The following is a 57,671-nucleotide window of genomic DNA, read 5'->3' on the forward strand; positions in this document are numbered from 1 at the left end:
AAATACGAGGAGGCGATCGTCGCGCTGTCGGTCATGTCGGCGGTGAAGATCGCAACGCTCGACCGGCTGATTTCGGGCGACCGCTATGATCCGATCCTGATCGTGGGCAAGACGATCGGCCTGCAATGGGCCACCGTGCGCGCCTTGATCCTGCTGCGGCTGGGTCCGAGCCGGATACCCTCTCCGGCCGATATCGAGAGCGCGCGGTTGAATTTCATGCGGCTGATGCCGTCGACCGCCGAGCGCGTCGTCGGTTTCTGGCAGGCCCGTCAATCGGCCTGAGCCGCGCGGATGCCAAGCCGCGATAATGGTTGCCCGTTCGTGTCCCGAACGACGGCGGCAAGATTTTCAGCCGGCTTTCCGAAACCTTAAATACGCGGCTTCGCGGCCCTCGCGTTCGGCTTTGCGGCCGTATCGCGTCATCGTGTAATCGGGCCAGGGCAGGCGCCAGTCGGCTGCCCTTTCGGCGGTCCAGATAAAATCCGGCGAGCGCGCAAGATGCGCCAATGTCCAGGCGCAATAGTCGGCGATGTCGCTGACGAAACGGAATTCTCCATCCGGCCTCAGGGCGCGCGACATCGCGGCGACGGTCGCGTCCTGCACGAAACGCCGTTTCCAGTGCCGCCGTTTCGGCCACGGGTCGGGGTGGATCAGGTCGATCCGGACCAGCGCATGCGGTGGCACCCAGGCGAGCAGTTCGGCGGCGTCGCCGGCGAACAGCCGGATATTGTCGATGTCATGGCTCTCGATCTGCGTCAGGATTTTCGCCATGCCGTTGACATAGGGTTCACAGCCGATGAATCCGAGTTTCGGAAAGGCGAGCGCTTCCGCCACCAGATGTTCTCCGCCGCCAAATCCGATTTCGAGCCTGACGTCATCGACCGGCGGATCGAACAGCGCGGCGAGATCGGGCGGACTTGGGCCGCCGATATCGAGCGCCAGCCGCGGCAGTAAATGTTCGATCAGGTCCGCCTGATGCAGACGTAGCCTGTGGCCCTTGCGGCGGCCGAAAAACGAACCCTGCGTGTGTATCCCGTCGTCGCCGGGCATATCGCCGGACGACGTTTCAGGATGGGCGGGATTGCGGTTGGCGCTGGTCATCGCAGCCGCCGCGTCCCGATCTCAATCCGGCGGCGAACGCCGCAGGGGATGATCCTGGTTTTGAGAGAATTGGAGCGGGCAGTCATCAGGAAGTCGTTTCCGGCGGCAGAGTCATGGCGGTCGTTGAACCGGACGCGCCAAACGCGGTGCGGAGCCGGAAACCAGAGATTATCAGAGAGATTCCGTTGGCGCGCCCTGTATCCGCGCCGGGATGACAAAGGCGTCAGCGCTTGTCGGGCCCTTCGCGCGCGGCGATCTGTTCGACCAGATCGACGATGCTGCGCCGAAGCTTGCTATCGGTGATGCGGGTAAAAGCGCGCGTCAAGGCAAGGCCTTCGGAGGTGGCGAGGAAATCGGAAATGTAGGTTGGCGAGGCGCCTTCGCTGAATCCGTCGGAGCCTGCGGTGCCGCTGGGACCGCCCTCGAACAAAAACGATACCGGCACCTGGAGGATTTCGGAGATCTGCTGAATGCGGCTGGCGCCGACCCGGTTGGTGCCCTTTTCGTATTTCTGAACCTGCTGGAAGGTAAGACCCAAGGCTTCGCCGAGTTTTTCCTGGCTCATGCCGAGCATGATACGGCGCATGCGCACGCGACTGCCGACATATTTGTCAACAGGGTTGGGCGCTTTGGTCGACATTTCGAATACTCCTTGGGATCGAGCCAGCGATGAGGCAGCACGAGAACGGATCAAGGCCTGGGGACCTAGGCTGGGGACCTAGGGATGACTGAGCGCCGTCAAATTCTGTGCGGCGCATCGGGGAGAAAAACAGTCAATTCGAACCTAATTGGCTGAATCTATTCTCCATTACTGTGGCCAGATTGCGAATGACGTCATACGTCTGTCAACCGACAGGGGCTCTGGCAGCGACATTTTCGTCCGACATCCAAAATGAAAAATAAAAACGGTCAGGGAATCCGCTTCGCGGCGCGACGTCGGAGCACGAAAATAAAAGCAGCGGCAATAATGATAGCAGCGGGAATATCGCCGACCCGGACGTAAAGGGTCGGGGGGATCGAGGACGGCAGGCCGGAATCGAGTACGCCTTCCAGACCAAGGCCGAGCCGTGCGACGATCCGGCCCATCGGGTCGATGACCGCGGAAATGCCGGTATTGGCGGCGCGCACCACCGGCAAGCCTTCCTCGATCGCGCGCAGGCGAACCTGCTGCAAATGCTGATAGGGACCGGTCGAGATTCCGAACCAGCCGTCATTGGTCAGATTGACGATCCAGCCGGGACGGTCGTTGCGCTCGGTAACGTTACCGGGAAAAATCGCTTCATAGCAGATCAGCGGCAGCATCCGCGGCGCATGCGGGATTTCCAGCGTATGGCGCCGGGTGCCGGGAATGAATCCGCCCTGAACCTTGGTCAGTTGCTGGAAGCCGAGCCGTTCCATCCAGTCCTGGAACGGCAGATATTCGCCGAACGGCACCAGATGCAGCTTGTCGTAGACCGAGAGCACGCTGCCGTCATGATCGATCACGTAAATGGAGTTATAGGCGCGCGTGATCCTGACGCCCGGCGGCAGGTCGGGCGCGCGCACCGCGCCGGTGATCAGGACCGTGCCTTTGGGCAGGAGATCCGCGATCTCCGCCATCGCGTCGGGCTCGCGGGTCAGGAAAAACGGAAATGCCGATTCCGGCCAGATCAGCATGTTGACGTCGCGCACGCCGGTGGATTGCGGCCCCGACGCGCGATCGGACAGCGCCAGGTATTTCTGCATCACCGCCGCCTTGGCGGAGTAATTGAAGCGCTCGTCCTGCTGCAGGTTGGGCTGCATGATCCGAAGCTTGAGGCCGGCCACCATCGTGGTCGGCTGCCGCGACAGGCGGACGCAGCCGAAGACCGCCATGGCGAGCAGCAACAGCAGCGCAGCCGCCGGCGCCAGCCACGGCTTTCGCCCGCGCGATGTCCCGTCAATGAGAGCGGCCGGGCTTGCGAAGATCGCGACGCTCAGAAACGTCAGGCCCCACAGGCCGATCAGCGATCCCGTCTGCGCCAGCGCCAGCGGCTCGGTCAGGGCATAGCCGAACGCGTTCCAGGGAAAGCCCGTCAGCATATGGCCGCGCAGCCATTCGCTCACCGTCAGCGCGGCGGCGAGCGCGATCACGCGCGAAGCATCCCGGGTCCAGATCAGCCGCGCCAGCGCGAAGCCGAAGGCGGTGAACAGCGCAAGATAGGCAGGCAGGCCGAATATCGCGAATGGCATCAGCCATGCGAAGGTCGACGCATCGACCAGGAAGGCGTAGCCGATCCAGTACAGGCCCGGCACGAAATAGCCGAGGCCGAACCAGAAGCCCGCCATCGCCGCCGCAGGCACGCCCTGCCTGCGTCCGGCGCCGGCGCCGTCGATCAGCCAGACCATCACCGGCAAGGTCAGAAACAGCACCGGCCAGGCGTTGAACGGCGCCATCGCCAACGCCGATAGCGCGCCTGCGATCAGCGCGATGGCGGCGCGCTTCCATCCCCAAGCCAGGATGATCGCGAGACCGATGGAGCGAAACCGACGTATTTGCGTCACTGCGGGCCGGCTCCGTCGCTGGGCGGCGGAGCGGTGTTGTCGTTGGCCTGAGGAGAATTCTGTTCCGGCGTGGGTTCACGGCGCCGGGCTTCGCGCTGCGTCCGCGGCGCAGGCCGTTCCTTGCGCGAGGAGATGCGCAGGCGTTTGACGCGCCGCGGGTCGGCATCGAGCACTTCGATCTCGTAATTGCCGGGACCGGAAATGACTTCGCCGCGCACCGGCAGCCGGCCGACATGGCTGACGAGGTAGCCGCCCAGCGTCTCGACTTCCTCGCCGGCCTCGCCGGTGACGAAATCCTCGCCGATCACGGACCGGACGTCATCGAGGCTGGCGCGCGCGTCGGCGATGAAGGCGTTGTCGGCCTGCCGCACGATCGACGGCGGCTCGTCGCTGTCATGCTCGTCGTCGATTTCCCCGACGATCTGTTCCACGATGTCCTCGATCGACACCAGGCCGTCGGTGCCGCCATATTCGTCCACCACCAGCGCCAGATGAATGCGCGAGGCCTGCATCTGCGCCAGCAGGTCGATGGCCCGCATCGATGGCGGCACGTAGAGCAGCTTGCGGATGATATTGGTGTCCCCCAGCGGCAGTGCGAGATCGACCGCGCGCAAATCGAGGCCGGCCGGCAAAGGTTTCCTGCGCCGGGTCTTGCCGGCCTCCGTGACGCGGGCGCGCGCGGTCATGAACGCCAGCAGATCGCGGATGTGAACCATGCCTTCGGGATCGTCGAGCGTTTCGTTGTAAACCACCAGGCGCGAATGCGCCGCGCTTTCGAACAGGCTCATCAATTCGCCAATCGGAATGTCGCGCTTGACCGCGACGATGTCGGCGCGATGGATCATCACGTCGGCGATGCGGCGTTCATGCAGGCCGAGGATATTGCGCAGCATGGTGCGCTCGACCGCCGAAAAGCCGACGTCGTCCGGCGTGCTGGCGTCGAGCACGACCTGCAGGTCGTCGCGGACCGATCCCGGCTTCCAGCCGAACAGCGTCTTGATCGCGCGCACCAGCCAGTTGTCGGCGGTGGGACGCATGACCTCGCCGCCCTGCACCACGGCCGGCAGGTTGCGCGTCTGGCGCGGATTGTCGTGAGTCGGTTCGGAATCCGCCATCTCAGTCCATCCGTTCCTAGTCCGCATAGGGATTTCGATCCGTATACGGGTCTGGAATGCCGAGCTGCGCAAGAATCTGCGTCTCGAGGGCTTCCATGATCTCGGCGTCGGCGTCGGTTTCGTGATCGTAGCCGATCAAATGCAAAAAGCCGTGTACCGCCAGATGGCTCAGATGATGATCGAACGGCTTTTGCTCGTCATCGGCTTCCTTTCGCATCGTCTCATAGGCGATCGCGATGTCGCCGAGCATGCGCGGCGCATCGTCCGGGCCGCCTGGGCCATCCGGTTGCAGCGCAGGAAATGACAGCACGTTGGTCGGCTTATCGATGCCGCGCCAGTTGCTGTTGAGCGTGCGAATGCCGGCATCGTCGGTCAGCATGATCGCAAGCTCGGTCTCGCCGACATCGGCGCCGGCCATTTCCGCGGCGATTTCGATGGCATGGCGGATCACCGCTTCGGCGTCGGCTTCGTTTTGCCAGCACGCGGCGGCGACGAGAACCTCGGTGATAGGAAGAATCGAAGGCGCCATCTCAGCAGAATTTCTGTGGTGGCCGGGAGCGCGTGAAGCGCGCTGCCGGCGAAAGATCCTGGGTCAAGCTTTGCCGGTTGCCGTTCGCTGCGGCAATCCCTCATAGGCGGCGACGATCCGCGCCACCAATTCGTGGCGGATCACGTCCTCGGCGGTGAATTTCACCTGCGCGATGCCCTCGACGCCATCGAGCAGCTTGACGGCTTCGGCGAGGCCGGAAGTCTGGCCGTTCGGCAGATCGACCTGGCTCGGATCGCCGGTGATGATCATGCGGCTGTTTTCGCCAAGCCGCGTCAGGAACATCTTCATCTGCATGGACGTCGTGTTCTGCGCTTCGTCCAGGATGATGGCGGCGTTGGTCAGGGTGCGGCCACGCATGAAGGCAAGCGGCGCGATCTCGATCTCGCCGGCTTGCAGCGCACGCTCGACGACCCGCGCATCCATCAGGTCGTACAGCGCATCGTAGATCGGCCTCAAATAGGGATCGACCTTCTCGCGCAAATCGCCGGGCAGGAAGCCGAGCCGCTCGCCGGCCTCTACCGCGGGCCGCGACAGGATGATGCGGTCGACTTCCTTGCGTTCGAACAATTGCGCGGCCTGCGCCACCGCAAGCCAGGTTTTGCCGGTGCCGGCGGGGCCGATGCCGAACACCAGCTCATGCCGCTTGAGCGCGCGGATATAGGCGTCCTGCGCCGCGGTACGCGCCCGCACCGGACGCTTGCGCAAATTGATCGTCTCGAACGAAGGCTTGGCGGACTTGGCGTCGAATTCGAACAGCGAGCCTTGCGCCAGCACGGCGCGGATCGCGCCTTCAACGTCGCCCTGCGCCAGATCATGGCCTTGTGTCGCCTGCGCGTACAGGGTCTCCAGCACGCGCCGCGCGGCATCGCAGCCGTCGCGGGTGCCCGCGATGGTGACGTGGTTGCCGCGCGAATCGACCACGACGTTAAGCCGGCGTTCGATCAGAGCTAAATTCTGTCCGTAGGGGCCGACCAGCGCCGACGCGGCCCTGTTGTCGTCGAAGTCGATGACGACCTGTGTATCGGGCGGGATCGGCATGTCGCGGTCGAGTTTGCGGCTGGGAGCGAGCGAAGACGAATCCGATGCGCTTTTTGGCAAGGGTTCAGGCTCCCATCGTCATCTGAGAAGAATCGGGGATCCGGGCGGGGATATGGGAAAGCGCCGGCCGGGCATCGGAAACGGGCGCAAGCCTGCCGAGCAGGCTGTAGCGTTCCAGGCTGTCAATCGTCACCGGCAATATCCGTCCGATGATATCGGGCGAAGCCATCACATGCGCCGGTTGCAGATAAGCGGTGCGGCCGACGATCTGGCCGGGGTTGCGGGCGGGCCGTTCGAACAGCACGTCAACCGTGCAGCCAATCGCAGCCTGATTGAAGGCCGATTGCTGGCTGTCGATCAATTCCTGGAGCCGCACCAATCGCTCGTCCATCTCGGCTGCTGACACCGTCTCCTGCATGTCCGCCGCCGGTGTTCCCGGCCGCGGCGAATATTTGAACGAATAAGCTGCAGCGTATCCGATTTGTGTGACGAGAGCGAGGGTCGCGGCAAAATCCTGCCCGGTTTCGCCGGGGAAACCCACGATAAAATCCGATGAAAATGCAATATCTTGCCTCGCCGTGCGAAATCGGTCGACGACGCGAAGGTATTCATCTGCGGTATGCTTGCGGTTCATCGCCGAAAGGATCCGGTCCGAGCCGGATTGCACCGGAAGATGCACGAACGGCATCAGCGCCGGAAGGTCGCGATGCGCTTCTATCAGCGCGTCATTGACGTCGCGGGGATGGCTGGTCGAGTAGCGCAGCCGCAGGACGCCCGGCAGTCCGGCGAGATGATGCAGCAGGTCGCCCAGCGACCAGATCCGTCCATCCGGTCCCTCGCCATGATAGGCGTTGACGTTCTGCCCGATCAGGGTGATTTCGCACACGCCATTATCCGTGAGCCGGCGGACGTCATCGGCGATCCTGCTCACCGGGCGCGACACTTCGGCGCCGCGGGTATAGGGCACGACGCAGAAGGTGCAGAACTTGTCGCAGCCTTCCTGGACCGTCACGAAGGACGAAATGCCGCGGGCGCGGATCGTCTCGGGTCTCGGCGGCGCCAGGAATCCGAACTTGTCCTCGACCGGGAATTCCGTCTCCAGCGCCCGGCCGTCGCGTTTCGCGCGCGCCAGCAGTTGCGGCAGATGGTGATAGCTTTGCGGACCGACCACGACGTCGACCGCGGGCGCGCGGCGGATGATTTCGTCGCCTTCGGCCTGCGCAACGCATCCGGCCACCGCGATGCTCATGTGGCGGCCGTTGCGCGCGGCTTCTTCCTTGGCGACGCGCAGCCGTCCAAGCTCCGAATAGACTTTCTCGGAAGCTTTTTCGCGGATGTGGCAGGTGTTGAGGATCACCAGATCCGCGTCGTCGGCGCTTGCGGTCTCGACAAAGCCTTCCGGCGCCAGCGTGTCCACCATGCGCTGCGCATCGTAGACGTTCATCTGGCAACCATATGACTTGATGTGCAGCTTGCGCGGCGGCTTCATGGAACCTGGCAGTTGGGCGGACCTGTCGCCAATACGGCGCAAGGGACGGTTACAAGGGGCGGTCAGTAGGGGGCAGTTATAGGCTAAAGGACTGAAAATCCAGCGTCCGGCCCCTTATTCCGCGGCGATATGCCGGCATCGGGCCCGGAATCCCGGGATTCGGGGCCCGGCGCTTGCGCTCCGCCCCGGAGTGACGGCGGATCGATCCACTCCATCAGGGCGGGTAATTGTCGCATGTCGCTGAATGTGGCGCTGGCTCCGGCCGCACGCAGCGTTTCGGCATAGCCTGGCTGGCAATGGCTGCCGCCGTGAAAGCCCAGCACGGCCATTCCGGCGGCGATAGCGCCGGTAATGCCGGGAATGCTGTCCTCGACGACAAGGCATCGTCCGGGCGGCACCTTCATCCGTGCCGCGGCAAACAGAAACAGATCCGGCGCGGGCTTGCCGTTGGCCACCTGGGAGGCCGAAAAAATGTTCGGCGCGAACCGGTCGTAAAGTCCGGCGCGGCCGAGGCTGACGCGCATCCGCTGGTGCGAGCCGCTCGATGCCACGCAGACCGGCTGCGCGATGGCGTCGAGCGCCTGTTCGATATGGGGCACCGCCTGGAGTTCGGCTTCGAACGACCGCAACAGTTCATCCTGCAACTGCACATGGTAATCGTCAGGCAGGCTGCGGCCGAGTTCGGCTTCGATCTCGAGATTCGCCTGGCGCGTCGAGCGGCCGAGAAAACGTTGAAAGACCTGCCCGGCATCGATCGGATAGCCGTGGCGGCTCAGCACTTCCGCATGGGCGCGGCACGAAATGACTTCGCTGTCGACCAGCACGCCGTCGCAATCGAAGATGACGAGATCGAAGTTCCGGTTTCTGTCTTGACGCGTTTTCTTCACCAAGCCGATTTCCACTTCGCCTGAAAACGCGGACGTCTCAGGACTTCTCGTCATCCAGCGGGACGCAATACAGCTCCAGCCGGTGATCGACCAGCTTGTAGCCGAGCTTGCGGGCGATTTCGGCCTGTAGCTTCTCGATTTCCTCGGAGGTGAACTCGATCACCTTGCCGTCGCGCAGATTGATCAGATGGTCGTGGTGGCTGTCGGGCATCTGCTCATAGCGGGCGCGGCCCTCGCGAAAATCATGCCGCTCGATGATGCCGGCGTCTTCGAACAGTTTCACGGTGCGGTACACCGTCGAGATCGAGATCTTGTCGTCGACCGTGACGCAACGGCGATACAATTCCTCGACATCGGGATGATCCTCGGCTTCCGCCAGCACGCGGGCGATGACCCGGCGCTGCTCGGTCATGCGCATGCCGGTGGCGGCGCAGCGCGCCTCGATGCCGGAGGCTTGGGGCACAGACGAGGATTTCAATGCGGTCATGCAATAGGGCCTTGAGAAGGGGCTGTGGCGCGACACAGTTTACGACAAGTCGCGGCGCATCAGAAGCGCATTCAATTGTTCCCCGCCGGGCTGCTGATAATATCGCTCGCGGCGCCCGACAATGGTAAATCCGGTCCGTTCGTAGAGTTTTCGCGCCGGGCCATTATTTTCCTCGACCTCGAGGAATATGGCGCGAATGCCGCGGCCCGCCAGATGCCCGAGATGGGTCAGCAAGAGATCGCGGGAGAGGCCGCGGCCGCGATGGCCGGCGTCGATTGCGATCGACAATATCTCGGCCTCGTCCGCCGCCATGCGGGAGGCGGCAAAGCCAATGATCTTTTGACCGAGCTTGAGGCGATGAATCAGCGTATTGCGCTCGGTGAGCATGGTCTCGAATTCGCGCTCCCCCCATCCGCGGTGAAACGATGCGCCGTGCAGCTGCGCCAGCCGCGCCGCGTCACGCAGGCTTGCGGGCTCGACCGCGGCTGGGCGGCCGCGCCACAATCCGGAAAGCCATGCCATCATGACGCGGCCGGCTGGGACGCATTGTGCAGCGGATCGCTGGACGGCTTGGCGTCCGGCGCGCGCAGATAAAAGGGACGGGCCGGCGCGGTGTCCGGAGCGACCGCCGCGCCAAGCCACGCGATCCAGGTGATATCGGGGGCGGTCTGCGGATCGACCTCGCAGGGCGGCGGCGCATCCGCCGGCCAGCGCCCGGCAAGAATCGCGGCGGCATTGCCGACCAGATGCGGCGAACCGAATTGCGCCGCGCCGAGCGCTTCCTCGACCGATGCCACGCATGGCCGGATCAAGAGGCTGCCGTCGCCGGCCACCGCCTGGAAATACACGTGATCATGCCGCGCATCGATCGCGGAGACGACGGGCTGCTCGAGGCCGAGCCCCACGATCGGCGCGGCAAACGCCGCCAGCGTCGTCACGCCGACCACGGGCTTGCCGGCGGCGAGCGCCAAGCCGCGTGCGGCGGAGAGGCCGACGCGCAATCCGGTGAAGCTGCCGGGGCCGTTCGTAACGGCGATACGATCGAGTGCTGTAAATGCGACGCCTGCCTGGTCCCTCACGCGCGCGATCAGTGGCATCAGGGCTTCGGCATGGCCGCGCTTCATCGCCTGGGATTCCTGCGCCAGCACTTCCCCGCTGCCGGTATCAAGCACACAGGCGGCGCAGGCATCCAGAGCAGTGTCGATTGCGAGAATCAGCATGAGGGAAGGGCGAATGGCGCGTAGCGAATGGCGAGTGGAAGATCGGCAGTGACGGCGTCTCTCGTCAGGCCGCTAATCGCTATTCGCCATTCGCCACGCACCGTTCGCCTCCCAATCACATCGGCCGGACTTCGACCACGTCGGGGACGAAATGCTTCAGGAGGTTCTGGATGCCGTGTTGCAGCGTCGCCGTCGATGACGGGCAGCCGGCGCAGGAACCCTTCATATTGAGGTAGACGATGCCGTCCTTGAAGCCGCGGAAGGTGATGTCGCCGCCGTCGTTGGCGACCGCCGGCCGCACCCTGGTTTCGATCAGATCCTTGATCGTCGCGACCGTCTCGGCGTCGTCATCGCTGAAGAATTCGTCACCTTCATCCATCGCCTCGTCGCTGGCGGCGCTCCCATCGGCCAACAGCGGCGCGCCGGACATGTAATGTTCCATGATGGCGCCGAGGATGGCTGGCTTGAGGTGCTGCCAGTCGCTGTCGTCCTTGGTCACGGTGACGAAGTCGGAGCCGAAAAACACCCCGGTGACGCCGGGCACGCCGAACAGCTTTTCGGCGAGCGGCGAACGATTGGCGGTTTCGCGGCTGGCGAACTCCATGGTGCCGTTATCCAGCACGATACGGCCCGGGATGAATTTCAGGGTGGCGGGATTGGGGGTGGCTTCGGTCTGAATGAACATTGGTTTTCTCCGGCGTCGCCGGTTCAAGGCCGGCGCGTGGTTCCTCCCTAGCAGATGGCGACGGCAAACGCACGATCAAGAGCGGAAATCGGCGGTTTGGCAGGTCTATCCGGGGCTTACAGCCCGAATCCTTGCGGCCAGGAGTCTAAGACAGGGCATCGATGTCCGTATCGCTCAAATCCCCGGCCACGATCGTGACCGGAATCGGGAACGAGCCGATCACGCCGGTGATCATGGTGATCAGCGGGCCGGGTCCCTCCGGCCCGGGATTGGCCGCCAGCACCAGCAGCGCAAGATCGGCATCCTTGTCGATGGCGTCGAGGATCTGTGCGACCGGATCGCCCTCGCGAATGATGCGTTCCGGCGTGATCGCGCCGATGCCGTTGACGCGGCCGGCGGCACGGTCGAGCGCGGCGTCGGCGTCTTCACGCGCCTCGGCGCGCATAATGTCGGCGACCCCGAGCCATTGCTGATTTTGCTCTTCGGTCTCGATGATGCGCAGCATCACCACGCCACCGCCGGACCGGATCGCCCAGCGGCTGGCATAATAAACCGCGCGATCCCATTCGGTGGTGTCGTCAACGATGACGAGGCATTTGGGCTTGTGACCCGTCTCGTAGCTTCGTCGCTGGGCGGCCATGCATGTCCCGACGCTGCGTTACGTCGCGCATGCTGCCACGGCGCGGCCGCTTCCGACAAGCGGCGTTGGCGCTGTGCAGAGCGGCAACGATCGGCAGCCGCGTCCGAGGTCAGGGCTTGCGGATGAAACCGACGATATCCTTTGCCGCCTGCATGGTTTCGTGCGCGATCACGCTTGCGCGATCGGCGCCGTCGATCAGGATCGCATCGACATGGCCGGGGTCCGCCATCAGGCGCTTCATCTCGGAGGCAATCGGCGAGAGTTTCGTAACGCAAAGTTCGACCAGCGCATTCTTGAAATTGGAGAACTGGCCGCCGCCGAATTCGCGCAACACCTCGGCTTTGCTGCGGCCCGACAATGCGGCATAGATGCCGACGAGATTGTCGGCTTCGGGCCGCGGTTCGAGGCCCTTTTCTTCCGAGGGCAGCGGTTCCGGATCGGTCTTCGCCTTGCGGATCTTCTGCGCGATGGTGTCGGCATCGTCGGTGAGATTGATGCGCGAATTGTCCGACGAATCCGACTTCGACATTTTCTTGGTGCCGTCGCGCAGGCTCATCACCCGCGTCGCCGGCCCGGTGATCAGCGGTTCCGGCGGCGGAAAGAGCAGACCGTCGGCAAAGCCGTGGCTGCGGATCGAATCGGCGAAATCATTGTTGAATTTCTGCGCGATATCGCGCGCCAGTTCGAGATGCTGCTTCTGGTCCTCGCCGACCGGCACATGGGTGGCACGATAGAGCAGGATGTCGGCCGCCATCAGCACCGGATAATCGTAAAGGCCGACGGAAGCGTTCTCGCGATCCTTGCCGGCCTTTTCCTTGAACTGGGTCATGCGGTTGAGCCAGCCGATCCGCGCCACGCAATTGAAGATCCAGGTCAGCTCGGCGTGACCCGTGACCTGGCTCTGGTTGAAGACGATGTGCTTGTTCGGATCGATGCCGGCGGCAATGAAAGCCGCGGTCACCTCGCGCGTGTTGCGCGCCAGTTCCGTCGGGCCGCCCCAGACCGATACCGGCTGTGTGATGGCATGCAGGTCGACGACGCAATAGATGCAGTTGTGGGTTTCCTGCAGCCTTACGAAATTAACGATCGCGCCGAGGTAATTGCCGAGATGCAGATTGCCCGTCGGCTGGACCCCCGAAAAAACCCGCTCAACGATTGCCATTGTCAAGAATTCCCGCTGTTCTGCGCCGTCGTTTGCCATGCACGCCTCAAGCGCGCAAGTCGCCCGGCGGCGTCCTTCGGACCGCGCCGATCGCCTCGCGCCAGCCGGTGACGCCGAATATGCTTAGCAAAAGACCATAAACCACGATCCCGGCCGTGATCAGGATCAAAAGAGCCAGCGCTTCGGCGAAGCCGTGCAGTTCGGCCTTTTGCCCCAGCACCCAGCCCGCCGTCCCCCACAACAAGCCGCCCATTCCCAGCGCCGCCAACGCGATACGCGGCAGCCGCCGGCGCGCTGTGGCATCGATGGAAAATCCGAACGTCGCCGCGCCGCGCCGCGTCAGCAGGAGCGCATTGCTCCACGCTCCAAGCGCGATGCCGGCGGCGATACCGGAGGCGCCAAATAAGCGGCCGAACAGCAGGGCAGCTGCCATCGCGACGACAATCGCCTTGAGTGTCGCCCATAGCGGCGTGGCCGTGTCATGGCGGGCGAAAAATGCCGGCGACAGCGACTTGACCAGCACGTGAGCGGGCAGGCCGAGCGCAAGCCACATCAGCGCCCGCGCGGTGCCTTCGCTATCGGTGGGGGTGAACAGGCCGTGCTCGAACAGCATCCGCACGATCGGCGCGCTCAGCGCGATCAATCCCAATGTCGCCGGCATTGTCAGGCCGATGGCGAGTTCCAGGCTGCGCGATTCGGCTGATACCATCGCCGCCTTGTCGTCGCCGCGCAGCGCCCGCGTCAGTTCCGGCACCAGCACGGTGCCTATGGCGACGCCGACCATGCCGAGCGGCAGTTCGATCAGGCGATTGGCGAAATAGAGCCACGACACCGCCGATGGCGACGCCGAAGCGACGATCGCGCCGGTGATGATCAATAGTTGCGGTCCCGCGCTGGCGATCATGCCGGGCAAGGCCTTGCCGAGAAACCCGCGCATTTCCGCGTCGAATGCGACACGGAGCGGCGTCGCGGTGCTGTCATTGCGGCGCAGGGCCAAAATCAGCAGTTGCAGCAATCCGGCGAGGCCGACCGTCGCCGCGATCACCAGCGCCGCATATGCGCCATCCTGGCGCCAGCCGAGCAGCGCGATCATCACGATGATCAAGGCGATATTGAACAGCAGCGGCGAGAATGCGGTCAGCGTAAAGCGGCCCTGCGCGTTCAACAGCGCCATCATCACCGTCACCGGTCCGGCAAAGGCCAGATAAGGCAGCATGAGGCGGGCGTCGTTGACCGCGAATTGCAGCGTTTCGTGCCCGGCAAAACCGGGCGCGAGTACGGTGATGACGAATGGCATCAACAGCCCGATGAACAACGCCGCCGCGATCAGCGCCGCGCTGACGGTGCCGAGCACACGCCCGGCAAAAGCGGCAGCCGCGGCGGGGCCCCCGGTCTCGCGCACATGCAGCCAGGCCGGCACCAGGGCCGCATTCAGGGCGCCTTCGCTGAGCAGGCGCCTGACGACATTGACCAGTTGAAACGCCGCCAGAAACGCATCCGCGACGGGACCGGCGCCCAGCAGCGCCGCCATCATCGCATCACGCACGAATCCGAGCAGACGCGAGGCCAGCGTTCCCGTGGATACCGTCAGGAAAGAGCGGATCATAAGGCGGTCATATTCGCATCGCTTGCTGGCGCAGGGCCTGTCGTGATAGGCCGCTGACGCCTTTTCGATCCGGGTTGGATCGGATTTTCCACTCTATCGCAATTGCCCTGACAGGGATTGGTGAATGACCTCAACGAAATACGATGTTCTCGCGATCGGCAATGCGATTTTCGACGTGTTGGTGCAGACTGACGAGGGCTTTCTTGCCGCGCACGGCATGACCAAGGGCGGCATGATGCTGATCGACGAGGCCCGCGCCGCCTCGATCTACCGTGACATGGGACCGGCGACCACGATGTCCGGCGGTTCGGCGGCCAATACGGTTGTCGGCGTCGCCAATCTCGGCGCCCGGGCAGCCTATGTCGGCAAGGTCCGAAACGACGAGGTCGGAGGTCTCTACACCCATGACATCCGCGCCGCGAAGGTGGCTTTCGAAACCAACGCCGCCACGGGCGGTCCCGCCACCGGCTGTTCCTACATTCTGGTCACGCCGGATGGCGAGCGCACCATGAACACCTATCTCGGCGCGGCGCAGGAACTGACGCCCGGCGATATCGACCCGGAGCAGATCGCGGCCGCCTCGATCCTCTATCTCGAAGGCTATTTGTGGGATCCGAAGAGCGCCAAGGACGCTTTCGTCAAGGCGGCGGATATCGCGCATGGCGCCGGCCGCCAGGTCGCGCTGACGCTGTCGGATTCATTCTGCGTGGATCGCTATCGCGACGAGTTTCTCGATCTGATGCGCAAGGGCACCGTCGATTTGATTTTCGCCAACGAGGCCGAACTGCATTCGCTGTACCAGACATCGGACTTCGACACCGCGCTGAAGCAATTGAACAAGGATACCAAACTCGGCGTCGTCACCCGCAGCGAAAAAGGCTGCGTCGTGGCCTCGGCGGAAGGGATCCTCGCGGTGCCCGCGTTTCCGATCGAGCGGATGGTCGACACCACGGGCGCCGGCGATCTGTTCGCTGCCGGATTCCTGTTCGGTTTGGTGCGTAATGCCGGTTACGAAAAGGCCGGAAGGCTCGGCGCGCTGGCGGCCGCCGAAGTGATCCAGCATATCGGCGCGCGGCCGCAGGTTTCGCTGAAGGAATTGGCGCAGCAGAACGGATTGCCGGTGTAGGACCAGAGCGTTTTCGCGCGAAGTGGAAACCGGCTCGCGTGAAGAAAACGCGTCAAAACAAGAATCGAGAGATTCGGTTCTGATTCAATCAGAACCGATCATGCTCTAGGCGTTACGAAATTCCATTCTCTCTGCGATCACCGCTTTTACCTTTCCCCACAAGGGGAGGGGATGATGACGCCGCCTGGGTGCCCTTGGAACAGCTAGTTGCCTCACGCCGTCTTCGCCGCGTTCAATCCGAGCCGCGCCTCGACCGCCTCGCGCATCAGGAATTTCTGGATCTTGCCGGTCACGGTCATCGGAAATTCGTCGACGAATTCGACATAGCGCGGGATCTTGTTGTGCGCGATCTGTCCCTGGCAGAACGTGCGGACTTCCTCGAGCGTCAGCGTCTCGCCGGGCCGCGTCCGGATCCAGGCGCAGAGTTCCTCGCCATAGCGATCGTCGGCGACGCCGAAAATCTGCACGTCCTGGATCTTGGGATGGCGGTAGAGGAATTCCTCGATCTCGCGCGGATAGAGGTTTTCGCCGCCGCGGATCACCATGTCCTTGATGCGGCCGACGATGTTGCAATAGCCCGCGTCGTCGATCACGCCGAGGTCGCCGGTGTGCATCCAGCCGTTGCGATCAAGCACGTCAGCGGTCTTTTCCGGCTCGTCCCAATAGCCGAGCATCACGCTGTAGCCGCGGGTGCATAGCTCGCCCCGCTCGCCGCGCGGCACCACGCGCCCTTCGAGATCGACAATCTTGACCTCGACATGCGGGTGGATCCGCCCCACCGTGGAGACACGGCGCTCCAGCGGATCGTCGGTCGCGCTCTGAAAGCTGACCGGGCTGGTTTCGGTCATGCCATAGGCGATGGTGACGTCGCGCATGTTCATCTTTTCATTGACGCGCCGCATCACCTCGATCGGGCAGGGCGCGCCGGCCATGATCCCGGTTCGCAGCGACGACAGATCGAATTTGGAAAATTCGGAATGGTCGAGTTCGGCGATGAACATCGTCGGCACGCCGTAAAGCGCGGTGCATTTTTCCCGTTCGATGGTTTGCAGCGTCGCCAGCGGATCAAACCCCTCACCGGGATAGACCATCGCGGCGCCGAGCGTGAGGGCGGCGAGATTGCCCATCACCATGCCGAAGCAGTGATAGAGCGGCACCGGGATGCAGATACGGTCCTGCTCGGTAAGGCGCATCGCGCGGCCGACGAAATAGCCGTTGTTGAGGATGTTGTGGTGCGTCAGCGTGACGCCCTTGGGCGATCCGGTGGTGCCGCTGGTGAACTGGATGTTGACGGGATCGTCGAATTGCAGCGTGCCGGCAAGGGCTGCGATCATGGCCCGGTGGCGCTCGCCACACATGCGTGCCACCTCTTCGAACGCAATCGTGCCCGGACAGGCCGGGCCGCCGACCTGGATCACCGCGCGCAATTGCGGCAGCCGCGCCGCGTGCAGATCGCCGGGAGCCGATTTGGCAAGCTCCGGCAGCAGCGTGTTCAGCATCTCCATGTAGTTGCTGGTCTTGAAGGCGGTCGCCGTGACGATCGCGGCGCAGCCGACCTTGGCCAGCGCGAATTCCAGTTCGCTCAGGCGGTAGGCCGGATTGATGGTGACGAGAATGAGCCCGGCTTTGGCGGCGGCAAACTGAGTCAGCGTCCATTCCGGCCGGTTCAGCGACCAGATGCCGATCCGGTCGCCGCGTTCGAGGCCGAGCGCGAGAAAGCCCGCGGCCAGCGCATCGACGCGCGCAGCCAGTTCCTTCCAGCTCCATTTGACGCCGTGGCTTGGCGCAACCAGCGCGTCGCGATCGGCCCAGCGTTGAGCGGCCAGATCGAGAGCGCGGCCGATGGTCTCGCCCAGAAGCGGCGCATCGGAGACGCCGCAAACATAGCTACCGGCTTTCTCGGTCAAATTCGCTTCTCCATCCCTGAAAGATTTTGTCCAAGCGCAATGGCAGGAAACCCGCCGCCGCGATCAGTTCTCTCCCCTTGTGGGGAGGCTTTGAGAACAGAATATCACGAATTTCGGCGTTGCGGCTCGTTCCCTTTTTGCCGCTTCCTCCCGTGTGAAGGGTGCGGACAATCGGGATGGGGCTTCTTACGCGGCCTTCTGGCCGTCCGCCGCATCGAGCCCGCCATAGACGCCGCGCTCAAAGGCGGCGAACGTCTCCAGGCATGTCGCGTCGGCGAACGGCAGGACCTGCATCAGGATGACGCCGGTGACGTCGCGCGAAGGGTCGATCCAGTAATAGGTGTTGGCGAGCCCGGCCCAGGCGAGACTGCCGGGGCTGCGGCCCTCCGGCGTCTTGGCGGTGTTGATCAAAAAGCTCAGCCCCCATTTCTTCTCCATGTCCGGATAGAGATCGACGTCGTTGGTCGCGAACGCGATCGCCGAATTCAGCCTGGTCATGTTGAGTTCGCCGATGTGGTTCTGTCCCATCGTCGCGACGGTCTCGGGATTGAGCACCTGGTTGCCGTTGCCGCGGCCCTTGTTGAGGATCATCTGGGTGAACTTGATGTAGTCGCCGGCCGTGCCATAGAGCCCGCCGCCTCCGGCGAGAAATTCCGGGTTCTGCTCGACCTCGAACGGGATCGGCATCAGCGATCCATCCGCATGGCGTTGATGCATGCCGACGAGGCGTTGGCGCTGCGAATCGCTGATCCTGAAACTAGTGTCGTTCATGCCGAGCGGCGCGAACAGGTGATCGCGCAAATAGGCATCCAGCCGCTTGCCGCTGGCGGCTTCAACCGCCTGGCCGACCCAGTCGATGTTGATGCCGTATTCCCAGCGCGTTCCGGGATCGGTCATGATCGGCACGCGCAGTGAAGCGTGGAGGCCGGATCTGGCGGGCGGTGTACCGGTTTTCTCCAGATACTGCACCATGTCGCCATTCCACATATTGTAACAAAAGCCTGCGGTATGGGTCATGAGGTGGCGCAGCGTGATCGGCCGCTTCGCGGGCCGAAGTTTTGGCTCGCCCTTGTCGTCAAAGCCCTCGAGCACCTGCGGGTCGGCGAGATCGGGCAGCACCTTGCCGATCGGCTCGTCGAGCGACAGCTTGCCCTGTTCCACGAGCTGCATCGCGGCGGTGGCCGTGATCGCCTTGGTCATCGAGGCGATCCAGAACACGCTGTCGGCCGTCATGGCGGTGTCCTTGGACAGGTCGCGTGTGCCGAACGCGTCCTGATAGATCACGTCCTTGCCGGTCGCGGCCACGGCGACCATGCCGGGGACATCCCTGGCATCGGTTCTCTGGCGCAGCGCCTGGTCGATTTGATCCGTGCTTTGCATGGGCTCCTCCCCGATTTTTTGAGTTGTTAATATTCCTCCCGGCGCCTGCGCCTCGCAAGTACGGGCGGCATGTTGCCGCTGCGGTCGCGCGCTCGTGATCGCCGGCCCCGGATCGGCCATTGCAGCATAATTTGCGGTGGATTAACCGGTTTGGCGCGATCGGCGCTATGCGGATCTGGCGCACCGTCCCGGACATGATTTTGGTTGTAAGGCGTTCAGATTTCGGTGCAAATGGGTAAAACCGAACCGATCAGTTCGATTAAATAATGAGCAGCTTTTTAAAGTTGCGGGAGTTTTCGATGATTTCTACCTGGAGTGAATGGAAACGATATCCTCGCGCTATGCGCGGCGAGAATATTGAGGCGCCGATTGGCCCGGGCATCTACGAAGTCCGGTATGCCGGAACGGGTGCGCTGCACTCATTCGGCGCGGTCGATAACGTCGCCCAGGCCTTGTCGATGTTGCAGGTGACGGCGAAATCGTGGTTCGGTCGGCGTGACTCCGTTGCAGCGCCGGACCTTGAATATCGCACCTGCGCCACCTCTTCGAAGGCGGACGCCAAGACGGCGGCGGAGCGCATGATCGGCCGCCGCGAAACCTATCTGAGCGGCGCGGCCTGACGTCGCTGGCGGCTCCAGCCCTCAAAATTGGTTGAAGCAGCCGGTCGTTTGCGACCGGTGTCATGCGGGCTGTTTATACCTATATTCTTGGGCAACACCAAAAGCCTCAGGAGTGACGCCATGACCCCGACCGCCGCCGCACGTGCCTCGCAATCCTCTGCGCCATCTCTGCGCGAACGCTTGAAAGATGTCTCGCTGCTGCGGGACCGCAGCTACATCGATGGCGCCTGGGTCGGTACGCCCGCGCATCCCGTCGTCAATCCGGCCACCGGCGTCGAGCTTGTCAAAGTGGCGCAGCTGACGGCGGCCGACGCCACGCAGGCGGTGGAAGCCGCCGAACGCGCGTTTCCGGTCTGGGCCAAGCTGACCGGCAAGCAGCGCTCCAACATCCTGCGCAAATGGTACGAGCTGATCGCCGCCAACCGCGAGGATCTGGCGCTGATCCTGACCTCCGAGCAGGGCAAACCGCTTGCGGAAGCGCTGGGCGAGATCGATATCGGCGGCGCCTATGTCGAATTTTTCGCCGAGGAAGCACGCCGCGTCTATGGCGAAACCATTCCGACCCAGCGCGCCGACGCGCGGCTGCTCGCGATCAAACAGCCGATCGGAGTCTGCGGCGCGATCACGCCGTGGAATTTCCCTTGCTCGATGATCACGCGAAAAGTGTCGCCGGCGCTGGCGGCCGGCTGCACCGTGGTGCTGAAGCCCGCCAACGAAACGCCGCTCAGCGCATTGGCGCTCGCGGTGCTGGCCGAGAAGGCCGGCGTGCCGAAGGGCGTGCTCAACGTCATCACCGGCGATGCGCCGCCGATCGGCAAGGTGCTGTGCGAACATCCGGCGGTGCGCTTCGTCGGCTTCACCGGATCGACCGAGGTCGGCAAGATCCTCTATCGGCAGGCCTCCGTCGGGGTGAAGAAGCTTGGGCTTGAGCTCGGCGGCAACGCACCCTTCGTGGTGTTCGACGACGCCGATATCGACGCCGCGGTCGAAGGCGCGATGGTCTCGAAATACCGCAACATGGGCCAGACCTGCGTCTGCGCCAACCGCCTCTACGCCCAGGACAAGATCTACGACGAATTCGTCGAGAAGCTTTCCAGGAAAGTCGCGGCGATGAAGGTCGGAGACGGCGTTGAAGCCGGCGTCACGCAGGGGCCGCTGATCAACATGGAGGCCATCGACAAGGTCGAGCGGCACATCGCCGATGCGGTCAAAGGCGGCGCCAGGATCGTGACCGGCGGCAAGCGCCACTCGCTCGGCGGCACCTTCTTCGAGCCGACCGTGCTCGCGAATGTCAGGCCCGACGCGCTGGTGTCGCGGGAGGAAACCTTCGGTCCGCTGGCGCCGGTGTTTCGCTTCAAGGACGAAGCCGAGGTGATCGCGATGTGCAACGCCTCGCCGTTCGGTCTGGCGTCGTATTTCTATTCGCGCGACCTTGGCCGGGTCTGGCGGGTTGCCGAGGCGCTGGAATCCGGCATGGTCGGCGTCAACACCGGCCTGATCACCACCGAGGTCGCGCCCTTCGGCGGCGTCAAGGAAAGCGGCCTTGGCCGCGAAGGCTCCCATCACGGCATGGAAGAATATGTCGAGATCAAATACGTGATGATGGCGGGGGTTTGATTTCAGTCCCCTTATGCCGACACGTTTAGACCGAGTCGATGACGGTCTAAGAGTGAGTCGGTGAGTCTTGCTTCAATATTGCTACCGAAAGTTGCGGCCGCTGAGAATTATCTTCTATTGCGGGCCTATTACGAGAGTCCATTCGACGGATTCTTCCTATTTTGACCATCCTGGGTTTTAGAGTCACGTAACCGGCGTTTCGGGGCGCGGCCGGCCGCGAACACGAACAGTGTGTTAGTGATCTGATGCCGGATCTGGTGAAATTACTCCTAGGGGGACGCGAATACGAAATCGAGCGCGTCCTTGGTCAAGAGACGTTTCTGCACGACGTACCTTTGCCATGATGAGCATCTCCGGCGATGACGACGCGGATACGCGAGCTCCGAAGTTTTGAGGTAGCGCCGGGATGGCCTTAGGAAGGCGCGGAGCCTATCCGATCCCTGAACGGTCTTGAATGATGACAATTAAAGCGATCGATCCAGCGACAGAACTGTCGGCACTGTTCGCCTGCAAGTGCGGAAAGCCGATGTGCCGGTGGAGAGCCCTGCGACCATTTAGGGATCATATTAAACGGCTCTTTCAAGCCATCTCGGTCAAACATGAACGGGAGCGTCTTTCATCAGGGGACCCGGAAGTCACCTGGGACGCCACTCTGTTCTCACTTCAGATGGCGGCGAGCCTAGAGGACGCATCTGCGAATACCGCCTACGTCGATGACAGCGACGCCATCGTTTATTGTGATGCGGCTTGGGAGTTCGAGGTGTTGAGCAGCGAGATCGCGGCCAAATACGTTGCGGGCCTGAGCATTTTCAACTTTCTTTGGTCTGCGTATGAGAACGCCGTAAAGGCAGCGGCAGGGACTCAGTTTCCGCGCGACAAAACGGCAGTACGGGGCCGCAAATTGGCCGAAGGAAGTCCTAGGTCTGAGGACGACTTTCCGGCGGTGAATATGCTCTATCGGATCGCTGAACGGTGCTGTCGCATTTGCGGCGATCTCGACCCTGAAATCGATCTGATCTCCGGAAAGTACAAACTCACGGGAACTGGCGCTGCGGCCGAACTTGCGCGAATCTACCGCAACCATTTGGCGCACGGGGACGATTGGGTGCCCACCGCATCTTCGGATTGGGAAAGGAACGGCAGGGGAAAGGCCAACTTTGTCGTCTTTAGGATGTACGCCGTGGGACGTCTTCTCCTCTTGCTCATTCAGGAATTGGCTTTCCAGTCCTTGACAAGCCGATCCGCCTGCAAGCCAGCGAAACACAGCGGAAAGGCCTTCCTGAGGTTGCACTTGCTGACGAAAACAGAGCTCGCCGACGGCAATAGGCTTGCTCATATGCACGCCGACTGACAATGGGCTCTCATTGAAAACGGCTACGATGGGAATTAGATGCGCTCTGTCGCGCGATCAATGCCTACCTAGATGGAAGCACCATGGCCTACATTCTGGACTCAGACCTTTTCACCAGGACTTTGAGGGGCGAGCTACCTGCCACCATTTTCCGATCTCAAGAAATGTTGGCGACATCCTCACAGGCGCTTTTGCTGCGCGAACACTGTACTGCCGCCGAGCTTTTCAAACTTCCGGCTTTCAGGGAAGTAGGAGCGGTTCAGGTCGAGCAATTTGAAATCGACGAAGACGGCTTTGGCGGGACATGGCTTGAAAGCGGCGTTACCGTCGCCATGCTGGACGCGCGGCTTAGCGCTAAAGGTGGCGTGCGCCAGGCAGCAAAAAGCTTCCCCGATGTCCTGGTCGCCGAGACCGCGATCAATCATCGGGCAACGCTCATCAGCGACGATATGCATTTGCGGGCTACCACCGAGGAATTTGGCGGATTGGCAGTGTCATTACAGGACTTTTCTTCCGCTCGGCGCTGAATGCCAATCAGGCCCTCTGGACCTCAATTACAATCGGATGAAAGCTTCCAGGGATCGGTCCTCCAGGCTGAAGCGACTGGCCTTCAACAATCTGGACGACGTCGAATGCTGTCCCTTTCAGCGGTTTTCACCCGTCATCGATTCCGACTTCATCGCAAGTCCCGCTTGCAGCTTGCGATAGAAAGCTGGGTCGTCCCTGAGGGTACGTGGCGAAGGCGTCCCGTTTGCACGATTGCCTAGCCAGGCTATCGAAATCGGCATGTCCGGGGATAAGCTGTTTCAGCCAGTTGGGATGAGAAGTCGGCGAAAGCACCTGACCCGCACGAGGCGAAACATGGAACAAGCGAAGAAGCGACCGAAGGGTCCTGAAATCGGCCTCCACCAGGCCAAACGCCTGTGCCAACTCGACGAAGCTACGCGGCTTCAATTCATCGCCGAAGGGATTCCGATCATCCTCAATAGCGCACGAAGTTTCTGGCAAGCTGCGGAGCAGCTTCAATCGCATGGACGAGAAGTGGAGGTGCTCCGGATCTTCGCCGAAGAAGAGGCCGCAAAGATCTTAATTCTGGTCGACGCCGTTAGGTGTCCGCCGAAACTCATCGCGTCCCGTTTGAATAGGATCGTCGGTTGGTTCTACGACCACCTAGCGCGGCTGATATACGCGCAGGCGACCTCCTGGGCACCGACCAACCTGGCTCAATTGCGCGAATACGTCGACCGCGAACGCCGGGGCCATTATCTCGAAGGCTATGCCGGTGAGTACATCATGCCCAACTCTACCGTTTATCAGCGCGAGAGCCGCCTTTACGCAGATATCGAGGCCTATCAGGACGGCAAGCTGAATTGGAGCGTGCCGCGCGACCCAAACTACGGCGGCATCAAGTTATTCGGATCGTTCGTGCCACCTGCGCTTCGCGTTGCCGATGCCATGGAACAGGTTGGCATGTTAACGGCGAAAGGCCTGAAGGCGTTATCCGAAACGTGGGGGACCCTCGAATATAAGGACAATGAAGATCACCACATGGGCGCCAAATTGACGGAGCATCTGTTGGAGCGCCTGGAGGCGGAGAACTTGCCGCTCGATACCGTCACGAAGGAGCATGTCTCCGCGCTATATGACACTTGGCAGATCCCGATGTACAATCTTGAATTCGCGCTCATCCCGGTGCCGCTCGACGAGCTCGAGGCGGCGCAGGAGCGCGAATACTGGTCGATGGTCGGTGACCCTCGCTGACGCAACGAACCTTATCTTTTTGGACTCGGCGACACATGCGCGTGAAGATTCACACCCGGTACACGGGCTATCTCGTCCTCAACTTGCAATCCATCGAGACCAAGATCCGGGCGTTCCTGGAATGCCGGGATGGCGGCGCGCTGTCTTTTCCCAAGCCGGGCGACACCGTTACCAAGGAGACTTGGCTGACCAAGTATTACTTTTTTGGACCACTGGTGGACGAGTTCAACGGCTCATTGACCGATCGAGAGCGCGAACGCTACGCTTTGGATACGCGCATCGTGGAAATCCGCAATTCTTTCGCGCACGGAAGGCTTTTCACGGATTCGGAGCGGTTTCCGGCGAGGCTTTGGCGCTTCGGCCGTAAGCCTGATGAGGACGGCAACCTGGCGGTCGAATTTTCCGAGCTCCTCACGCCGGAGTGGCTTTTAAAGAACCATAATTTTATCGCCCGCGAGGACGACAAGGTCCTAAGCTGTTTCAAAGCGCGAAAATACCGCGGACTTCGGTGACAATACGGGCAAAGGCTGTCGTCACCACAAGAAGCCCGCTCATCGCGCTGCGTGCCGCCGCTATTGCCCGGCGGATCCTAGCATGCGGCATTCAAAAAGACGCTTCAACCGGCCACCGGGGGCATCCCCGTACAAGGGATAATTGCAGAAAATCGGTTTTCATGCTGCAACCTTGGAAAACGGGGAGCCGGGGGGCGCAATGTACGGTAGCGTTCAGGGCGATAGCGAGGGATTAACCGGTTTTCTGGTAGGATGGCGGGTCGGACCGGAGGATCGAGTATTGAGTTTCCGCTTTGCCGCGCGGACCCTGTTGGAGCTCGGCAAAGAGCTCATCAGTTCTGACGAGGTCGCGCTTTACGAATTAGTTAAGAATGGCGTCGATGCGGGCTCCCGCAGCATCGAGATCGTTGCGCGTTGCGTGCTGCCCTACGCCGGCTACGTGGCGGCCCTGGAGGCGCTCGACGGAGGGGTACCCGGTCGGCGGGTGTTGGCGGACGTTCGGGCCGCATTCCTGCCGGGGCTGCCAGCAGATCACATCTCGTCGTTCATGGGCGGCCTTGAGCTCGCCGCAGGTCGTCCCCGTCGCCTGAAAGCGGCCCTTCAGGCGGCCTACAGGCGTCACAACTGGATCGAGATTCGGGACAAGGGCGAGGGCATGAGCCTCGAGACCCTTACCGACGTCTATCTGACGGTGGGAACACGCTCACGCAGGCGAATGAATGTCGCCGGCGCGACGTATCTGGGAGACAAGGGCGTCGGTCGGCTCTCCGCCATGAGGTTGGGCGACCATCTGACCGTAACCACGACCACCGCCGATGATCGCAATTGGAATATCCTGAAAATCGACTGGACGCTTTTCAGCCATGAATCCGAACAGTCGGTCGGTGACATCGAGATCGAACCGGAGCGCGGTCTGCGGAAGGAAGACAGGTCCGAGCAGGGTACCGTAATCCGAATTTCCGGACTCACGACGGACTGGAATCAGGACAACTTCGCGAAACTTTTCCAAGGCAAGATCGCCCGGATGGTCGACCCATTCGAGCCCGGCCGCGGCAACAGGTTGCTGAAGGTCAGGTTCAACGGCTCGCGCATCGTGATTCCATCCATTCCCGCCGAGCTCTTGCAGAAGGCCCATGCAACCTGCATCGCGTCCTTAAAATTCGACAAAAAAGGAATTCCGAGTATCGAGGGAAAGATAGACTATCCATATCGCGGTGCGTCGCGCGAAATCGCGCAGAGCGGAGCAGAAGTCTATTCGATCACCCAAACCGTCTGGAGAAAGCGCGGCAAGCGTGGCCATGCTGCAGCCAAGGAAGTGCCTATTCGTCCGAAGGCGCTGCAGGACCTCGGGCCCGTCGACGTCCAGGTCTACTGGTACAACCGGTTGGTTGTCGAAAAAATTCCCGATCTCACCGAAACGATCAAGGAGACACGCGACGAGATCAAGAAATGGTCGGGTGGGCCGATGCTTTTTCGTCACGGTTTCCGGATTCTGCCGTATGGCGACCCGGACGACGACTGGATCGAATTGGACCGCAACGCATTCGGGCAATCCGGTTTCAAGCTGAACAGGCAGCAGGTGATCGGCAGGGTCAGCGTAAAGTCGGCGCATACTGCGCTCAGCGAGCAGACCAACCGCGAGGGACTCGTTGCTTCCGAGGCCCAGCAGGCCCTGCGTACTATCGTGATGTGGCTCCTACACGGCGAGATGCGCGAACTCATCAACGAAGCCGACAAGGCCGAACGGATCAGCCGCCGCGAAGCGGAGCGCCTATCGTTCGAATTCCGGACGACTCAGCAGAACGTGCAGGAGGCGCTTGAGACCTTGCGTCGGCAATCGACGCCTCCGCAGCGGGAGACCGTCGACCGGCTCGGCAAGTTGGTCGTCTTGATGGGCGACCAGTGCGAGCAGCTAGTCGGCAAGACGAACGACGCTATCGACGAATCCTCCGATGAACGCGAGAAATTCGTTCATCTCGCCGGCATCGGCCTGATGACGGAGTTCATCTTTCATGAATTGGACCGTGCAGTCGGTCACACGATGGGGTTGTTGGGAGAGCTTGAAGGAGGAGCCTATTCCGGTGCGTTACAAGCGCTGGAATCCCAACTTCAGACCCTCCAGAAGCGCGTGGCGGCTTTCGACGATTTGGCCGGGGAAAAGCGACAATCGAAGTCGACCTTCGATCTCGCCGAGGTAGTGAGATTGGTCATCGAGAACCATGCCAACCAGTTTCAACGCCACTCGATCAAGGTGACCTTCGATTTCGAGGGGAAGTATCGCATCAATGCCGTGCGCGGCATGGTGATTCAGATACTGGAGAATCTGGTCGCGAATTCGGTCTATTGGCTTCGGCAGCAGAAGCGCCTCGAGGACAATTTCAAACCGACCATTGCCATCGACATTGATCCGGAGACGAAGGCTCTGACAGTGGAGGACAACGGTCCGGGCGTCGATCCACGCAGACGCGAATCGATATTCGAGCCGTTCGTCACGTCGAAGCCGCCGGGCCAAGGCAGAGGACTCGGGCTGTACATATCGCGCGAGCTCGCGCGATATCACGGCTGGCAACTTTATCTCGACGATAACACCGGAAGAGCGCGGCCCGGACGCATGAACATGTTCGTGCTGGACATGGATGAAGAAACAAAATGATGCATCAAGAAAACATCATCCTGGCGATCAAGCAAAGCAAGATTATGAAGATCGCGGTCATCGACGATGCGTTCGACATCCCGGGGGTGGACGACAAAAACGCAGGTGATCTCCTGGACTGTCTCGGATCCGGAGCATTCGAGGCTATCAGGGTCGAAGCGCAGATCTCGGAAGCCGATCTCGGCGAAGCGATCTCCGCGCTTGAGACGACGCAGTACGGCGACCAAGGCCTTTCGCGCGTGCTGGAAAAACTCTATCGAAAATTCGGCGATTCCTTGGAAGAAAGATTCAATCCAGCCGGGATGTTCGGCGACCGGTTGCCCAATTTGACGCACCTTGCGCCGGTCATGCGGCTTCTTGAGACCTGCAATCCGAAGCCGGACGTCGTGCGGTTAAACTCGACCTTGGATGATTTGGACGAGGCCAAAGACGTCCAATTGATCTTCATCGACTTTTATCTTGACCCATCGGTTTCCGCGGAGAGCGCGCCAAAAGATAAGAACGCGGCGAAGAAGAACTCCCTCGTCAACGTAACCAAGCTCGTAAAATCGCTAGGCGAGAAGGCTCCTTCCGTCATACTTATGTCTTCCGCTCCGGATGTACGGAAGCAGGCAGAAAAATTTCGCGAGGAAATCCTCTCGGAGAGCGGTGGAAAACAAAAAGGGTTGGTCTTCGCCAGCCGCTTCGGCTTCCTCGAAAAGACTCGCTTGAAGCTCCTCGAGGGAGGACTGGTCGGTATCGAGGACGACGCCGCCGACGATCTTTTGGACGTCTTCCAATCGTACCAGTTCGGCAGATCGATGCATACGGCTCTGGAAGCGTGGTTGGGCAGCGCGGAGAAGGCCGCAACCTCGATGCGCGAAGAGATCGAACGTCTGCATCTCAAGGACTTCGCTTACCTGGTGCGGTTCAGGTTGCTCGAGGAAGGGCAGAGCCTCATCGAATATCTTGAGTGGTTTTTCGGTGAATGTCTGCTGGACGCGGTCGGAAAGGAGGTCGACGAGGTGTCGGCCGCACAGGAAACGGTTAAATTCCTGAACAAGGAAGGCGCGGAGCAGATCGAAGGAGCCTACGACGGCGCCACCAAGACGGTCGCGGACCTCTATCATCGGGTCCGGATCGAAAGCCCCAGAAAAGCGCGAAACGGCGGCTTCCGACTGGGAGACCTTTACACTGAGGGGAAGCGTACGATCCTGGCGACTATGACCCCCGATTGCGACCTCATCGTCAGAAAGAACGGCAAGCCCGGCGCGGAGCGCCTACTCATGCTGACCGGTGAACTGAAGGACTTCGACGCCCCGGAGACCCCGGTCGCCGATTTCGTGATGATCGACGGTAAGCCGCGGAACATCAAATGGGACATGAAGAAGATTCTGACGAAGGAGTTCGAGGGATTCCCCGATAAGCAAGGTCTCAAGTACGTCGGGACGCTCAGGCCCCTCTACGCTCAGGAGCTCCAACGTAAGGTTCTCCACGATCTTGGTCGAGTCGGCATCTCGACCGCACCTGCGATCGGAGTCAACGCGGCCATTTCCGTTCATGTGCAATCCAAGGCCGGTCCGAGAACAAAGATCGATCTCGCCGCGGACTGCACGATCATGACGAGCCGAGGCGGAAACGCCAAGGCGACGGTATTGTTCAGGCGTGGGTTCGTGCCGGCTCTCATGAACGCACTGATCGTATTGGATCCCAGTGAGCTCGATCCGAAAGCGGCAGCAAACATCACGTCGCTAAAGGAGCAAGGCGCGAGGAAGAAGCTCGAGAAGATCTACAGAAACGGTGTGCCCTGCGAAGAAATGATTGAATTCGGCATCTATCTCACGGCGAGCGACAGGCTGAAGAGCAAGGACGAGAAGACCTGGTGCTGGATTTTGATCGAGATGGGCGAAAAACTTGTCACCGAGACCTTGGCCAGTGGCTGAATGGGACCTGAGGTCTACAGGGATATTCAACTCGTCTTGCTGGTAATCAGCCGGCCAATACGGTTTCGCGATCTTTTCTCGGGGTAGTGTTCTGCGTCAGTCCGACAATTGTTTCGATGAACTGCGAGTCAACGAAGGGCACCTGAGAGAAGCACAACCCGCGCTCGCCTTCCAGCTTGGCAAGCATGTGGCCGCGGCCAAGCAGACGTTCAGCCCCTTTTTCTCCCAACGCAATCTCGGACGTACCTTCGGAATCAACCCTCAGGATCAAGCGATTGCCCAGATTGGCCCGCAGCTGCATCGGCATGACATTGGCGTCCGGGCGTTGCGCCGCAAACACCAGATAGATGCCGGCAGCCCGGGCCTTGATTCCGAGCCGCTGCACGACCGTCGACACGGCCTCCCTGTATTCGTCGATCAGCATCCATTCGGCGAATTCGTCGTGGACCAGCCAGATCACGGGAAGGCGCTCGTTTTCCGGAGCCTTCGCGTTGTATTCGGTAATGTTCGCCACGCGCTTTTCCTTGAAGCGCATGTAGCGGCGGTCCATTTCGAGGACGAGTTCGGCAAGCCGCTGGGACGCGAGCTCCTGCTCGTCGATGATGCCTCCATCGAGGTGGGCCAGTCCCTCGAACGCGAAATAGTCGACGCCCTGCTTGGGATCTATCAGCACGATCCGGGCTTGCGCCGGAGTATTGGTGGCCGCGATCGCCAGCAGGATGTTCTGGACCAGGACCGATTTTCCGCTGCCAGTGCTTCCCGCTATCAAGGTGTGCGGCGCGTGGAGCCGTCCCGGAGACAGAAACAGGAGGCTGCCGTCGGCTTCCCTGACGCCAATGAGCAGGTCCTGATTTCCCCAGCCTACATCCTTCGGATTCCAGCGCGCCCACACCTGCCTTATATCGACGATCTGGTGGACTTCCCTTTCTACGGCGATCACCACGGCGCCGGGCTCGGGCCGGACGGAAATCACGTTGAGACCGAAGGTGGTGAGCAACTCTGAGCGCTTCTTGAGGACCTGGTCCACGGTCAGGTTCGCGCTTCCTGCGAACCTGAGGAGCGCGCTGTTCGGAGTCATCGAGGAATTGAGGAGTTTCGCCTGCAGCTTCATTTGCTGAAGCGCTGCGCGTGCCGATGAGGACGTCTTCTGCAGCCACTGGTCCTCCGTCTCCGATGCGACGGAAACCACGGCTTCGGTCAGTAACGAACTGATCTGCGGATAGGCCCATCCTTCAGGCGCCGGTGGCCGCTCCCCTTGGAGATCCCCTTGGAGATGTCCTCGCAATACCTCGGAAATTTTGGAGGGGATGCAGGCCCGGATCCGAGATTGGGTCGAGGTGCCGGCCCGGGTTCGGGCGCGTTGCCGGACGGCCCCTGTTTCTTGGCCGGACGCTTGGGTGCTGCGGGCGCCGCGATTGGATCTCCGGAACCGGGTGCTCGCCAGGCCGGATCCGCGTCCAGATAGTCCGCTCCGGCGCTGATCCGGATTTCCCCGGGGCTCTGCTTGTGCCAATACGCGAGGAGGAGTTGCTTCAAAGCGCCTCGGCCGTAAATCTCCTGATAGGCATCGGAGACCGAGGGAACGGCGTAGGCCTCTGTCCGGTCCGCCCCCTCGACGGCCGTGGGGACGAAAACATGAGAGTACCCGCGCAGGTTAATTTCGCACCGTCCTTCGCGGATTGCCCTGCGCCAGGTTGCCAGATCGATTCCGCTGGCGGCTGGAAGACGGATTCCATCGAGCACGAGGTCCGCGATGCGCGCGAGCCAGGACTCCCGGTCCAGCCTATCCGGATTGCCGAAGATCGCTTCGCTGATCCGGTGCATCGTATCCCGGAGTTGCTTCTGCGATTCCTTCCGTTTGACCGGCAGACTGGCGTCATCGATGTATTTTGCCTCTGTGACGATGATCGTCAGCCGCAGCGTCCCGTCCGGGGACTCTTCTGGACTGAGGGTGAGGAGGTCCGCGAGCTGTTCTTCACGTTGGCCCATCCATGCGGCGTAGTCGTCCAGGAAATACCATCCGACGGGCCGGCCTTCGCCGATTTCGTCCTTGACCAGGGCCCGGCTCAGGACCACGCCGATGAGCTCGCTGGCGCTGTGCCCCCGCTTGGCCGCCCGCAGCACGATATCTCCGGAGACGTCGTTGGCATCGCTTATCAGCCGTTCAGCCAGAAGCGCCAGGTCCGCGCCGCTTAGTTCGGTGTTCAGCGCCCTCAACCGGTGCAGGATCATGGATCGCAGCAGGCTGAGCGGCGCGCGGGACGAAATGATCACGTTCCGTCCCTGGGTGGCCGACTGCTTGTACCGGATGATGCGGACTTCCTGATTCAACAACTGGCGCCGGTCCAGCAGTTCATCGAAGTTCACGACCCAATTTCCGAGGTTGTGGGTCTCCTCGAAAATGCGGGCGGTTCGGCCGTCGCGGAAGTCGAGCTGCCTTACAGGCAAAAGCCTGCGATTCTCGTCGCCGTCCCAATCGCCGCGGAAAAGCGAGGCTACCGCCGAGAGGTAGGACCACCCTTCGGCGCTTTGGACCGGACAGCACAGGTAGACAGACGATTTGAGGTCGTCGGCGGCCGCGGGACGGCGACGGGACCAGCGGGAGGGCAAAAGGGTCTTGATGTCCGCCGGCTTGGCATCCTCCTTGTGCCATTCGAGTTTGGCATGCCTGGAAATGACATCCTGCGAAAACACGATGTCGTACGGACAGCCGTCATTCGGATCCGGGGGCGGCGCTTGGTCGGCGATGACCGAAATCCGCAGCCGCGCCATGAAGTCTTCCGTTGCTTCGCTTGCGCTGTAGGTGTCGGATGTCGTGGAAGCGCCCAGGATCGAGTGGTAGAGGTCGCGAAGGCGGGCTTCCAACATAGCGTGCATCCGGACGGCATTCGGTTCGTCATCGACATGACGCCATGCTTCGATCAATTGGCCGTCGTTTGCAGTTAACAGGAACACCTCTGCTGGTGCTTCCGCGAACATGGATGCAGCCATCTTCCGGAGAAGTTCATATTTATCGCTGTACCGACCTGCGTCGTCAGTATCGGGAAGCGCCGTGAAATCCCTGATTACATGGACCGTTACCGCCCGGCCCCCAATAACGACCTCGTTCAGTTGAAAATAGATTTCGTTTGTGGACCATTCCTTGCTGGATCCGTTGAGCATTTCCCATACGCGTCCGCAAAGGTGACTTTTTCCGTCTCCCGCGGTGCCGGTGAGAACTACCGAACGAGGCTCGCCTCCATCGGCGCGAAAGGCCGAAAACAAGGCGTCTTCGAGCGGATGTTTGAATGATATCTGTCGGATTTTCAGTCTTCTGGCCGACCGGCTGATATGCTCATCGAACATGCTTTCGTTACGGGGAAGCGGCCCGTATTGACGCAGGAACGTGATCCATTTTTCGCCGTCGGAGGCCACTACGGATACCTCAGGTTAATCGGACGGCTTCCGGTCACAGCGAGCATACTAGACACCCGTCTCTCAAATGACTGTCGTCCTCGGATTCGAGGCCACCGAGTGTCTCGACGAGTGCCAGGTTCTTGCGGCTTGCGCGCTTCTTTGCTTCGCTCGCTTCCCAGTTTCGCTTGATCTCCTCGACCCTCTCCGGACGTTCCAACTGCGCAAGCGACTCCGACCGCGACCAATAGAACTGTTCGCCGAAACCCAGACTTCGCTCTTCATATTCCTTTGCCTTCTCGAAAAGATCGGGATGCTGTTCTTTCAAGCGCACCCATTCGATTTTCTGTTGATAGAAGCAGAAATAGCAGCCGGATCTGGACCGTCCCCAGGCCATGTAAGGAGGCAGGCCTAGACTCGATTCCTCGAGGATCCTGATGATGTCCGCGCGGACCAGGCCGTCCTCTTGGAAAGGATAGACGGCCTTGATATTCGGCTTTGTGCTGATGTATCCCGTACGATTTTCGTCCGCCCTCAGACCGACGTAGTTTATCACGGGCCCGTCCCCGATGTAGTTCTCGAACGGCTTCAGCTTCAGCATCCTGGTGCACCACCGGCGGTGATTGGATGGAAGCATTCCGCCGTAAACCGACAGCCAATGATCGAACGTGTCGGTCGGCGACGTTTTGACTATCGGCTTGCCGAGGATGGCTTCGAGCCTCGCCAGGAAATCGTAGGTTTCCGGCAGTTCCTTGTCCGTGTCGTGGAAGATGTACTCCATTTCAGGAACGCGATCGCGCATGTAGATGGCAAGAGCCGCACTGTCTTTTCCTCCTGACAAACTCAGGACATGCCGCGGTGTCTGGCCGTTGAACTGTTCGTGTTCCAATTTTGCACTTTCCGTCATTGTGCGAGCCGCGAGTTCGCCGGCTGACCGACACTACCGCTGTCGACGTTCGTTTCCTGTGTTCCCCCAAGTTCCGCCCAAAGCATGCGCGCCAGCACATCGATGCGGGCCTGCTGATCCTTGGGAAGAAGATTATTGAAAACTCCGAACAGCTCGGTGGTCGCTGCGTCCTCTTTTAAACGGGGTTCGATTACCCGGACCAGGTCGACGCCGTCGCCTCTGGTGAGGTTGAGCCGAACCGCCGTCGGACTTGGCGCTTCGCCGCCGGCTCCGAACGCCGCGGCTTCGACTTTCTTGAAGAGCTCGGCAAGCGCGGAGATTTCCTCGCAAAACCGCGTCTCGTCGCCGGGGACCCACCGTGCCGGAGGCTTTGACACCACGTAGCTCGCCAGGGCTTCGGCCCAGGTTTCATCCGACAGCCCCGGATCCCGCAGGCGGAGGGCAAATGTCCGCAGCCGCGGTTCGCGGGCCGCCAGGGTCACGCGCGCTGCGCGCGCTGCGAGCTTGGCCCGGTCGAACGATTCCCCCTCTTCTCCGATGGAAGTGGAGACACTGGCGACAATTCGTTCGAGCAGCGCGGGATAGGCGCCGCGCATCTCTCCGATAGCATCCTGAAGCGATGTCACAAAACCGGTTACAAGAGCCGCATTTGGCGCGTCGTTCGGATCGAACTTCCCCATCCCGCAGGCCTGAGGAAGATCGTGGAAGAGCAGGACGACCGGTTCGCGCGCCGACAGGAGTGCCTCGCGAACCGCCGTTGCAGGTCCGCTAAGCCCGGTGGACCGCCGAGTGGACTCGGGCAGTTGTGCGGCGAATTGGCAGAGGGGCCTTACGACATCTAGAAGGTCGGGCCTCCTCGTTGCATCGACGCCCTCAGCGAAGGTGGTTGCCAAATGATTGAAAACCTCGATCCTTATGCCCTCGACGCGGCAGTGCTGTATCTCAAAGGTCCCGGGAGACTTGGTCAACCTCAGGAAGTCCGAGGCACGCATGCGATGGAGAAACGTGCCGTGCTCGTATACCGCAAGTTCGTGTCCCCTCGTCTGAAGCAGTATCGCCAGCAGCAGAGGCGCAACCCCCGCTCTTACTCCGAACGGCCGGCCCTTTAGATCGGACAGAATCTCGGCAACTGACACCCGGCCGCCGTGAGCCCGCTCGATTTTGCCAAGTATTCCATCAAGCGCAGGGCGCAGACGTAGAACATCTGTTTCCTTGGTCGGCTCCACGATCTTCAGGCCGTGTTCGTCCCGTACGTGAATTCCGCCCTTCTGAAGCACCGAGAGATACATGGACTTTTCTGGCGGGGCTTTTTCGACGTCCATACCGAACAGAGGCTTGTCACCTGACGTGAAAAGACCTTCGATCAGCCGCATTCTAGCTGCGGCCGCCGCACTGCTGAGACTATTCCGGTTGAGGAGCTCGTTGGTTATGAGCGGTGATTGCGGATAGAGGCTGTCGCAAATTTCCGAAAGCAGGGCTGACGCTCCGCCTCGCGGCGGAAGGACGACCTTTTCGCCGGCGAAGAACCAATCTGTCTCAAAAACCGCGCGGCCCTGTGTACCGATCAGCTTGTTAGCCTTCGCGTTCAAGGCTCGATGAGAGGAAGCCAGTTGCCGCGTTACTTCGGCCAGCGCATACGCATCTCCGGAGAGTTCGGGAGTGTTTTCGGCGACCCATCGCCAACGCTTCAGATCCTGCAATTCTACTGCCAGAGACCGCAAGGGTCGCGGGATCCCGAGCACCACGTCATTCCGCGCGGCAAACGAGGGGGACGTTGAGGCCTCGATCGCCGTGGTCCGATCGATCTCGCTGTCCGGTAGGGCGATAATGAGCAACCCGTCCGCATCGGTGCCCTTCACAGTCGCTTGAGACAAGGCGTCGACCTTCGCGTACCGAACCTCGAAGTAGCGCATCGTGCCGCTCTCGACATAATGACGACGCGCAAGCAAAGGTTCACGATCCAAGAACGGAAGAAGACTGTCCGCGACGCTATCGAGGGATCCGAGAGCGCGGGATGCGGTTTGGAATGCCCCTTCCAGATTGACGCTCGAATGGGGCCAAAGGCGATAGGCTCCGGTCGGGCCTCGACGGAATACCAGGCCGGCGCCGATCAATTCCGTTAAGGCCGCAGCGACTTCCCGCTCCTTGTTCGGAACGAACGCAGCGACGAGCGCCTCCTGGGTTGCGGCGAGGTCGTCAGCGTCGAGAAGGTTCAAGACGCCGATAGCCTTCAGCACCCGCTCTGCGAGCGGACTTAAGTCATGGGTTCCGTCGATCGTCTCGAGGATGCGCAGCCATTGATTTCGATAGCTCGCTCCCGCAAGTTTGTGACCGAATACCGCACGCACATAGTCGTAGAATTCCGACAAGTCGTACCAAGTACCGGGGTCAATGGCCCGCGACGAAAACGATTGAACGCTGAATGGTTCGGTAGAAAGGAGGAAGCCGAACAACGAACGTTCATGCTGCCCAAAACGCGCGAAAAACCGGACGACCGCCGGTAGGACGGTGGGATGAAGGGGGTAGGTCCGTCCGGAGCCGAACAGCTCGAGATTGCGTTTCGCTGAACCGATCCATCCGACCGAAGCTGCAGCGTTAGCTGCCCGCCTTGCGGCCGAGCAAACTGCGTCCGGCACTCGGCGCAAATCGATGTTCAAGGCGCCCGAGACAAGCGCGGCCGTATGAGCGAGGGGTTGGTCAAAAACGATTTCGTCGAAGCGGCCTGCCACCTTTTCCCATTCATGGCGGACGGCAGAGGGAAGGCTTTCCGCGTAAGCATGGAAACCCTGATGAAGCAATCCGAGCAGAACGAAAGCGCGGTCGCCGCTGCGGGCCGCTAACTCGGCCAGGCGCTGCAGGACGTAAACGTCCTCGAACTCGGGTCGCTGGGCTGCATGTTCGAGGTTCTTTCCCAATTCGTCGATGACCAGAAGGACGCCCTGACCGTTATCTCCCGCATGCTGACGGATCTTTCCAATGAGCTTCTCCAACTCCTTGAGATCGCCCGAGCGTTCAACTTCTTCGGCAAAGCTCGCGATATCGAGCACGGCCTGCGGAATTCGACCGGGCTGGGCGCGGCGCTTACGAAGAGCTTCAGAAATACCGCGAGCAATAGCGGGGATGATTCCTTCCCGGGAACCGGTGACCAAGACTGGAAACATGGGAGGGATGCGCTTGGGCCAGTCGATTGCGCGGGCAATCTTCGAAATGTCCGGCGGCGAGCGATCGAAAAGGAGATGGGCAAGAACTAGCGCGAACGACGACTTGCCCACACCGTAGTCGCCGGTGATGCGCCATGCCCTGCGGCCGGACCCCGCGGCCAACCCTTCAGCAATGCGCAAGAAGGCATCCGCCATTGGCGGCGTGACGATATAATTTTTGCATGCAGCCACGTCGTGAAAGTCGCGCTCGATCTGAACGGACCGGAGGAATCTGGTCGGAACGTCGAACAAGTCGCCGATCGTCTTATGCATTTTCGGAGACCTCCGAGTAAATATCCGCCAATGTGGGAGCACGAGCTCCCCTCTGCCGGGACAGCAGTCCTTGCACGGCTGATGACTGATAACTGAAGGATGCCGCACGCCCGGGGCCTCCGACGCGCTCAAGTCTCACGCGCACGTCGTCTTCGGGCAATTTGAAGACCTGCCCTGGCGAGCACGGCGCCAAGGCAATCTCCCGCAAGGTCAGCGATTTTTCGCCAGGTCTGAAGGTTTCCCAAAACTCTGAAATGCAATACGCAAAGAGAGCATCGGAGACTTCCGGCTTGGCCTCGCGCCTGAACGAATACACGCTTTCCCAGCGCTCGCCCTCGACCTTCCTCTCGCCGACCGGCTGCAGTAGCGCGAGTTCAACCAAGGGACCGTCGAGGGAATCCTCAATGCCCACATTGGCTGATTTCGTCGGGCGATAAGTGTGCAGAAACACGTCGAGGTGCTGCGAGAGGGTGATTGTCGAGTGCGAGTGGCCCATCTTGGCGGATTCGCGCGCGAATGCGCTCAGCGCTTCCGAACGCGTGAGTTCGGGGTAAGGCCAATGATTCAAAAGAAACCGCCATGCAAAAAGGCCGCCCTTTCGCCGTGACGAGAGTTTCCAGTGGAGCAGCCACAAAGTTCGTATGTCTTCGAGATATGGGTCAAACCCCTTCGAGCCGAAAATCGCGTGTGCAAAATCGGTCAGGTGGAGCTCCCGATTTTCCGGCTCCGCTAATCCGGTTGCCTCGACCCAGAAACGGAGCGATCGAACCATGTTTTTACCGATTCCCAGGTCAACCATGGCGGCCTGCTCGTCGACGAACGCGGACGGATCGGCCTTGATTGCGCGATAGGCCTTGGGGAGCCAGGCGTAGCGGCACGCGAAAGTCTCGTGTCCGGAAAACCGCAACACCTCGTTTGGGCCGGAGACCATGGCTCCTTCGATCATGTTGAAACTCCCTGCAGCGACCCCGTGACTTCGCGAACAGCCGCGACGATTTCGTCGGCAGCGCGATCAACCTCGTCGCGGGTCGTATACTTTCCAAGTCCTATTCTGATTGCGCCGTCCTGCATTTCCTCGGACAGCCCCATCGCCTTAAGCACATGGGAGGGTGTCTGGGCTCCAGACGAGCAGGCGGCACCGGTGGAAATCGCTACCTTGTTGCGCAGCCTCGCGATCACGGCATCATTTGGAATGCCAGGCAGAGCGATATGAAGGTTATGAGGCAATCTGTGCCTGCGGTTCCCGTTCACGACTATCCCAGGAATCTCGCGGATCAGGTTGGCTTCCAGTCGATCACGACATTCTGTGATTCGTTTGTCGTCTGCCGGCCCTTCGAGCTGCATTAGCCGGCAGGCCTCTCCAAAACCAACGATCCCAGGAACGTTCAAAGTGCCGATGTGGCCCACAACGTTTTCCGTCAATTCAGAGTGGACGACGGCCTTGCTGACCACCAAAGCGCCGACCCCTTTTGGGCCGTAGATCTTATGGGAACTGAACGCGACATAGTCCAAATCCCAATCCTGTGTCCTCAAATCGACGCGGCCTGCTGCTTGGGTGCCATCCACCAGCACTTTCGCGCCGGCTTGATGAGCGTCGCGCGCGATCTGCTCTATCGGATAGATCGTTCCAACCTCATTGTTCGCCGCCATCACGCATGCAAGGTCGACGCCCTCATTCAACGCTGCCCGTAGGCTTTCCGGACGAAGGTTCGCCTCTTCGTCAACTTCTACCCAAACCACTTGGGCGAGCCCGGCGCGGACTGCAATCCGGAGCGCGTCGAGGACCGCCTGGTGCTCCACCCTCGTCGCTGCGACGCGCAACATTCGGTTACGGCGCGTGGCTATGGCGTGACCAACTGCGAAGCGAATGGATTCGGTCGATCCCGAGGTAAACCTAACTCCCTCGGTCTCGGAGCCAATGAGGTCCGCGACTTTTTCTGTCGCCCTGTCCACCAATTCGAGCGCAGCCTCACCGTGCGTATGGTCAACGCTGTTAGCGTTGCCAAACACGTTGACCATCGCGTTGACGACGACATCTGCGACCCTTGGGTCAACCGGAGTCGTAGCATGATGGTCCAGATAAATTGGGTGATGCGGCACGGGCAGAATGCCTGGGACCGGGCGCCGTACCCGTTCGGCTAGACTATGACTGGTCATTGATCGAACTCTTCTGCGCCGCGGGTGACATCCGGAATGCCGGATAGAGACACGACACCAAGCAAATCGGAAGTGAATTGCCGCCGGTCAGCGCCAAAAGCAGGTACGCGATACAATCTCAGGTTACTCACGTCTTGCCCGCCTTCGCTTTCCACCGCTCCAGCCACTGGGCGGCAGCTTCTTCCAGGATCTCGGACGCCGATTTTCCCTCCTGGATCGCTGCATGCTTCAGGCCCTTGATGGTCTCGGCTTCCAGGGTCGCGAGGAATTTGCGCAAGTCGATGCCTTCGAGGGCCTTGCGCCCTGGCTTGCGACCTTTGCGGTGGGGCCTCTCCTGATCGTTTTCCATCAGTCCAAGCCCGCCCTGATTGCCAGATCGTCCATCAAAAGCGTCCCATGCGTTGTATCCACGAACAAGCGCAATCGGGCGAGCCGGCAAGCGGTTTCCCCGACATTCGTAAGCGAAGGAGGCCTCTCGCGAGGCTTAGATCGCTGAATCTACGTCAGATTCGTCCTTCGAGCCAGACCAGATATAATTATGAAATAGATATTCAGATATATTTATGTTGACAATCGACCTAATGTTCTGCTTTTGTTCTCGAGTTGGTAGCGTGACGGGAGTGGAACATGGCGGTACGCCGGGAAAGTCGGACATGGCGGGACAGCCTGGTCGCGCGCCACGCCGACATCTTCCAGATCACGGAAAACGGACAGACTTAACCTATACCGAATTGTCCGCCATGCCCATCATCGGGCCAAGCGGGTCGACGAAGACCACTTCCATGGTCGCAGTCGCGGAAAAGCTCAAGAAAAAGCATCCGGGAAAGACACCCATTCTCGTCGTCAAGTTGCGGTCGTCCACGACAAAGCTGAAGCATCTCCATGTGCAGATTCTCGAGGCTTTCAACGACCCGCAGGCCGATACCGTCCGTAATCAGATTGTCTCTCACTCGGACAACGTGAGCGCCGATGCAATCCGCAACGTCGCGCGGGCCGCCGGCACCTACGTCGTGGTGCTCGACGAATCCCACAGCGTCATCGGCGTGCGCGAGAAATGGGCGAGGGCGCAGGCCTTCGCGCCGCACATCAAGAGTCTGGTCAACGACGGGCTGTTCGCGGTCATCGTGATGGGCACCGAGGATGCGAATCTTTTATTCGAGACTTTGCCGGAGTTGAACAACCGGAAATTCGATTCCATCTCGCTCAACCCCATCGATCTGAGCAACCCAGAGGACTTCAGCTACTTCTACAAGCTCATCGGCCGGATCGACCACAAGCTGGTTGCGCTCGACATCCTGGACGAGCCCATCGGACTCGTCGACGACCTGAAGAGCCGCGGGCTGCTCTACGACATGTCCGACGGAGTTGTAGGCGTCATTTGCCGCATCCTGATAATCGCCCTGCGCATGGTGCAGCGGAAGGGTCGCCGCACGATCGACTTCGACAACGACATCAAGCAGGCGTTCTGGGCATGGAAAGCCGAACAGAAGGACGAGGACGGAAATTCGATAAAGATCTACGATCCGTTCGTGGAGAAGATCCGACCCACGACGACGGACACCATCGCAGCAATGTCCAAAAAGATCGGGATATCGTCGTGACGACCGATTTTTCCAAGGTCCGCCCCTTTATCGCCAACATGCCAACGCCGCACCTGGGTGAGAGCCTTATCGGCTACATCGACCGCGCGGCGCAGCGAACGGTCGTCCGGAATCTTCCGACCATCATGCGCCTTGCCGGAGCGGCAAAGACAAGGCATACGTCGTTTGTCCGTCCCTTCAATATCGATCCCCAAGAGGCGAGGGGACTCGCCAAGCTGTTCTCATTGAGCCCGCAGGAAATTCTTTCACGCCTGCATCCTTGGGGAGAATTCGATCACGCCAAAGAATCCACAATCGAGTTCTTCGGAACGAAAATCCGCGGACAGTATTTCGAATCCAGGGCGCGCCGGGTATCACCGCGCGCACTGGGGATCTCCCCCCATCACCGGGCGATCTGGGACCTCAGACCTTTCGCGTTCGATCCAGCAACGCGCGAGCAGTTGCTGGACCGGTGCCCCGTTTGCCAGAAGCGATTGGGCTGGGTCCGCTTGGCAGGGCCCACCAATTGCGAGCATTGTCTCGACGAGCAAGGTAAACCAACCGATCTTCGCGCCTTTACCCAGCCGATCGTAGAACTCGATGACGAAGAGGCGATAGATTTCGCAATCGCGATGGTCCACCCGGACCGCGCGAAGCGTGATCTGGCACACAAACTCGTTCCGGACGAACTCCGGTCCCTGACCGCGTCAGATCTATTCGAAACGATTATCTCGATCGCCAGCATTCTTCGGCCTAGTTTCTTTCCCCAGTACAAAGCCATCGGGCGGCCGACGACCTTGCGGGGGTTCGAGGAACTGACGCCGGATCTGCTGGTGATGGGTGCACGCGCGATAATCGGAGGCGAGGACGGTTTCGCGGGGGTCGCCGACAAGATGCGAACAACGATGGACCGTCGTCCGGCCGCCCTCGGCATCTTCAAAGAACTTGGTCCTCTCGCCGCGATAGCGGTCGACAGGAAAATCGCTCCCGCGATGCAGGCGTACTTTCGCAAAGCGATCGCACGCGACTTCGCCCGCACGACCGACCTGGGCATGGTTAGAAAACGGTCGGCCGCGATCAACTACACCTCGGAAACATGGCGCAACTTGAACGAACTCCACCGGGAATTCGGCGTCCCGGAAGCATACGTCTCACGTCTAGCGCAGAGCGGTCTTGTCGAAACGCGACGCGCCGCCGAAACTATTACTGCTCCGATCATGATCAATAGGGCGGACTTCATCCCGCTTGCCGAGCTGTACAAGGACTCGGTCGGTGAGCGCTCTGCTTCAGCTCAACTGAGGGTTTCGTATCGAGCGCTTGCCGAACTCGCGCGACGAAAAGTCATCGAACGCATCGAGGGCCCGGCAGCCGCGATGCTTGGAGACAATCCGCGCTACAGGTTGTCGACCATCTCCGCGGTCCTGATCGCCGTCGACCGTCGCGCCGACCGGCCAGTGCCGCCACAAAAGGGACCGTTTTTGAATGCCGCGGCGGCGGTCTTCGCCCCGCATATTCCGTGGCCGACGATCATCGAGTTGATCCTCTCGGGGGACATCCTCATCCATCGCCGACGGAAGAACGGGAAGAATTGGCAGGGAGCTGTAGCGATAGACGATCCGGAGAGTTTCCGCCGGGTCGTTGCCGCCGCCGCTGACGGACGCGCGGACGAAGGCGCAATGGGGAATTGGCTAAGCACGCATGAAGCCGCCCTGCTGCTCGGCTGCAGGAAGGATACGGTTGCGGACCTGCAGAAGGAGGGAATACTGCACTCGCAGCGCGGAAGCACCTGTTTCTACAAGCGTACGGAGCTCGAGAAATTTCGCCGCAAGTACGTTTTCGGACGCGAAATGCTCGCCCGATCGGTCTTCGAAGTCCACCATCAACTCTATCGCTGGCTCCGCTCCGAAGGTGTCGTCCCGGAAAAAATGAAGCTGCGGGGGATCGATCCGATATTCGACCGAGCCGAGTTCGAGCGGGCCCTGAACTCGCTGCCGGCAGCCCCGCCGAAAACCACAAAAAGAGAGGGCAGAGGCCTTTTCACCATCGAGGAGAAGCAGCGGATGGTCGACGCGGTTCAACTCGGTTTTCCCGTCAATTGGGTAAGCGATCGGATGGGCGGAAAACCCAAATCTATCGCCAAATGGGTAGAGGAGTTCGAAAGCACCGGAAAGATATCTTCGGCATGGAAACTCGAGGAGCACCAAGATACATTGAAAAGGATCATAGCCAGAGATCCTAAGCAGACACTCGTATCGGTGCGGAGGCGACTGGAAGACGACGGCGTTGTCAAGGTTAGCAAGTCCGCCCTCGATGCGTATCTGAAGCAAATCGGATATCGGCGAAACCACCGAGGCGAGCTTCGCCTTGATCGAGCAAACGGCTCCGCCGCTTCATCCGCGCCTACCGGATCGTCTGAAGAGCTTTCTTCCGGCTGAATGGGTGCGCTGGCTCCCTTACGGACGCGTCTAGGATATGCACTGCGGACCGAGGCTAACGGATGCAATCGAAGAGTGCGATTGTTATAATTTTCTGGCAAAGTCGGTCGAAATCGAGGAAAGAGTTCTCGAAACATTGGCATCGCACTGGGCTGAGAGAGACGCCGGCAACTGCGAATCGTAAAACAATGAAGAAGCATCGCAAGAAAAAGTCCAACAAGGCTACCGGCCGAAGCACGCCCGCAAAAGATGCTCTTCTGATGCAAGCGAACTTCCTGAAGGCCGAGAACGCGACGTTTGTTATCACCAACAATCTTTTACACAACCTCGTCGTCCGTGACGCCGCCGCGGTTCAGGAGTCATTTGATCAACACTATGGCTCGCTGTTAGGCGAGACTGATGTCCTCTTTAGCGAGGCGGCCTTCCTCTTTTTCGTTGCCACCCGCATGGACACCGGGCTTCACGAAAACTACAAGTCTGTTCTTACGGGACTGTTGAACAACGCTCTAAATACGTTCGGTGCCTCACTGATCTTGCTGCGCAACGGATTGCCCGGACAGTCGATGGTGCTGATCCGACAGGTCATCGAAATATGCAGCACCATCATCCACATTGTGGGTGACCCTAAAGGCCAGGCAATCAAGGATTTTGAAGCAGGGAAGTACGGATCGACGGCTTCTATTGGCCAAGCAAAGAAGGCAGTGCCAATCATTGGTATGTTTTGGGGATTTTTGAGCACCACGTTCGTTCATATCAACCAATCGCACAGCGAGATCCAACCGATCCGGCCATACAAACCTGGAAACGCGGATGTCGAAGCCGTTCTTTCTTGCCTGCGCATGACAGTGTGGATCTGTTACATCACGGCGGAATTGGCATTCCCAACTGCGCAAAAGCGCAATCGCTATTGGAAGCTCCGAGACATCGATGGCAAGAACGCAGTTGCCTACGAACCGGATGAAGCAGAAAAAGAATGGGCGGCCAAATTTTTGAATTTGGAAGAAGTTGGCGCCGACGACTTGGGCGAGAGCGAGCTTGATGAGAATGCTCCAAGCTCGCGCTGAAGCGATCAATTCTACCACCGGCGCGGAATGAGCCTCACTTCGCGTCGCCGCCGCCGCTGCTCGCTCAGCCCTTCCCTTCTGTGTCTGCGCTTTCACAGGTGCGCTACCTACACATTCGGAAACGCTTCAACACGGCAAGGAAATGTCTGTCGCTTAGCCTAGGACAGTCTGCATCTGGTGGTTCAAGCCGGCCAATTCGCCGAAAAACGCGTCGGACAACGGGTTCAGATCCGAAATCTTGACGAGCGTCGCTACCTTCAGTGGCATCATGGTCGGCCGTCCCGTCATCGGGCTTATCGCTACCGTGGGGCAAATGCCCAGACACAGGACGTCCCCTGAGGTCTTCTTTCCGCGAAAGATGCCATCAATCGTTCCACGCTCGTTTTCGGAGACCATCTGAGTAAGCATCGCGTGGCAAGCTTCCGACACTGCGATGGCCGGCCGTCCCCAGTGGAGGAAACAGCCTCCCTCAGGCCAGATGGCGGCCGATTGCAGTCGCGGCGTCAGATGGAGCGCCACGATGCCGGCCGTACTGCTAGACCGTTCGATCTGATCGACGCCCTTCCGCAGGTGATCCAGGATGCTCTGAGGGTACTGCGAGCGGATCGTCTTGAATGCATAACCGTGACGGTCAACTCGGCCGGTGGCTGACGTGATGATGTCGGGATTCCGCCCGTCGGACGCCGTGGGGTGATCGAGTTCGACGGAAAGCCCGGCCGCCAAGCAAAGGCTCGCCCAATAAACCTCGATCAGCTTGTTGTAGCCGTCAGAATTGGAAGGAGGGGGTTCCGTCAGGTGGATCGCACCCTCTGCCAAGATACGCAGATGCGGAATGAGGGCGTCGAAGCCCGGGAGGTGCCGGACCTGCAGCAGTTTGGCCGCCAAATCGTGAACTGCCAGCGCGGCCGTGTATTCCTTGCGTAGGTCGTCGGGATTGCCGGCGAACCCCTGCCGAACCATTTCCAGGATCGACCGGAACGGGAGCATGTCTGCGCCCGTCTCGGTGTGGCGGGGAACGCTGATCGAGTGCGTTGCCAGCAACTCCTCAAACCGGTCGACCAGATCGGACGCTGCGCCGACTGACACTTGCATCGTGCTCACCAAGATTGGTTTGATTTCAATGGCTTAGCAAGGTCGACCGTTCTTATTGTCAAAAACGACCAAATGACGCCGTCTTAAAGTAAGAATCCGACTCACTCTTAGCCGACGCCGCCGTGACTTTTCAATGAGTTAGCCGCCTCGCTCTTAACGTGTCGGCATACCCCTCCGATCTCTCTTTCGATATGGCCGGGCTTCGTCCCGGCCATATCTTTAGGGCCGCATGAGTAAGAAAGACGTGATGCTCCGCGACGGACGTGGGCATGACGCCTCTGAGTCGTAACGGCTCTATCGCCGCAGCACCGCGATGGTGCGGTTGGCGAAGGTCAGGCGCTCGGCCATCACCGAAACAAAGTAGGTCAACAGCTTGCGGCCGAGCGCCGGATCGCCGGTCATGATGGCCTCGAACTGATCGGCGCGCAGCACGTAAAGAATGCTGGCGATTTCGGCCTGGATCGTCGCGCTGCGGGGCGTCTGCGAGACCAGGCCCATCTCGCCGATCGTCGTGTAGCGGCCGAGGCTGCGCACCCGTGTGGTGCGGTCTCCGTCCGCGGGGACCATGATGCCGACGCGTCCGTCCAGAATGAAATGCATGGAATCGGCGGCCTCGCCGGCGCGAACGATGATGTCGCCCGCCGCTACTTCGAGGCGCTGGCAGCGGCGGATCAATTCCGCGGCGTCGCGCTCGGTGTCGAACAGCCGGATGAACCAGTCGCGCAGGCTGGCTTCCTCCTGTTCGAGGCCCTGATGCTGCGCGATCACCTCATTCTCGCACCATTCCAGCGCATGATCCAGTTCGGGCACGACGCTCACCTCGCGCGAGATGAATTCGCTCGATCGCAAGGTCTTCTCCACCGCAGGCGGAAGATGGGTCAGCACCAGCCGGATGCCGCGGTCATAGGCGGTTCGCTTGATCTGGGCAAAACTATAGGCGGCCGAGGAGTCGATTCCGGTGACGAGCTTGAAGTCGAATACCAGAAAGCGGCATTCGGGGTGGCGCTGCAACAGCGCCTTGACGTGCTGGTAGAGCCGGTTGGCCGAACCGAAAAACAAATAGCTCTGTAAATTCAGGCCCTGGATGGCGGCGCCGTGCGTGGCCAGCACCGCCAGGTCGTCGCGCGAGCGATCGAGCGAACTGCGATATTCCGAGCCGTCGAAACCGTATTTGATGGAATCGATGCGCGCCGCGCTCAGCGCGAAGGTCGCGCAGCCGATCACGACGCCGATCAGGATTCCGGCGATGAAGCCCCATTGCAGGATGATGACGATGATCGCCAGCAGCGACAGATATTCCGACAATGAAAGCCGCCGCCGCGACTGCACGATCCATCGGTGAAGCTGGTCCGCGCCCAGATAGATCAGCAGGCCGCCGAGCACGAATTTCGGCATATAGCCCAGCAACGACGGCGCAAAGGCGAGCATCAATATGGAAATCGCGGCGGCGGTCAGGCCGGAAAGGCGTCCGCTGCCGCCGCTGTTGAAGTTGAGCACCGAGCGGCTGACCGAAATGCAGCCGGTGTAGCCTCCGAAGACGCCCGACAGCACGTTGGCGAGGCCGGTCGTGTTCAGCTCGCGTTCGAGATTGGCTTCGCGATGGACCGCGACTTCGATTCCGGTGGTGTTGAACAGCGTGGTCGACGCCGTCACGAAAATGACGGCGACCAGATTGCCGGCGATATCCGGCAGCGCGTACCAGGGATAGCGACCGGTTTCATGCGCATTCCACGGCAACATGAAATGCACATGCGGCGGCGGCGTGAAGGTCCAGCCCGCCGCCTGCGCCTGTGCCAATGAGATTCCTGCGAGCCAGAACGCGGCATGGGCGGCGATGACCCCGCCGATCAGGATGGCCGGCAGTCCGAACGGCGTGCGGGTGCGGTGCCATGTCAAATATAGCACCAGCGCCATCGCGCAGGCCGCCGCGAGTTCGGACAGCGTCAGCACATTGGCGAACCGGTCGAGCGCCGTGAACTGAATGCGGAATCCGGTGATGACCCGGACGGCCCCAAGCAGGATCAGGCAGCCGGTGGCGCCGAGGAAGCCGCCGACCACGGGGTAGGGCACATAGCGGATCGCGCGTCCCATCCGCGTCATGCCGAAACCGCAAAGCGTGATTCCGGTCGCTATCGTGGCAAGGCTGACGGTGATGAGCACCGGTCCAAGCACCGGAGCCGACGAATCGGTCGCCGCCATGCGTTCGACCAGCGACGAGGCCAGTATTCCGGTCATTGCCGCGGTGGACGTGTCGGGAGCGGCGATCGCAAACGGCAACGAGCTTCCGAGCGCGATCACCAGTCCGAGAATCGCCGATGAGACGAAGGTGGCGGCGACGCCGTAGGACAGATTCGACGCCAGCGGCCCGGCAAAGATCAGGAGCGAGTAGGACAATCCGAAGGTGATGGTGAGGACGCTGGCGGCGCTGCCGCCGAGAATGTCGTTCAGCGCCGTGCGCAACTTCGGACCGAGAGCAGCGGATTGATGGGTAGCGGATTGGCTGACCACGCGCGCATTCGCCTCTGACTTCGATCGTCAGCGCCTTTCGGTTCTGATCAGAACCGAGGCTCTATGTTTTTGTTTGGACGCGTTTTCTTCACGCAAACCGGAATCCACTTCGCTCGAAAACGCTCTAGTGGTAGACGACCGCGACCCGCGAGGAAAATGTATTTTTTATGACTTCGCCGAAACAGGCCCCGAAGCCAGGGCGCGCCTCCTACACGAGTTTGAGATCGGCTCCCGTGATGCGCCGGTAGGCCTCGAGATAGCGTTTGCTGGTGGCGTCCACGACGGCGGCCGGCAATGGCGGGGGCGGGGCTTCGCCGTTCCAGCGTCCGGCGCGGCGCTCGCCATCGAGATAGTCGCGCAGCGGCTGCTTGTCGAAGCTCGGTTGCGGCTGGCCGGGTCTGTAGACGTCCGCCGCCCAGAATCGCGAACTGTCGGGGGTCATGACTTCGTCGATCAGAATGATACGCCCGTCGCCGTCCCGGCCGAACTCGAATTTGGTGTCGGCGATGACGATGCCCTGCTCGCGGGCCAGCTCTTCGCCGAGCGTGTAGACGGCGCGGGTCATGCTCTCCAGCGTATAGGTCACTTCGTCGCCGAGGAGCTCGCGCATCCGGCTGATCGTGATGTTCTCGTCATGCCCGGTCTCGGCCTTGGTCGCCGGGCTGAAGATCGCGGGCTCGAGCTTTGCACTTTCAAGCAGGCCGGAGGGCAGCTTCTCGCCCGCCAGCGTGCCTTGGGCGGCATATTCTTTCCAGGCCGAGCCCGACAGATAGCCGCGGATCACGCATTCGATCGGGAAGACGGTGGTGCGCCGGCACAGCATCGCGCGCCCGGCGAGTTCATCGCGATGGCCCTGCAGCGCCGGCACTTCCTTGATGATGGCGTCGGCGTCGGCGCTGATCATGTGGTGCGGCACCACGCCTTCGAGTTGTCCGAACCACCAGGCGCTGATCTGGGTCAGCACCGCGCCTTTCATCGGGATCGTCTCGGCCATCACCACGTCGAAGGCGCTGATGCGGTCGGTCGTCAGCAGCAGGACGCGATCGTCGCCGACGGCGTAGATATCGCGGACCTTGCCGCGTCCGATCCGGGGCAAGGGAAGGTCGCTGGCGAGCATGGTGGTCATCAGTCAGGCTTTCAACAGAAGGCACCCCCGCGCTGGGCGCGAGCGGTGGCCGGGGAGAGAGGGGATAACCTACTCCGGCAGCGGAATGAACTCGTGTTCGTTGGGAACGGGTGCGAAATGACCGGTTTTCCAGTCCTGTTTGGCCTGCTCGATCCGTTCCTTGCTGGAGGAGACGAAATTCCACCAGATATGGCGCGGACCCTCGAGCGCGTCGCCGCCGAGAAACATCATCCGGGTCGGTTTCAGCGTCTTCACGGTGATGCGGTCGCCGGGCCGGAAGATCAGAAGGCGCGGCGATTCATAGCGTTCATTGGCGATCTCGACTTCGCCGTCGACCACATAGATCGCGCGTTCCTCATGATCGGGATCGAGCGGCAGGCTGACGCCCTGCTCGGCCGTGACCTCGGTGTAGAACCAGGGCGACACCATCGTGACCGGCGATTTTACGCCAAATCCGCTGCCGGCGATAATGCGCGCGGTGAAGCCGCGTTCCTTGACGGTGGGCAGGCTCCCGGCCGAATAATGCTGGAACGAAGGTGCGATCTCCTCCGAGGCTTGCGGCAGCGCGATCCAGCTTTGCAGGCCGAGCATCTTCTGCCCGTCGCGCCGCTGTACGTCGGGGGTGCGCTCCGAATGGGCGATGCCGCGCCCGGCCGTCATCAGGTTCATCGCGCCGGGCTGGATTTCCTGGATGTTGCCCTCGCTGTCGCGGTGCATGATGCTGCCGTCGAACAGATAGGTGACGGTGGCGAGCCCGATATGCGGATGCGGGCGTACGTCCATGCCCTTGCCGGCGATGAACTGCACCGGACCGAAATGGTCGAAAAAGATGAAAGGGCCGACCATCTGGCGCTTGCCATGCGGCAGCGCGCGGCGCACCTCGAAGCCGTCGCCGAGGTCACGGGTGCGCGGCACGATGACCAGTTCCAGCGCATCGCAGGAGCGGGGATCGCCGAGGATGGGATCGTTGGAGGGAAGCCAGCTCATGAGGAAACTCCGTGAGTTTTGCGGCAATCATAGCAGCAATTGTCTGGGCGCGCTCAAGCCTCCATTCGCCGCCGCGGCAAGATCCGTCAGCACGCCCTGCGTTGCCGGAGCGGCGAAGCCCGCCGCTTGTACACCCTGCGACGATGGCGGTAAGCACGTGTATAAAGCCGGCGCTTTCGCCGGAACCCGCCCCATCTGAGCACGCAATTTCAGTCAATATGTCGAGGTCATGACCCTGCCCCCATCCCAGAAGGACCGTTCCACCGTTGCTGTCATTGGCCTTGGAAGCATCGGGGGTGTCGCGGCGGGATGCCTGCGCATTGCCGATCGGCATGACGTCGTCGCCTGCGTCCGGCATCCGATCGAGCGGCTGGTGCTTGAACAATCGGCAGGAAGCGTCGAGGTGCCGTTGCGCGCGCTGACGGACCCGGCGCAGGCATCGCGCGTCGATTGGGTTCTGCTCTGCACCAAGGTCCAGCAGACGCCGTTGACCGCGCCGTGGCTGGCGCGGCTGTGCGATTCGGCGACGCGGGTTGCGGTCTTGCAGAACGGGATCGATCATGTCGCGCGGGTCGCGCCTCTGGCCGGTGGCGCGGGTATCGTTCCGGCCATCGTCTATTATAATGGCGAGCGGCTCGGTCATGACCAAGTCCGCCTGCGCCAGGTCGCGGAACATGACCTCGCCGTGCCGGACGATGCCGATGGCCGCGCGTTTGCGCGACTGCTCGAAGGTACGGCGCTGCGCGTTCTGACCAGCGACGATTTTCCGACATTGGCGTGGCGCAAGCTGCTGATCAACGCCATCGCCAATCCCGTCACGGCGCTCACCTTGCAGCGGCAGGCAGTGTTCCGGCGCGACGACATCAAGGCGTTGTGTGTCGCGATCCTCGACGAGGCCGTGGCGGTGGCGCGCGCCGACGGGGCGCATCTGGCCGAGGACGAATCGCAGCGAACCCTGGCGACGCTGCTCACCTATCCTCCCGAAGCCGGCACCTCGATGTATTTCGATCGGCTGGCGGGGCGGTCGCTCGAAGTCGAAGCCCTGACCGGCGCCGTCGTCGCGGCCGGTCAACGGCTTCATGTCGCGACGCCGCTCAATGCGGCGCTATTGGCGCTGCTGCGCGCCATCAGCGACGCGGCGAGTGCGAAATAACTGCCGTTTAGCGTCCTATTGCCGGCCAAGCTGTGTGGCCTTCTCGACGCGGTCGAACCGCTCCAGCGACAGGATCGCGCTTGCGAATTGCTCGGCGCGGCCGCTCAGCACCGGGCGGGCGAGGGTGAGGAATTTCTGCTGCATCGCCTGCGCGTCCGGAAAGGAATTCGGCTCGCCGGACGGGTCGGCGTAAATCCGCTCATGCACGCCGTCGTCGGTTACGATGCTGACGCGGGCGCCGAACGGATGGCTGCGGCCGATTTCGAGCCGGTCGTCCTGCACCACGTCGAACTTGTCGGCCAGCGCGTCGACCGCGGCATCGCCGAGCTTGTCGTAATCGTCCCAGCCGAAGCGGCCCTGATCGAGCGCGACCGCGCCGGTGAAGAACATCGAGAACTGGCCGCCGACGATCGAGGTCGGATGCCGCTTGGTGGCGGCGTCGCCGGTGAGCGTGATGCCGTTGCGGTGCAGGCCGATCTCGACGCGCTTGATCTGGTCCGGCGTCAGATTGTGCTCGCGGCGCATCGCGATCAGCGCATCGAGCGCGGCATGGGTATAGCGGCAGCTCGGATAGGGCTTTACGCCGATCTTCATGGTTTCATAGATGTCGCCGAGCCCGGCCACGGCCTTGCCGGGATGCGCATTGTCGCTATAGCCGACCAGAAGGCCATGCTTGCCCTCGACCGATTCGATCGCGCCGACGAAATCGTTGCGCGCCAGCGTCGCCGCGATCACGCCGTTCATGGCGGCGGCGCCGACCTGATAGCGCTTGTTCCAGGCGCCGTTGACCAGGAATTGCAGCGAGCCCGCGGCCTGGCTGCCGGAGACGCCGAACGCCGCGACGATCCGGTCTTTTGGGAGGCCGAACAGTTTTGCGGCGGCGGCGGCGGCGCCATAGGTGCCCGCGGTCGCGGTGGGGTGAAAGCCGCGCGCGTAATGCGAGGTCGGGTCGAGCGCGTTGCCGAGTCGGCAGCAGACTTCATAACCGGCCACGATCGCGGTCAGCACGTCGCGGCCCGATGCGCCGACCATTTCGCCGACCGCGAACGCGGCCGGCACCACCGGCGCGCTCGGATGCAGCGAGGAATCGGCGTGGGTATCGTCGAAATCCAGCGAATGGCCGAGCGCGCCGTTGAGCAGGGCTGCGACCGCAGGCGTCCAGGTCTTGTCATCGCCGAACACGGTGGAGGAGCCCTTGCCGTCGAGCGCGAGCGCTTCGAGCATGTTGAGCAGCGACGGTGTGGATTCCGCATCCCGCCGCGCCCGGATCGCGCTGCCGAGGAAGTCGAGCGTCAGCACCTTGGCGCGCTCCAGCACCTGCGCCGGGATGTCCTCGAATTTCAGATCGGCGACGTAAGCGGCGAGCGTTGCGGTTTCATGGGCCATGCATTGCCTCGTTCGTTCTTATGCGTTCCCTATGCGATTTTGGTACGGCGCTCGCGGAGCGCCGTCAACTTCGCCGGTTGCGGGTCAGACCCCTGCTTTCCATGCGGCAGGGCTCGAGACTGGCGCCGGTCGCGAACTGATGTAATGGTCAGGCGGAATTCCAGCAAATGCCGATGACGGAGGCAACCATGCAACGACGCAAATTCCTGATCGCCGGGGCGGTAACGGCCGCCGGCGCCGTTTCCACAGCCGCGCTCGCCCAGAACGGCGCGACGCAATCCTTGCCGGATCGCTTCGCCGCCACGTTGAGCGCGCACGACATCGGGGCCTTCGCTGATCTGTTCTCGGAGGATTATGTCAACCACCAGTTCAGCGCGGCGGCTCCTGCGCCGGCCGCGGGAAAATCCCCTAAGCAGGCGTCGGTCGATTTCTTTGCCGCGCGGCTGGCGGGCATGTCCGACCTGCAGGTCGCCGTCGAAACGGCGATCGTAACCGGCGACCGGATCGCCGCGAGTTTCGTCTATACCGGCACGCATGACGGAGCCTATCTGGGCGTCGCGCCGACCCATCGCCGGCTGAAATTCACTTCATGCGATATATTCACCGTGAAGGATGGCCGGCTTCGCGAACATTGGGGCATGGGCGACATCGCCGGAATTCTGGCTCAGCTACGCTGAGCCGGCCAGCAATTCGCGAACCAGCGGAATCACCTTGGTCCCGTAAAGCTCGATGCTGCGCATGAGCTTTTCGTGGGGCAGCCCGCCGGCGCTATACTTCATGTCGAACCGCGAAATCCCGAGCGCGCGCACGGTCGATACGATCTTGCGCGCCACTGTCTGCGGCGAGCCGACATACAGGGAGCCGTGGGCCGCCTCCCGATCGAATTCGGCCTGCTGCATCGGCGGCCAGCCGCGTTCGGCGCCGATCCGGTCACGCATCCGCTTGTAATCCGGCCAGAGTTCTTCGTGCGCCTGTTCGTCGCTGTCCGCGACATAGCCCGGCGAATGCACGCCGATCGGCTGCACCGGTCGACCGATCTGACCATAGGCGCGGCGATAGAGATCGACATAAGGCTGGAAGCGGTTCGGATCGCCGCCGATGATGGCAAGCATCAGCGGCATGTCGTACCGGACCGCGCGCACCACGGATTCCGGGCTGCCGCCAACGCCGATCCAGGTCTTGAGATGTCCGGTCTCGACCGGCGGGAACACGCGCTGATCGACCAGGGGCGGCCGCGTCGTGCCTTGCCAGGTGACGGGCTCCTGCGCGATCAGGGCCGCGAACAGGTCGAGTTTTTCCTCGAAAAGCCGCTCATAATCGCTGAGCTCGAATCCAAACAGCGGAAAGGATTCCGTGAAGGATCCGCGGCCGAGAATGACTTCGGCACGCCCGCCCGATGCGGCGTCCAGCGTTGCAAACCGCTGGAACACCCGGATGGGATCGTCCGAACTGAGCACCGTCACCGCCGAGCCCAGACGAATTCGTTTCGTGCGCCCCGCAATTGCAGCCAGCACGACTTCCGGCGCGGACACCGCGAAGTCGGTCCGGTGATGTTCGCCGACGCCGAAAAAGTCGATGCCCAATTGATCGGCGAGGACAGCCTCGTCGATGACGTTTCGGATCACCTGGGCATGAGGCAGGGGATGGCCATCAATCCCGGTCGTCACATCGCCGAACGTATCCAGCCCAAGTTCCAGACTTCTCACCATGTCGCTCTCGATTGATTTGCGGCCACCCGTGTACGTCGATAGCTCGATCTCTTGCGGCCATCATGCGGCCCGGCACCGTATGGCTTCTGCATTTCTAGCACGTTGACCAATATGGGTTTCAAGCCGCCGCCTTTTGCAGCATGGCGGCAACGATCAGGCGGTGAAAGGGCAGGATGATTGCGAGATAGACGCGGCCGAGCCGGTTATGCGTCCTGACCAGCGTCGTCGCGGTAACGTGTTGGCCGGAGCCGGAAGAGGCGACGTCCACCACCAGGCGAAAATCCAGATGCTTGTCGTTGAAGCCTGCGACAAGGCGATCCGGTGTTTCGCGGAGGACCGGAAATATCCCGATCATCTCGCGGGACGGCCATTCGCCCTCGCCCGATGTTTTCAAGCCAAACGGGGCGACCAGAAGATTGCGGAGCGACATCAGAACTTCGATCCATCGCGGCGAGCGCTCCGTCATCCGCTCCGCGGCCTGACGCGCGTCGCGGATTTCGCGCTGCGTTTCAATGCGGAAAGCGTCGGCGAATTGCGCGCCGGAGAGCAGTGCGCCGGTATCGATATCGGGTGCAACCTCGCGGACCTTCATGGTCAAAAAGCCTGTTTGCCGGCGAGCGGATCAATCCAGCCAGAACTTATAACGCTATAGCATCCCAGCAAGCGGTCTGCCGCCCTTTGCTTATCAAGAGCTTGGTTCGGATTGAATCAGAACCAAAGCTATTGATTCTTGTTTTGACGCGTTTTCTTCGCGCGAACCGGTATCCACTTCACTCAAAAACGCTCTAGCCTGGGCCGCAACAGGACGGCAGTCATGGCTTCACGTTCCCGCGGCGCGTGAACTGCCCGAGTGATGCATCAAGAATGCCCCTCGAAAAAACAGAGGGCGCAGCGCGACCCTCAAGGGAGGGCGCGGGGAAGGCCGGGTGCCCGTTGCACCCGCAGCCTCGCGTGCAAAAGGTAAAAAGCACACGAGTTCGTCACCACAGGTACACCGGGACAGCCCGGCCTTCCCTGCGCAATGGTTTTAACGGTTTCCTTCGTGCTCTCCCTGGCGACCGGGCTTTATTGTCACCATCACCCGCGAGACGCGGCAACGCGTCTTCGCGAATTTGACGCCAGCGTCGGGGCGTCAGGACCACACGACTTCGCCGTCCGCAACAACAGCGTTCGTCTCTCGCCGCTGCCGCGTCCACCGCATTCCACCGCAACGTTCGTGACGATCGCGAGCCGCCCCTCATCCGCGGTGAGACACGCGGAGTTAAAGCGGTGATTTGGCCACGGCGGGAAGCGGAATATTTTCTGCAAAAGGGCTGGCCAGACTTTTGGTGATTTGCCCGTCGGGCCGTTTTGCGGGTGCCGCCGCCTCCTCCCACCGTCATTCCGGGGCAGCCCGCAGGGCTGAACCAGGAATCCATCGGGCCATATATGGATTCCGGGTTCGCGCTATAGCGCGCCCCGGAATGACGGTCGTGTTTAATGGCTGCTGCATCCGGCAAATCATCGGTCCATCCGGCTTCACCGGTTGCCGGCAATGGGAGCGATCCGCTTTCCTGCCGGTCAGCCACGCTCCGGCACGCGGGTGATTTTCGCGCCGAGCGCGTTGAGGCGTTCATCGATCCGCTCATAGCCGCGCTCGATCTGGTCGGCATTGTTGATGGTGCTGGTGCCTTCGGCACATACCGCGGCCAGCAGCATCGCCATGCCGGCGCGGATATCGGGCGATATCATCGAGGCGGCGTGAAGGCGGCTTGGCCCCGCCACGATCGCGCGGTGCGGATCGCACAGCACGATGCGCGCGCCCATCGAGATCAGCTTGTCGACGAAGAACATCCGCGACTCGAACATCTTCTCGAACATCAGGATCACGCCGTCGCACTGGCTCGCGGTCACGATCGCGATCGACATCAGGTCGGCGGGGAAGGCTGGCCAGGGCTGGTCTTCCAGCTTCGGCACATGGCCGCCGAAATCGTCCTTGATCTTCATCGCCTGGCCCGAAGGCACGACGAGATCATCGCCTTCGACGCCACAGACGATGCCGAGCCGCTCAAATCCCATCCGGATCGAGCGCAGATGTTCGACGCCGGCGCGCGCGATCCGCAAAGGCGATCGTGTCACCGCGGCGAGCCCGATCAGCGAGCCGACCTCGATATGGTCGGGGCCGATCGCATAGCGCGCCGGGCCCAGCGTCGCCGGGCCGTGTACGATCATGGTGTTGGTGCCGATGCCTTCGATGCGGGCGCCGATCGCGACCAGGAAATGTGCGAGATCCTGCACATGCGGTTCGGATGCGGCGTTGCGCAGATAGGTCGTGCCATGCGCCGCCACCGCCGCGACCAGCGCGTTTTCAGTGGCGGTCACGCTTGGTTCGTCGAGGAAGACGTCCGCGCCCTTGAGACGCGAAGCCCGAAATTCAAGCCGGTGGGTCGTCGTCACGGTGGCGCCGAGCTGCTCGAACGCCAGAAAATGCGTATCGAGGCGCCGGCGTCCGATCACGTCGCCGCCGGGCGGCGGCAGCGTGACTTCGCCGCAGCGGGCGAGCAACGGTCCGGCCAGCAGGATCGAGGCGCGGATCCGCGCGCATAATTCGGGGTCGAGATCGGTGGCCCGGATTTCCTTGGCATGGATCGCGAGCGTGTTGCGGCTCTGCCATTCGGCGGACGCGCCGACGGAGCGGACCAGTTCGACCAGCGTTTCGGTGTCGCGAATCCGCGGCACGTTTTCCAGCGTCACCGGATGTTCGGTGAGCAGTGCTGCGGCGATGATCGGCAGCGCCGCATTCTTGTTGCCGGACGGCTCGATGGTGCCGGTTAACCGATGGCCGCCTTCAACGACATATTGGACCGGCGGCATGTGGCTTCACCACGCCTTAGATGTCGATGGTGGCGCTGAGCGAGTTGTCCTGGATGAATTCGCGCCGCGGCTCGACCACGTCGCCCATCAGCTTGGTGAAGATGTCGTCGGCCTCATCGACCTCCTTGATCTTCACCTGCAACAGCGAGCGCGCGTCGATGTCCAGCGTGGTCTCCCAGAGCTGGCCCGGATTCATCTCGCCGAGACCTTTGTAGCGTTGCAGCGTCACGCCCTTGCGGCCGGCGTCCGTCACCGCCTCGAACAGGTCGATCGGGCCGTGAATCGGGGTTTCAGTGTCCTTGCGGCGCAGCAGGCCCGGTTTCGGATAGGCTTCCTGGAGCTTGACGGCGTAATCGTCGAGCTTGCGCGCATCGACCGAGCCGAGCAGCGCATCATCGATCATGGCGACATCCTTGACGCCGCGCACGGTGCGCTCGAAGAAGAAGCCGTCGCCCTCGGTGAAACGTCCGATCCAGCCGCGCTCGACCTCATCGGC

General features: G+C 61.4%; 48 protein-coding genes (2 of these 48 cut by a window edge). 15 read left to right on the forward strand and 33 right to left on the reverse strand.

The features are described from left to right. Nucleotides 1-282, forward strand: the end of a protein-coding gene (locus HB630_RS26540; RefSeq protein WP_213775681.1) for a DUF2336 domain-containing protein. The gene continues 798 nt to the left of window position 1, outside the view; the window shows 282 of its 1,080 coding nt (coding positions 799-1,080); its start codon lies off the left edge, out of view; the stop codon is at nt 280-282. Nucleotides 283-348: 66 nt separating this feature from the next. Here the strand turns inward: HB630_RS26540 and HB630_RS26545 are convergent, their stop codons facing one another. From HB630_RS26545 to murJ, 15 genes are all read right to left on the reverse strand, one after another. Then, on the reverse strand, nt 349-1,101 hold the full coding sequence (locus HB630_RS26545; protein ID WP_213775682.1) for a tRNA (guanine(46)-N(7))-methyltransferase TrmB: 753 nt from the start codon (nt 1,099-1,101) through the stop codon (nt 349-351). Between the two features lie 223 nt (nt 1,102-1,324). After that, nucleotides 1,325-1,741, reverse strand: a complete 417-nt coding sequence (locus HB630_RS26550) for a helix-turn-helix transcriptional regulator (RefSeq protein WP_213775683.1) — start codon at nt 1,739-1,741, stop codon at nt 1,325-1,327. Between the two features lie 269 nt (nt 1,742-2,010). After that, complete coding sequence (lnt, locus tag HB630_RS26555) at nt 2,011-3,624, reverse strand: apolipoprotein N-acyltransferase (protein ID WP_213775684.1); 1,614 nt, start codon at nt 3,622-3,624, stop codon at nt 2,011-2,013. Then, entirely contained in the window at nt 3,621-4,739 is a 1,119-nt protein-coding gene (locus HB630_RS26560; RefSeq protein WP_213775685.1) for a hemolysin family protein, read from the reverse strand. Before HB630_RS26560 ends, lnt begins: the two co-directional genes overlap by 4 nt. Before the next feature lie 16 nt (nt 4,740-4,755). Further along, nucleotides 4,756-5,268 (reverse strand): rRNA maturation RNase YbeY, encoded by a 513-nt coding sequence (gene ybeY / locus HB630_RS26565; RefSeq protein WP_213775686.1) that lies wholly within the window; start codon nt 5,266-5,268, stop codon nt 4,756-4,758. A gap of 63 nt (nt 5,269-5,331) precedes the next feature. Next, on the reverse strand, nt 5,332-6,387 hold the full coding sequence (locus HB630_RS26570) for a PhoH family protein (RefSeq protein ID WP_213775687.1): 1,056 nt from the start codon (nt 6,385-6,387) through the stop codon (nt 5,332-5,334). 4 nt (nt 6,388-6,391) lie between these two features. Next, entirely contained in the window at nt 6,392-7,816 is a 1,425-nt protein-coding gene (gene miaB, locus HB630_RS26575; RefSeq protein ID WP_213775688.1) for a tRNA (N6-isopentenyl adenosine(37)-C2)-methylthiotransferase MiaB, read from the reverse strand. A gap of 83 nt (nt 7,817-7,899) precedes the next feature. Next, nucleotides 7,900-8,703: an HAD family hydrolase gene (locus HB630_RS26580; RefSeq protein WP_346656141.1), complete on the reverse strand. Its 804-nt coding sequence runs from the start codon at nt 8,701-8,703 to the stop codon at nt 7,900-7,902. A gap of 37 nt (nt 8,704-8,740) precedes the next feature. Further along, nucleotides 8,741-9,190 (reverse strand): Fur family transcriptional regulator, encoded by a 450-nt coding sequence (locus HB630_RS26585; protein ID WP_213775690.1) that lies wholly within the window; start codon nt 9,188-9,190, stop codon nt 8,741-8,743. Nucleotides 9,191-9,229: 39 nt separating this feature from the next. Then, on the reverse strand, nt 9,230-9,715 hold the full coding sequence (gene rimI / locus HB630_RS26590) for a ribosomal protein S18-alanine N-acetyltransferase (protein ID WP_213775691.1): 486 nt from the start codon (nt 9,713-9,715) through the stop codon (nt 9,230-9,232). Beyond that, nucleotides 9,712-10,410 carry a tRNA (adenosine(37)-N6)-threonylcarbamoyltransferase complex dimerization subunit type 1 TsaB gene (gene tsaB, locus HB630_RS26595; RefSeq protein ID WP_213775692.1) on the reverse strand — a complete coding sequence of 233 codons (699 nt, stop codon included), beginning with the start codon at nt 10,408-10,410 and terminating at the stop codon, nt 9,712-9,714. The genes rimI and tsaB overlap by 4 nt, the downstream gene beginning before the upstream one ends. A 115-nt stretch (nt 10,411-10,525) precedes the next feature. Beyond that, complete coding sequence (locus tag HB630_RS26600; protein WP_213775693.1) at nt 10,526-11,095, reverse strand: NifU family protein; 570 nt, start codon at nt 11,093-11,095, stop codon at nt 10,526-10,528. 145 nt (nt 11,096-11,240) lie between these two features. Then, entirely contained in the window at nt 11,241-11,735 is a 495-nt protein-coding gene (locus HB630_RS26605) for a universal stress protein (RefSeq protein WP_213775694.1), read from the reverse strand. A gap of 109 nt (nt 11,736-11,844) precedes the next feature. Further along, entirely contained in the window at nt 11,845-12,897 is a 1,053-nt protein-coding gene (gene trpS / locus HB630_RS26610) for a tryptophan--tRNA ligase (protein ID WP_213775695.1), read from the reverse strand. A 46-nt stretch (nt 12,898-12,943) separates the two neighbouring features. Continuing rightward, nucleotides 12,944-14,503, reverse strand: coding sequence for a murein biosynthesis integral membrane protein MurJ (murJ, locus tag HB630_RS26615; RefSeq protein ID WP_213775696.1), 1,560 nt, complete (start codon nt 14,501-14,503; stop codon nt 12,944-12,946). A gap of 124 nt (nt 14,504-14,627) precedes the next feature. Here murJ and HB630_RS26620 point away from each other — a divergent pair, with 124 nt between their 5' ends. After that, nucleotides 14,628-15,629 (forward strand): adenosine kinase, encoded by a 1,002-nt coding sequence (locus HB630_RS26620; protein ID WP_213775697.1) that lies wholly within the window; start codon nt 14,628-14,630, stop codon nt 15,627-15,629. A 212-nt stretch (nt 15,630-15,841) separates the two neighbouring features. On the opposite strand, the gene HB630_RS26625 is transcribed toward HB630_RS26620, so the two are convergent. Continuing rightward, nucleotides 15,842-17,536 carry an AMP-binding protein gene (locus tag HB630_RS26625; protein WP_213775698.1) on the reverse strand — a complete coding sequence of 565 codons (1,695 nt, stop codon included), beginning with the start codon at nt 17,534-17,536 and terminating at the stop codon, nt 15,842-15,844. Nucleotides 17,537-17,722: 186 nt separating this feature from the next. Then, entirely contained in the window at nt 17,723-18,916 is a 1,194-nt protein-coding gene (locus HB630_RS26630) for a serine hydrolase domain-containing protein (RefSeq protein WP_213775699.1), read from the reverse strand. Nucleotides 18,917-19,215: 299 nt separating this feature from the next. Between HB630_RS26630 and HB630_RS26635 the strand changes: the two genes are divergently transcribed. From HB630_RS26635 to HB630_RS26670, 8 genes are all read left to right on the forward strand, one after another. Next, a complete protein-coding gene (locus HB630_RS26635; RefSeq protein WP_213775751.1) occupies nt 19,216-19,536 on the forward strand; it encodes a hypothetical protein in 321 nt (106 codons plus the stop codon). Nucleotides 19,537-19,656: 120 nt separating this feature from the next. Beyond that, entirely contained in the window at nt 19,657-21,153 is a 1,497-nt protein-coding gene (locus HB630_RS26640) for an NAD-dependent succinate-semialdehyde dehydrogenase (protein ID WP_213775700.1), read from the forward strand. A 454-nt stretch (nt 21,154-21,607) separates the two neighbouring features. Then, nucleotides 21,608-22,504, forward strand: a complete 897-nt coding sequence (locus tag HB630_RS26645; protein ID WP_213775701.1) for a hypothetical protein — start codon at nt 21,608-21,610, stop codon at nt 22,502-22,504. Between the two features lie 83 nt (nt 22,505-22,587). Next, nucleotides 22,588-23,031, forward strand: coding sequence for a hypothetical protein (locus tag HB630_RS26650; protein ID WP_213775702.1), 444 nt, complete (start codon nt 22,588-22,590; stop codon nt 23,029-23,031). A 334-nt stretch (nt 23,032-23,365) separates the two neighbouring features. Beyond that, entirely contained in the window at nt 23,366-24,265 is a 900-nt protein-coding gene (locus HB630_RS26655) for a hypothetical protein (protein WP_249781064.1), read from the forward strand. Between the two features lie 35 nt (nt 24,266-24,300). Next, nucleotides 24,301-24,777, forward strand: coding sequence for a hypothetical protein (locus HB630_RS26660; RefSeq protein WP_213775703.1), 477 nt, complete (start codon nt 24,301-24,303; stop codon nt 24,775-24,777). Between the two features lie 142 nt (nt 24,778-24,919). Beyond that, nucleotides 24,920-27,430, forward strand: coding sequence for a sensor histidine kinase (locus HB630_RS26665; protein WP_213775704.1), 2,511 nt, complete (start codon nt 24,920-24,922; stop codon nt 27,428-27,430). After that, nucleotides 27,427-29,352 carry a hypothetical protein gene (locus HB630_RS26670; protein WP_213775705.1) on the forward strand — a complete coding sequence of 642 codons (1,926 nt, stop codon included), beginning with the start codon at nt 27,427-27,429 and terminating at the stop codon, nt 29,350-29,352. Before HB630_RS26665 ends, HB630_RS26670 begins: the two co-directional genes overlap by 4 nt. Before the next feature lie 46 nt (nt 29,353-29,398). On the opposite strand, the gene HB630_RS26675 is transcribed toward HB630_RS26670, so the two are convergent. From HB630_RS26675 to HB630_RS26705, 7 genes are all read right to left on the reverse strand, one after another. Continuing rightward, the gene (locus HB630_RS26675; RefSeq protein ID WP_213775706.1) at nt 29,399-30,463 is read right to left on the reverse strand and encodes an FtsK/SpoIIIE domain-containing protein; all 1,065 of its coding nucleotides are present in this window, start codon (nt 30,461-30,463) and stop codon (nt 29,399-29,401) included. Between the two features lie 86 nt (nt 30,464-30,549). Next, nucleotides 30,550-32,766 (reverse strand): hypothetical protein, encoded by a 2,217-nt coding sequence (locus HB630_RS26680; RefSeq protein WP_213775707.1) that lies wholly within the window; start codon nt 32,764-32,766, stop codon nt 30,550-30,552. A gap of 34 nt (nt 32,767-32,800) precedes the next feature. Next, the gene (locus HB630_RS26685; protein ID WP_213775708.1) at nt 32,801-33,634 is read right to left on the reverse strand and encodes a phosphoadenosine phosphosulfate reductase family protein; all 834 of its coding nucleotides are present in this window, start codon (nt 33,632-33,634) and stop codon (nt 32,801-32,803) included. Nucleotides 33,635-33,648: 14 nt separating this feature from the next. Beyond that, the gene (locus tag HB630_RS26690; protein ID WP_213775709.1) at nt 33,649-37,125 is read right to left on the reverse strand and encodes a hypothetical protein; all 3,477 of its coding nucleotides are present in this window, start codon (nt 37,123-37,125) and stop codon (nt 33,649-33,651) included. Beyond that, entirely contained in the window at nt 37,118-38,071 is a 954-nt protein-coding gene (locus HB630_RS26695; protein WP_213775710.1) for a DUF4007 family protein, read from the reverse strand. Before HB630_RS26695 ends, HB630_RS26690 begins: the two co-directional genes overlap by 8 nt. Next, on the reverse strand, nt 38,068-39,282 hold the full coding sequence (locus HB630_RS26700; RefSeq protein ID WP_213775711.1) for a cysteine desulfurase family protein: 1,215 nt from the start codon (nt 39,280-39,282) through the stop codon (nt 38,068-38,070). The genes HB630_RS26695 and HB630_RS26700 overlap by 4 nt, the downstream gene beginning before the upstream one ends. A gap of 127 nt (nt 39,283-39,409) precedes the next feature. After that, nucleotides 39,410-39,721, reverse strand: coding sequence for a ribbon-helix-helix domain-containing protein (locus HB630_RS26705; protein ID WP_249781065.1), 312 nt, complete (start codon nt 39,719-39,721; stop codon nt 39,410-39,412). A gap of 124 nt (nt 39,722-39,845) precedes the next feature. Here HB630_RS26705 and HB630_RS26710 point away from each other — a divergent pair, with 124 nt between their 5' ends. The 3 genes from HB630_RS26710 (at nt 39,846) to HB630_RS26720 (ending at nt 44,361) form a co-directional block, all read left to right on the forward strand. Beyond that, nucleotides 39,846-40,883 (forward strand): TniB family NTP-binding protein, encoded by a 1,038-nt coding sequence (locus HB630_RS26710; RefSeq protein ID WP_213775712.1) that lies wholly within the window; start codon nt 39,846-39,848, stop codon nt 40,881-40,883. Next, complete coding sequence (locus HB630_RS26715) at nt 40,880-43,297, forward strand: TniQ family protein (protein WP_213775713.1); 2,418 nt, start codon at nt 40,880-40,882, stop codon at nt 43,295-43,297. The genes HB630_RS26710 and HB630_RS26715 overlap by 4 nt, the downstream gene beginning before the upstream one ends. 188 nt (nt 43,298-43,485) lie before the next feature. Then, the gene (locus HB630_RS26720; RefSeq protein ID WP_213775714.1) at nt 43,486-44,361 is read left to right on the forward strand and encodes a DUF5677 domain-containing protein; all 876 of its coding nucleotides are present in this window, start codon (nt 43,486-43,488) and stop codon (nt 44,359-44,361) included. 153 nt (nt 44,362-44,514) lie between these two features. Here the strand turns inward: HB630_RS26720 and HB630_RS26725 are convergent, their stop codons facing one another. From HB630_RS26725 to HB630_RS26740, 4 genes are all read right to left on the reverse strand, one after another. After that, nucleotides 44,515-45,453, reverse strand: coding sequence for a hypothetical protein (locus HB630_RS26725; protein ID WP_213775715.1), 939 nt, complete (start codon nt 45,451-45,453; stop codon nt 44,515-44,517). Nucleotides 45,454-45,747: 294 nt separating this feature from the next. After that, nucleotides 45,748-47,961 carry a SulP family inorganic anion transporter gene (locus tag HB630_RS26730; RefSeq protein ID WP_213775716.1) on the reverse strand — a complete coding sequence of 738 codons (2,214 nt, stop codon included), beginning with the start codon at nt 47,959-47,961 and terminating at the stop codon, nt 45,748-45,750. Between the two features lie 208 nt (nt 47,962-48,169). Next, nucleotides 48,170-49,087 carry a phosphoribosylaminoimidazolesuccinocarboxamide synthase gene (locus tag HB630_RS26735; RefSeq protein ID WP_213775717.1) on the reverse strand — a complete coding sequence of 306 codons (918 nt, stop codon included), beginning with the start codon at nt 49,085-49,087 and terminating at the stop codon, nt 48,170-48,172. A gap of 69 nt (nt 49,088-49,156) precedes the next feature. Beyond that, nucleotides 49,157-50,074, reverse strand: coding sequence for a pirin family protein (locus tag HB630_RS26740; protein WP_213775718.1), 918 nt, complete (start codon nt 50,072-50,074; stop codon nt 49,157-49,159). A 229-nt stretch (nt 50,075-50,303) separates the two neighbouring features. Here HB630_RS26740 and HB630_RS26745 point away from each other — a divergent pair, with 229 nt between their 5' ends. Continuing rightward, on the forward strand, nt 50,304-51,227 hold the full coding sequence (locus tag HB630_RS26745) for a 2-dehydropantoate 2-reductase (RefSeq protein ID WP_213775719.1): 924 nt from the start codon (nt 50,304-50,306) through the stop codon (nt 51,225-51,227). 15 nt (nt 51,228-51,242) lie between these two features. Here HB630_RS26745 and HB630_RS26750 read toward each other — a convergent pair whose 3' ends face one another. Further along, the gene (locus HB630_RS26750) at nt 51,243-52,613 is read right to left on the reverse strand and encodes an MmgE/PrpD family protein (RefSeq protein ID WP_213775720.1); all 1,371 of its coding nucleotides are present in this window, start codon (nt 52,611-52,613) and stop codon (nt 51,243-51,245) included. 188 nt (nt 52,614-52,801) lie between these two features. Here HB630_RS26750 and HB630_RS26755 point away from each other — a divergent pair, with 188 nt between their 5' ends. Continuing rightward, nucleotides 52,802-53,290, forward strand: a complete 489-nt coding sequence (locus HB630_RS26755; RefSeq protein WP_213775721.1) for an ester cyclase — start codon at nt 52,802-52,804, stop codon at nt 53,288-53,290. Here the strand turns inward: HB630_RS26755 and HB630_RS26760 are convergent. From HB630_RS26760 to gyrB, 4 genes are all read right to left on the reverse strand, one after another. Further along, nucleotides 53,282-54,322, reverse strand: coding sequence for an LLM class flavin-dependent oxidoreductase (locus HB630_RS26760; protein WP_213775722.1), 1,041 nt, complete (start codon nt 54,320-54,322; stop codon nt 53,282-53,284). The genes HB630_RS26755 and HB630_RS26760 overlap by 9 nt on opposite strands. Before the next feature lie 118 nt (nt 54,323-54,440). Continuing rightward, nucleotides 54,441-54,914, reverse strand: a complete 474-nt coding sequence (locus HB630_RS26765; protein WP_213775723.1) for a DUF2867 domain-containing protein — start codon at nt 54,912-54,914, stop codon at nt 54,441-54,443. 968 nt (nt 54,915-55,882) lie between these two features. Further along, a complete protein-coding gene (gene murA / locus HB630_RS26770; RefSeq protein ID WP_213775724.1) occupies nt 55,883-57,175 on the reverse strand; it encodes a UDP-N-acetylglucosamine 1-carboxyvinyltransferase in 1,293 nt (430 codons plus the stop codon). Between the two features lie 16 nt (nt 57,176-57,191). Next, nucleotides 57,192-57,671: the final stretch of a DNA topoisomerase (ATP-hydrolyzing) subunit B gene (gyrB, locus tag HB630_RS26775; protein WP_213775725.1), read on the reverse strand. Its footprint extends 1,956 nt past the window's final position; only the last 480 of its 2,436 coding nucleotides appear in the window; its start codon lies beyond the right edge, outside the window — the gene reads right to left on this strand; its stop codon occupies nt 57,192-57,194.

This window comes from Bradyrhizobium sp. dw_78, assembly GCF_018449525.1.
Classification (GTDB): Bacteria; Pseudomonadota; Alphaproteobacteria; order Rhizobiales; family Xanthobacteraceae; genus Bradyrhizobium.

Coding starts and splice junctions, on each gene's coding strand:
- miaB (WP_213775688.1), bottom strand. CDS start 7,816: ATGAAGCCGCCGCGCAAGCTGCACATCAAGTCATATGGTTGCCAGATG.
- HB630_RS26585 (WP_213775690.1), bottom strand. CDS start 9,190: ATGACCGCATTGAAATCCTCGTCTGTGCCCCAAGCCTCCGGCATCGAG.
- HB630_RS26600 (WP_213775693.1), bottom strand. CDS start 11,095: ATGTTCATTCAGACCGAAGCCACCCCCAATCCCGCCACCCTGAAATTC.
- murA (WP_213775724.1), bottom strand. CDS start 57,175: ATGCCGCCGGTCCAATATGTCGTTGAAGGCGGCCATCGGTTAACCGGC.
- trpS (WP_213775695.1), bottom strand. CDS start 12,897: ATGGCAATCGTTGAGCGGGTTTTTTCGGGGGTCCAGCCGACGGGCAAT.
- HB630_RS26560 (WP_213775685.1), bottom strand. CDS start 4,739: ATGGCGGATTCCGAACCGACTCACGACAATCCGCGCCAGACGCGCAAC.
- HB630_RS26690 (WP_213775709.1), bottom strand. CDS start 37,125: ATGCATAAGACGATCGGCGACTTGTTCGACGTTCCGACCAGATTCCTC.
- HB630_RS26745 (WP_213775719.1), top strand. CDS start 50,304: ATGACCCTGCCCCCATCCCAGAAGGACCGTTCCACCGTTGCTGTCATT.
- HB630_RS26645 (WP_213775701.1), top strand. CDS start 21,608: ATGATGACAATTAAAGCGATCGATCCAGCGACAGAACTGTCGGCACTG.
- HB630_RS26755 (WP_213775721.1), top strand. CDS start 52,802: ATGCAACGACGCAAATTCCTGATCGCCGGGGCGGTAACGGCCGCCGGC.
- ybeY (WP_213775686.1), bottom strand. CDS start 5,268: ATGGCGCCTTCGATTCTTCCTATCACCGAGGTTCTCGTCGCCGCCGCG.
- HB630_RS26725 (WP_213775715.1), bottom strand. CDS start 45,453: ATGCAAGTGTCAGTCGGCGCAGCGTCCGATCTGGTCGACCGGTTTGAG.
- HB630_RS26630 (WP_213775699.1), bottom strand. CDS start 18,916: ATGCAAAGCACGGATCAAATCGACCAGGCGCTGCGCCAGAGAACCGAT.
- tsaB (WP_213775692.1), bottom strand. CDS start 10,410: ATGCTGATTCTCGCAATCGACACTGCTCTGGATGCCTGCGCCGCCTGT.
- HB630_RS26675 (WP_213775706.1), bottom strand. CDS start 30,463: ATGAAGCTGCAGGCGAAACTCCTCAATTCCTCGATGACTCCGAACAGC.
- HB630_RS26695 (WP_213775710.1), bottom strand. CDS start 38,071: ATGATCGAAGGAGCCATGGTCTCCGGCCCAAACGAGGTGTTGCGGTTT.
- HB630_RS26735 (WP_213775717.1), bottom strand. CDS start 49,087: ATGACCACCATGCTCGCCAGCGACCTTCCCTTGCCCCGGATCGGACGC.
- HB630_RS26720 (WP_213775714.1), top strand. CDS start 43,486: ATGAAGAAGCATCGCAAGAAAAAGTCCAACAAGGCTACCGGCCGAAGC.
- HB630_RS26670 (WP_213775705.1), top strand. CDS start 27,427: ATGATGCATCAAGAAAACATCATCCTGGCGATCAAGCAAAGCAAGATT.
- HB630_RS26740 (WP_213775718.1), bottom strand. CDS start 50,074: ATGAGCTGGCTTCCCTCCAACGATCCCATCCTCGGCGATCCCCGCTCC.
- HB630_RS26620 (WP_213775697.1), top strand. CDS start 14,628: ATGACCTCAACGAAATACGATGTTCTCGCGATCGGCAATGCGATTTTC.
- HB630_RS26750 (WP_213775720.1), bottom strand. CDS start 52,613: ATGGCCCATGAAACCGCAACGCTCGCCGCTTACGTCGCCGATCTGAAA.
- HB630_RS26640 (WP_213775700.1), top strand. CDS start 19,657: ATGACCCCGACCGCCGCCGCACGTGCCTCGCAATCCTCTGCGCCATCT.
- HB630_RS26605 (WP_213775694.1), bottom strand. CDS start 11,735: ATGGCCGCCCAGCGACGAAGCTACGAGACGGGTCACAAGCCCAAATGC.
- HB630_RS26545 (WP_213775682.1), bottom strand. CDS start 1,101: ATGACCAGCGCCAACCGCAATCCCGCCCATCCTGAAACGTCGTCCGGC.
- HB630_RS26760 (WP_213775722.1), bottom strand. CDS start 54,322: ATGGTGAGAAGTCTGGAACTTGGGCTGGATACGTTCGGCGATGTGACG.
- HB630_RS26655 (WP_249781064.1), top strand. CDS start 23,366: ATGGAACAAGCGAAGAAGCGACCGAAGGGTCCTGAAATCGGCCTCCAC.
- HB630_RS26710 (WP_213775712.1), top strand. CDS start 39,846: ATGTTGACAATCGACCTAATGTTCTGCTTTTGTTCTCGAGTTGGTAGC.
- HB630_RS26635 (WP_213775751.1), top strand. CDS start 19,216: ATGATTTCTACCTGGAGTGAATGGAAACGATATCCTCGCGCTATGCGC.
- HB630_RS26765 (WP_213775723.1), bottom strand. CDS start 54,914: ATGAAGGTCCGCGAGGTTGCACCCGATATCGATACCGGCGCACTGCTC.
- rimI (WP_213775691.1), bottom strand. CDS start 9,715: ATGATGGCATGGCTTTCCGGATTGTGGCGCGGCCGCCCAGCCGCGGTC.
- HB630_RS26700 (WP_213775711.1), bottom strand. CDS start 39,282: ATGACCAGTCATAGTCTAGCCGAACGGGTACGGCGCCCGGTCCCAGGC.
- HB630_RS26550 (WP_213775683.1), bottom strand. CDS start 1,741: ATGTCGACCAAAGCGCCCAACCCTGTTGACAAATATGTCGGCAGTCGC.
- murJ (WP_213775696.1), bottom strand. CDS start 14,503: ATGATCCGCTCTTTCCTGACGGTATCCACGGGAACGCTGGCCTCGCGT.
- HB630_RS26660 (WP_213775703.1), top strand. CDS start 24,301: ATGCGCGTGAAGATTCACACCCGGTACACGGGCTATCTCGTCCTCAAC.
- HB630_RS26650 (WP_213775702.1), top strand. CDS start 22,588: ATGGCCTACATTCTGGACTCAGACCTTTTCACCAGGACTTTGAGGGGC.